This is a genomic window from Paenibacillus sp. 01T443 (assembly GCF_056398325.1).
Genome location: NZ_JBFTPE010000006.1, coordinates 115344 through 173014, shown reverse-complemented (window position 1 = coordinate 173014; position 57671 = coordinate 115344). Strand labels below are relative to the sequence as shown.

Below are 57671 nucleotides of genomic sequence, written 5' to 3'. Positions count from 1 at the left end.
GGGCGATAGCTGCGGCAGAGCTTCAAGCTGACCGAGCGAAATACACACATTTGGAAGCGCTTGGACGGCTTTTATCCGGTATGGCTCCATGGCTCGAGAATAGGTACCTTAGCGGAGCCGAAGAGGAGATTCGCGCCCGTTATGCCGCACTCGCTCGTGAGGCCATAGATGCGGGGACCGATCCGGACTCGCCGGATTACATGAACTTCAGTGATGGCTTTCAGCCGATTGTCGATGCCGCCTTTTTGGCGCTTGCGATACTGCGGGCGCCGGTAGAGCTGGGAGAAAAGCTGGAGCAGCGAGTGAAAAAGAACGTCGTTGCGGCGCTGAAGCAAACGCGGACGAGGAAGCCTGTTTTTTCTAATTGGCTGCTGTTTGCGGCTACCACTGAAGCTGCTCTGCTTAAGCTTGGTGAGAGCGACTGGGACCCGATGCGGATCGACTATGCCTTGAAGCAGCATGAACAGTGGTATTTGGGCGATGGTTCTTATGGCGACGGACCCGAATTTCACTGGGATTATTACAACAGCTTCGTCATTCAGCCGATGCTGGTCGACGTACTTGCCGCAGCAGGTGACCAATACGGAGAGTGGGATGCCATGCAAGCCGCCGTATCGGGCAGGGCACGGCGTTACGCGGAGGTACTCGAGAGGTTAATCGGGACCGATGGCACTTATCCGCCAATTGGAAGATCGCTTGCTTATCGCTTCGGCGCATTCCAGAGCTTAGCTCAGAGTGCCCTGCTGGATGATTTGCCGAGAAACATAAGTCCGGCCCAGGTACGCTCAGCTTTGACTGCAGCTATCCGCCGAACGCTTGAAATACCTGGAAATTTCACGCCGGAGGGCTGGCTCACGATCGGTTTTTGCGGACATCAGCGAGATATTGGCGAGCGTTATATTTCAACAGGCAGCCTCTATCTATGCGCGGCCGTGTTCTTGCCCTTAGGCCTGGCAAGCGAGCATCCATTTTGGAGCGGGGCAGAAGAAGCATGGACCTCGAAAAAGGCGTGGTCCGGACAAGCTTTTGGAATAGACACGGCATTGAAGTGAAATATAGATACTGTAAACAGGCAGATGCTGGATGATTCCATCGTCTGCCTGTTTGAATTGGGATTGCGGCCTAAGGGCTCAAACCTTCCTTCGATGCTTCCATTTATATAGAAGAAAGTCGGGGGAGAACATGCGGAAATTGTCGTCTTTTCATGCTTTTTGTATTATGGCGGCGATTTTATCCGCTTCGGTTGTCGAACATGCGTCGTAAGTAGCAGACGGCACTAGTATTACCAAAAAGTCGTAGAATACAGCTTTCAGGCGCAAAAGAATAGTATTCGAGCTTGCCCTGTGTAAATAAACGGAAAATTAAAACCAAGCACTTGAAATTGATAACGAAAATGAGTATGATAAAAATAGTTGTTAGCACTTGAAGGTTACGAGTGCTAACGAGAATCTAAGAAGCGACAAATTTTGAAGGAGGCTATTTTCAATGATCAGACCTTTGGGTGAACGCGTATTGATCGAAGCAATCGCGAAAGAAGAAACAACCGCTAGCGGTATCGTATTGCCGGATTCGGCGAAAGAAAAGCCGCAAGAAGGCAAAGTGGTAGCAGTTGGCAGCGGTACGCTGAAAGATGGCGTTCGTGTTGCTTTGGAAGTTAAAGAAGGCGATCGCGTTCTTTTCTCCAAATATGCGGGTACTGAAATCAAATACGAAGGCAAAGAGTATTTGATTATGAAGGAAAGCGAAATTCACGCGATTTTTGAATAGCAGCCCGACATGGGTCACATAGAAGGCAAGATACGATAAAACAAGATTACTTAAACTATTTTGGGAGGTTTTACGTTAATGGCTAAGGAAATTAAATTTAGCGAAGATGCTCGTCGCGCAATGCTGCGCGGAGTTGACGCTCTTGCAAATGCGGTTAAAGTAACACTAGGTCCAAAAGGCCGCAACGTTGTACTTGAGAAGAAATTCGGAAGCCCGCTTATCACAAATGACGGTGTGTCCATTGCGAAAGAAATCGAGCTTGAGGATGCATTCGAAAACATGGGCGCTCAGCTTGTTAAAGAAGTAGCAACAAAAACAAATGACGTTGCAGGTGACGGTACGACTACCGCTACTGTTCTTGCTCAAGCGATGATTCGCGAAGGCTTGAAAAACGTTACTGCCGGCGCTAACCCAATGGTTATCCGCAAAGGTATCGAGAAAGCTGTTAAAGCTGCTGTAGAAGAGCTGAAAGCTATCTCGAAACCAATCGAAGGCAAACAATCGATCGCACAAGTTGCTTCGATCTCGTCTGCTGACGATGAAGTAGGCCAACTAATCGCAGAAGCTATGGAAAAAGTCGGCAACGACGGCGTTATCACTGTAGAAGAGTCGAAAGGCTTTGTTACAGAGCTTGAAGTGGTTGAAGGTATGCAATTCGACCGCGGTTATGTATCGCCATACATGATCACTGATACAGATAAGATGGAAGCTGTCCTAGACAATCCTTACATCCTAATCACTGACAAAAAAATCACAAGCATTCAAGAGATCCTTCCGGTTCTTGAGAAAGTTGTTCAATCCGGCAAACAATTGCTGATCATTGCTGAAGACGTAGAAGGCGAAGCTCAAGCTACACTAGTAGTGAACAAACTTCGTGGAACATTCACTTGCGTAGCGGTTAAAGCACCAGGCTTCGGCGACCGTCGTAAAGCAATGCTTCAAGATATCGCTGCTCTTACTGGCGGCCAAGTTATTACTGAAGAACTCGGCCTTGAGCTGAAATCGACTGGCGTTGAATCCCTAGGTTCCGCTCGTCAAATCCGTATCACAAAAGAAACGACAATCATCGTTGACGGCAGCGGCAACTCCGCTGACATCGTTGCACGCGTGAACCAAATCCGCGCTCAACTGGAAGAAACAACTTCCGACTTCGATCGTGAGAAGCTTCAAGAGCGTCTTGCAAAATTGTCCGGCGGCGTTGCTGTAATCAAAGTCGGCGCAGCTACAGAAACAGAATTGAAAGAGCGCAAGCTCCGCATCGAAGATGCCCTCAACTCCACTCGTGCAGCGGTTGAAGAAGGTATCGTATCGGGCGGCGGTACTGCCCTCATTAACGTATACAATGCCGTTGCTGCTGTTAAAGCAGAAGGCGACGAGCAAACAGGCGTGAACATCGTTCTTCGTTCCCTTGAAGAGCCGCTTCGCACAATCGCAGCTAACGCAGGCCAAGAAGGCTCCGTTATCGTTGAGCGTCTGAAAAACGAAAAAATCGGCGTAGGCTACAATGCAGCTACTGGCACATGGGTGAACATGTTCGAAGCAGGTATCGTTGACCCTGCTAAAGTAACACGTTCCGCATTGCAAAACGCAGCTTCCGTTGCGGCTATGTTCCTGACAACTGAAGCCGTTGTTGCTGACAAACCTGAACCTAAGGGTGCAGGCGCTGGCATGCCAGATATGGGCGGCATGGGCGGTATGGGCGGCATGATGTAGGGTTTCAGCCCTTACATTTGTGAAATAGTCTAGGCTATTTTAGCCCAGTTTGAGAACTGGTCACGTTAAAAACTATTTTTTAAAGTATAGACTACTTCCTAAAAACAGGAGGTAGTCTTTTTTATGTTATTAAAATTTGCTTTTCAGGATTTTTTGGATGACCGACGTTTCAAAAACACAACAGAGAAGAACATTAGGAATTATCAAACGATGCTTGGAGAGTTTGTAGGGTATTGTAATCAGAACGAGGTAGTACGTGTGGAGGACATAACATATAACCATGTACGTCAACATCTTATGGAATGTCAGGAACGGGGGAATAAGGCGGGTTCAATCAATACTAAACTTATGCGAATCAGAGCCTTTTTGAACTATATGGTGGAATGTGAAGTTATAACGAAGAATCCTGCTAAACGAGTTAAAATGCAAAAAGAAGATTAATAAGTGGTTTGCTAAAATTGAAGCTGGGTATTATATGGTTTGCCTTGGTCTATTAACAGTACAACATATTACTTTACAACGGATGAAGCTTTTCGGAGTCAAAGAATCAGAGAGATTTGTTGAAACCTGAGACATATTACCCATTTTATCGTATAATTATTGGGATAAGATGGAAGGGATAATGAAAGTTGGTGTATCAATTGAGAGAGAAATTTGCCTTCATGAATTACAAGCTGATTATTAAAATACTGGTAGCTGTCCTATCCATTCAGCTCTCAATGAAGTTCTTATTCGATGATAAATTTCTACTCAGTACTGGATTTACACTTGCTGGTATACTTCTTTTGTTTCATGTACTTGAGCGCAGCTATAACAATGGAAAGAAAAATCAACAATCAAACATGTTAAAATAAGAGTCTGATTTCATTCACTAAAATGGTAACAACTAAGGAGATTACATCATGGATTCGATATTATTTATTGCAGCTTGGGCAATTGTTGGAATTTTTATTGGTGGAGTAATAGTACTGATTAAAGCTAAGTTCAAGAAGTAAATTTACAAAGAACACGGAATTTATAAGAAGAAGGAAGATTACAACTGAGTTTGTAATTGCATATGAAGAATGGAAAGCTGAGAGGATTACAGTTGTAGAAGCAATGAAACGAGTAAACATGAAGCCTAATACCTTTTACCGAAGAGTTGCCGAGTATGAAGACAGTATTCCATTAGTGTCGCAAGCTTAAATATAATGCTTGTAATAGCAATTTGCAGCAAGAGGTTTTTAATGATGACCGGTTCTCATTTAATTAATACTGAGAATACGGTCATTTTTCTTGAATAGCTAAGCCACACGATAAGGAAGCTTTGATAAAACTCCACTTTTAAAAGACATGTGTCTCTAGGCATAGGGGGCGGTGGTTTCTGCCTTTCAGATCAAAGTTGTTTCTTATTAGGGGGGAGCACATCTGAATCCAAACGTTAAAACCTTAAGGAGGGTAACATGTCTGAGAGACTTAGTTTTTCACTTTTTACTACAAATTATTTAGGCACAAGAGATACAGCAGAATATTGCTTAAGTCAATTATTAAATAGAATACCTAGAAAGTACTTCCCTACAAAAGTAAAAGATCATAATTTTAAACCCACTTCGTTTTCCTTTAATACTCCCGAAGTATATTATGATATGTTTCCAGGAAACTTTCCTAACAACGGATATGTAAGTCTATATAAAGTAAGAGGGCTATTTAACCTGTTTTTTTTCTGGCAGAAAACTGATTTAGCATATTTACAAAAAACGCCAGGTAAAAAGTTCTCTACTATAGATATATGTTTTGAAAATGGTGATGAGTTGCTTTCAAATTCCGATCATTTTACAGCCTTCAAAGAGCTATGGCTGGATTTTTGTTTACATTTTAACGCTTTATATGGATATTGTGAATACGGATTAATTCCAATGAGTGATGATGGTTGGGGGATGGGACGTTGTTTGCCTAGACTTCATTGGTTAACTTATATTGATGAAAAATATGTAAGAGCGTTTTCTTTGTCTAAAGAATCGGTTATCGAAAATTGTAACATTAGTTTTTTTGGGAAAAATGCACTTTTAGAAATACATGATGATAATCCGCTTTCGCTCCGTTATCCAAATGAAAAAGAACGTGCTATTATTCAGAAACTTGGAAGCAATTATTTTTGGAATTATAATGATTCAAGGATTATTCCAACTTATCCATATAAAATGCCTGAATTGGATTTATCACAAATGTTAATGTAGACAGTTGATAAATAAATGCACGATTTTATCTAGATAGGGTGAAGATGTAATGGAGATATTTAAAAACCAAGTATGGGTGTTTAAAACAGATTACAGTACTTTTTTATACTGCCGCTTCATTTTAATTGATTTAATAAGTCGATTTCCATTTAATCAAGATGAAGCAATCAAACGTATAAATTCTTTTTGGGGACATCTAGAGGGAGTATATGAAGGTGACATCATGTACCATGAACTACCTGAATATTGGTCTTCAAATATGTACTGGGGACATGATTCGGTTTGGTGGAAAAAAGGAGATGAAAGAATTAAATATAATCTGCAGGAACTAAAAGCACATCGATTTGATAAATCAACTAAATATGAATTATGGGAACCCCAAATTAACTATTCAACTGATTATATTGATGATTTTGTATTTGCCGATAATAAAGAAATACAGGAATTAATAGATAAGCGTTTGATGATTGGTAAGTATCATAAGAAATGGGAAGTAACTGCCCAAAATTATAGAGAAGCATTGCAAGCATTATATAGTTTTAAAGGATGGGGAGAGTACAGAGAGGTGCAATGAAAAAAGAGCAATTTTATGAATTGGAGGAAGTATGCAGACATTCAAAGAGTTGATTGCCATTACAGATTTTTCAAAGGTATGGCAAAAGTTTATTGTCCAATATTCAACTAAAAAAGACAGACTTGAAAAGTTTAGTATGCTATATGAAAAACTGAAATTGACTATACCTGCCGATAACGAGACTAACATGTACATTTATATCAATGTGTTCCAAGAAGAAATTGATGGTGAATGGATCTGTATCAATGAGTTTGATGAAGATGATGATTCACTCTCTTTTGACGTTAGTGGTAAGGACGACGAATGGACTGGCTACTCTATAGCATCAAGCAAATTTAATGAGTGGCTAGGCTACTACATTGACAAGAAGTCATTAGATACTATGTCAAATGAAAGCTTTATTGCCCATTGCCTTTGGGAGATGACGTTCTATTATGGATATGATGACACAGTGGAAAGATAAATTTGGAATTGATATAAAGAGTTTTATGGAACAATGAAAGGAGCAAAATAACTTGGTAAGCTATACCCTTCTGGTTGACCTGTTATGGGAAGTAAGGAAACTGATAGATACGCCCAATACTGATGTTACTTGGTCAGAATACAGAACAGTAGAAGAAGTATTGTCAGCATTGGATACATACATTAAAAGACTTAATCAACTTGATAAATTAGTCGTTTCTGAATTAGAGCTTCTTTTTGCCCCAACAGGTTCACTACAAGAAATATCCATAAGTAGTGGCTGGACCAATGAATATATCGAATTATCTAGTCGCTTTGATGATATTGTGGCAACTAATTAAATGGGCAATTTTTATTTAAGGAGAGGCATTGATTTCGATGCAGATACCTGACGAATATAAATTACTGTCAATAATTAGACCGAATGTATTTATTGAAATATAAAGATGGAGGAATGTGCTTGCTTACAGAAAATGATGTGATCACTGCTGCTTGTTTAAAGATAGAGGAGCTTGGCTTTGACATCGTACAGTCACTCCATACATCAGAGAAAGGTATCGACATCATTGCACATAAGGATGAATTTACTCTATATGTAGAAGCAAAAGGAGAAACTAGTGCAAGTCAAACTAGTAGCCGTTATGGTAAGCCATTTAACGCTAATCAAATTGATTCACATGTTTCAAGGGCTTTACTGACTGCTTCAAAATTGATACAGCAAAAGCAAGGAGAGCTATTTAAAGCAGCAATTGCGCTACCTGATAATGATGGTCATAGAAAGGTCGTAAATCAGATTCGGACTGTATTGGAGACATTAGGGATAGTAATGATTTGGGTAAGTAAAGATCGTGTTGTAGTGGAGTATTTGTCGTAATACAATTATATTCAGCATGAAGGAGCAGCCATATGAAAGTTCTGTTTTCGACTCACACCCAACAGCGTATTATGGAGCAGGGGATTGATAGATATCAACTAATCAAAGACGTTGAGAAGATGCCCCCAATCAAGACTAAAATTCGTTGGTTCCTAAAAAATGGGACGTTGCAATTGTAGCACCAAAAGGTGATGGTGTTGTAATAGTAATTACGGTTATCTCAACAAAAAAATATAAGATTGGTTCCGTTAAAGGTGATAGAACTTTTTAGAGACAGCATTGGCTGATAAATAAAAATGGTTCGCAGTTTCCTATATAAGTATTAATATAGATGGCGAACTATCTCTAGTTTAGGAAAGGTAGCAATGGTTATGATTGAAGTAAGCAGTCAAGAATAAAAATAAACGTGTAAGGTGTTGTGGTGGCATGATCATATCTATCATAAGAGATATCGGAGCGGAGCTTGGCTGTGTCTTGCCGCAGGACATTGTTGAGATGCTAGGTGTTAAAGCTGGGGACCAGTATAGCATTAGTTTGGGTGATGATGGCAGTATCGTTCTAAGACTTCTAGACGCTTCAAATTCAAATATAAGACCAGAAGTGGTGAAGGCTGCCAAACGAAATATGGAAAGGTATAGCGAGGCGTTAAAGAGCTTGAAAGATCGGTAGTAGTAATCTGATTTAATGGGATTTTTTACTGATGTTCGTAAGTAATATATTTAGCTTCGTAGATGGATCTTCAATATCATAAATAGGGTATTTAGTTAAATTAGTATTAATTAAATTAAGACCAGCATCATCTGATGAGTGTGAATGGACTCGTATTCCGTGGAATGTATTCGAGAAAATTTCGATATGAATTGAAAACGAAGTGGACAACGTAAAGTCTGTAGCATCAAGGGTTTTCTTGAGAGGAAACACTGCTTGACCACATAGTGCAAAAATGAGAGACCTTTCAAGAGTTCATTGAACTTTTGGGAGGTCTCTCATTATTTTTGATAATCAAGTTATTCTATTTAGAATAAAACTATAATTCCTTAAAAAGACTTGTTTTATCAGCAAGTCTATTTAATCATGCACAGGTGGGTATGCTTCAATCTAATTCTTGATCTAAAACAGGTTTTACTAAACGACGTACTTCATCGGTTGACGTAGTATCCATTAATTGGTTTCTTAGTTCGCCTGCGCCTCTAAATCCACGAACATAGATTTTGAAAAAGCGAAGAAGTGGTTTAAATGAACGTGGCTGGGTTTCTTTTGAATATTTATCGTGAAGATCCAACTGTAAAAGAAGTAAATTGAGAAAATCCTTCGCGCTATGTTCTTTAGGTTCTTTTTCAAAAGCAAATGGATTGGTGAAAATGCCGCGGCCAATCATGACACCATCAACGCCGTATTGTTCTACCAATTTTAATCCTGTTGCGCGGTCAGGAATATCTCCATTAATGGTTAACAACGTATTTGGTGCAATTTCATCGCGTAATTTTTTTATTTCAGGGATTAGTTCCCAGTGTGCATCTACTTTACTCATCTCTTTTTTTGTACGAAGGTGAATGGAAAGATTCGCAATATCTTGTTTCAATATATGTCCTAACCAATCGCGCCACTCGTCAATATCAAAGTAACCCAATCTTGTTTTAACACTAACCGGCAATCCACCTGCTTTTGCTGCATGAATAATTTCTGCTGCAACTTCAGGATGTTGTATTAATCCAGCACCTTTTCCATTGGATGCGACGTTTTGTACTGGGCATCCCATGTTTAAATCGATACCACGAAAACCAAGTTTTTTCATATCAATACTCATCTGTTCAAAAAATGCAGGCTTATTGCCCCAAATATGAGCGACAATCGGTTGCTCATCTTCTGTGAACGTTAATCGACCACGTACACTGTCATTTCCTACAGGGTGACAATAACTTTCTGTATTTGTGAATTCCGTGAAAAATACGTCAGGTTTTGCAGCTTCACTAATGACGTGACGAAATACAACATCTGTGACATCTTCCATTGGTGCTAATATAAAAAACGGCTTTGGTAACTCATTCCAAAAATTTTGTTCGTTACTCATATTATCTTCTCCTGTTGCAACATATAAATACGAAATAAGCTATAGCAAAGTCTTTTACCCATCATACATAGTAACATTTTTTTTCGTTTGATGCACAGAATCAATTGTGTGAGCGACAGATGAGCGACAGACACATTTGTGATGTCTGCCAACCATCACGCATCCAACTTGATGTTGTTGAATTTGTATGAGGTGCATGTTTATTCTGCCCCATTTTCCTTATAATGATAAGGTATGTCAGTTTTGAAGAGTTACAGAAGCATTGTGGGAATAATCCTTCAATACATGAATGGACTGTTGAAAAGGGAATCATTTCTACGAGTTCAATGAACTTGTGAGAGGCCTCTTTTTCATGACATGCAGGTAAACGAGTTAATGTGCAGATAACAAACATAGTATATTATTAGTTCAATTACTAGAGTTGAGAGCCCAAGGAGCGAGTGGCAAGTGTACAGAAGTAATAGAAGCAAGCGACTTAGGACGATGGTGATCGTCTTGCTTTGCTTAGTGATATTGTTAGGATGCTCTGCCAAGGATCGATCTCTCTCAGCAGAAAAAGTCATGACTTTCTGGCATGATAAGACGGGGGTAGCTGCGGAAGCCGTAGATTCTATTGTCAAAGGCTTTCAAAAACAGCATCAGTCTTATAAAGTGAATTCGGTATATGTTGCCGATTTGACTGTAGGCGGGGGGCAAAAGCTGTTGACAGCAATTGCCGGAGGCGAACCTCCAGATGCTGTGTTCTTCGATCGTTTCCAAATTGCTTCTTGGGCGAGTCAAGAGGCCTTGACCGATCTAACGGATCGTGTCAGGGATAGCGGAATGAATACGGATCTATTTTATAAGGCCGCTTGGAATGAGGTTGTATACAAAGAGCGTATTTATGGTTTACCGGTTACGACTGACGGGCGAGTGCTCTTCTATAATAAGGATCATTTCTTGGAAGCGGGTCTGGACCCTAACCGTCCGCCGGCGACCATTGCTGAGCTTGAGGAATACGCAGCGAAATTAATGCTTAAGGAAGGGCAACGATACAAGAGGTTAGGCTTTGTGCCCTGGCTCGGACAAGGCAGCTTTTATACGTGGGGCTGGGCATTCGGAGGCGATTTTTACGATAGTCGCACGAAGCAAGTCACGGCCAACGAGCCGAAGCTGGTAGCAGCTATGGAATGGCTTCAAGATTATTCGGAACAATACGAGGCTCAGAAAATAAATGCATTTACGGGCTCGGAAGCGGTAGATCCTTTTTTGACCGGTCAGGTCAGCATGGAGATTGGGAACAATCTCCTTGTCGCTAATTTGAAGGCGAATAACCCTGCATTGAATTATGACATCGCACCTATACCTACACCGGATGGCGAGGAAGAAATGACCTGGTCAGGTGGTTATAGCGTGGTCATACCAAGGGGAGCCGAACATCCGGATGAAGCTTGGGAGCTGATTCGATATTTTGCCGGCGATGAAGCACAGGAATTAATTGGGAAAGCCTATCTCTCAGCCATTCCGGAAGTGAACGAGCGAATATTCCATAACGATCCCATTAATAAGAAAATCATGAGTCTTTTGGACAATGCGCATTGGCGCCCCGTTATTCCGCAAGGTCAACTGCTTTGGAATGAGCTGTCGAGCGCGGTTGATCTTGCTATTAACGGCAAGGATACGCCGGAGCGCCTTCTGAACGAGGTTACGGCTCGCGTCAATACTGCGCTGGGCAAGATTCAGGAGAATGAGCGATGAGAAACGCATGGAGCAAGCGCGAGAATAGGTACGGTTGGCTGTTTGCTTTACCTTGGATGATAGGCTTAATCATTTATTATGCGTATCCTTTGGCAACCTCCTTGTTTCTAAGCTTTACCTCTTACAGTATTCTGAAGCCGGGACAATTCCTTGGTATGCAAAACTATCGGGACCTCGTTCACGATAAGCTATTTTGGCAAGCCGTTTCGAACACGGTATCTTTTGCGTTAACCTTTGTTCCGATCAGTATTGGGATGAGTTTGGGGCTGGCTGCGCTGCTTCAGCTAAGGATAAAAGGAAGCCTGTTTTACAGAACCCTTTTTTTTCTGCCTTCTCTCGTTCCTTTAATCGCAAAATCGCTGATTTGGCTGTCGTTGTTGAATCCGCAGTTTGGATTGATTAATGGACTTCTCTCCGAGCTTGGCATTACCGGCCCTGCCTGGTTGAATAGCGAGGACTGGTCTAAGCCTGCACTGGCTTTCCTGTCGATATGGGGAATAGGAAATACGATGGTCATTCTTCTGGCAGGGCTTCAGGATATACCAAAGAGCTACTATGATGCCGCGGAAGTGGATGGCGCAGGGAGGGTTAGAACCTTTCTTTCTATAACGATTCCGCTACTGTCGCCGGTCCTGCTATACAATCTAATCGTTGGATTAATAGGCACGCTTCAGATGTTTGCATTGCCTTACAGCTTGACGAATGGCAGCGGGTCGCCCGCCGGCTCTATGATGTTCTATGTAATGTATTTGTACCAGCATGCGTTTCTTTATCTCCATATGGGATATGCTTCAGCGATGGCTTGGCTTCTTTTCTTGATCACGGTGCTGCTCACGTCATTCGTATTCATATCTTCACGCAAGTGGGTCCATTATGAGTAAGCGGAATGGAGGAATAACGGCCAAACGGCTATTCTATTACCGTCATGGACTGGTACACATCCTATTGCTGGGGCCGAGTTTGTACTTTCTTCTTCCGTTTTTATGGATGATGGCATCTTCCTTTAAGCTGGATTCCCAGTTCTTACTACATCCTCTGCAATGGATACCGGTGCCGTTCCACTGGCCGAATTATGGGGAGGCCGTTAACCGGACTTCGTTTTTTTCGCTGCTGCAAAATACGATGTTTGTTGCGGTGCTTAGCGCACTGGGCGTTATGGTTTCTTGCTCGCTTGCAGCCTACAGCTTGGCAGCCTTAAGATGGACAGGCAGAAGGACCGTCTTCATAGCGACTCTGGGTGTCATGATGGTACCGGGGCAGGTTACGATGATTCCGGAGTTCATGCTGTTTCAGAAGCTTGGTTTAGTGGGAACGTTATTTCCTTTAATATTGAAAGAAGTGTTAGGCGTTCCGATGTATGTTTTTTTATTAAGGCAATATGCGCTTAGCTTTTCCCTTGAGTTTCTACAAGCAGCCCGGATAGATGGATCAGGGGAATTCAGGATCTTTTATCAAATCTTTCTTCCACAGGCTCTACCGGCCGTATGGACGGTCGGCCTTTTTCAAATGATCAGCAGTTGGCAAGACTTTTTGGGGCCGCTGCTCTATCTAAATGATCCTACCCAGTACACGCTGACGTTAGCACTTCAGCAATTCCAAAGCGAGGTTGCAACGGAGTGGGGGCTATTAATGGCTGCTTCCGTATTAATGGTGCTGCCTATTATTGCCTTGTTTTTCTGCATGCAAAAACTGTTTTTTCAAGGGATTACCATTGGAGCCATTAAGGTTTGATGAAGGAGGAAATCTGTGGAAGAACTGCACAGTCAGAGTTTATATATGGCAATCGCGCAAAAGGTCGAAGGAATCATACAAAGCAAGCAGATCAAGCCGCATGAGCCTGTTCCTTCCGAGGGAGAGTTGTCAAGGCAATTTGGTGTTAGCCGAATGACGGCCAAGCTTGCGCTTGAGCAACTGGTTAACAAGGGAATGGTGTATCGTTTACCGAGAAGAGGGACGTTTCTCTCCGATCCGGCTCTATCAAAGCAGCAGCAACCGGCAATGGAGCGCAGCTTGGTTCCCGCCGCCCAAAGTAGGATATTAAAAGTAGCATTTGTCGTTTCCAATCTGGACTATTATACTTCGCAGATTGTTTCGGCGATTGAAAAAGAAGCACGGAAGCACAACTTCTCCTTAGTCATTAAGTTAAGTAAGGATGTTGAAGACGAAGATCACTGTCTCAAACAGCTTGCTGCCGAAGGAGTGGACGGGATTATCCTCTTTCCGCGAGGCCGTACAAGGTCAAGCGAGGTGCTGCATCAGTTCAAGCATGATAAGTATCCACTCGTACTCATTGATCGTATTTTTCATGATATCCAGCTTGATAGTGTCTTTCACGATCATTTTCAGGGAGCCTATGAGATGATGCAGTTTCTTATTCGCAAGGGGCACCAAGAAATCGGATATGTGACTAATCGCATAGAAGGGATTAGCAGCAGGGAGGAACGATACCAGGGCTATATGAAGGCCTTGTTTGATTACGATATTCCCGTAAAAAGCCAATATATTCACTTTACAGAAATAACAAACAATCTCACGAATTATTCGGAAGAAAACAAGGAATTGGGTCAATTTTTAAGCGCACACCCGAATATGACTGCCGTGATGTGCAGTGATGACTACGTAGCGGCTTCTGCTATTTATTCGGCGCTGCGGCTAAATATTGATGTTCCAAATCAACTGTCCGTTACCGGCTTCTCAGATACGCAATTAGCAACGATGCTGCCTATTCCTCTAACTACGGTGAAGCAGCCAGCTGAGGAGCTTGTTCAGGAGGCGGTTAAGCTGCTTCTCGAAAGGATACGCTCCTACTGCGAAGAGCAGTCTATTGTTAAAATAAAAACGAAGATCATAGAGAGAAGGACGGTTTCCTGACTTCGATTACAACTACATCTATTTAACTATACGCAATGACTGAGGTGTCCTTATGATGCCGGAGTCATTGCGTATTTTTGTGCGATTTGCGGATTTTGCCTGACATAGATCAGCCTCCTCTCTTTCATAAACACTTCATATCGATCCGCATTGAATGTGTCAGTGACTTTCTGTACGATTGGTCGTGGCTGACTGCGCGGCCCTATGAAGCTGGCAGTAAGAAATGATAGAGAGCTATGGGTAGGAGAAATGATTAGAGGAGGAAGAATAGTGATCGTTAGAAAAAAGGTAATCAGCAATATTCTCGTTGTCTCCATGTGTTTGGCCATGCTGTTCTCGACAGGCCCGTTTCAATTGCTGCCGGCTGATGCGAGCAGCGGCAGCAATGATCCTGCAATAGTTATGGAAGCATCGAATCTGATTCCAAAGAACGACCAATGGATCTATATGGACGGAGGAGTCGATCCAGGCAATTCCTGGCGGGAACTGGCTTTCGACGACACCGGCTGGAAAATGGCGGGCGCTCCCCTAGGCTATGCTAGCCAAGGTAAGGGCCTCGACCTAAACACATGGATCGAATACGGTTCTGATTCGAGCAATAAATATATTACGACTTATTTCCGTAAGGAATTTCAGGTGGCTGAGGCCGATCAGATCAAAGCGCTTGCCGCAACCTTGATCCGCGATGACGGTGCGGTCATCTATTTGAACGGCCAGGAAGTGTACCGGACCAATATGCCGACTGGCGCGATTGCAAGCAGCACACTTGCTTCTGCAGCGGTCGGTGATGAGCGGAATGAAGAGAAATTCGATATCGATGCTTCCTTGCTAGTGGACGGCATGAATGTACTGGCTGCGGAAGTGCACCAGAACGCGCCGGGAAGCTCGGACCTGTTCTTTTCGCTTGAACTGGCAGGTTCTGATGTCCTTCCGCCGGTGATTGGAAAAGATGTGGGATTGTTAGGCGAATATTTCTTGGGAACGAGTGACTTTGGTTTTGGCGAATATAAAGCAACGACCGTAGACCCGCTAATCCATTTCACGAACCTTGACTCGGTGCTGCAAAGCTGGACCGGTCAGCAAGATGATGCCAACGTTCGCTGGACCGGTCAAATCATGCCGCCGGAAACCGGTGATTATACGTTTTACATGACGGGCGACAACGGATTCAAATTGTGGATCGATGATAAACTCGTTATTGACCACTGGGTGAACGACTGGGATAAAGAGCAAACAAGCAGCGCCGTTTCGCTTGAAGGCGGAAAGAAATACAGCTTTAAAGTGGAATACTTCGAAGATTTCGGAGGCTCCAATCTGTACCTGCGCTGGTCCACGCCAAATATGGCAAAAGACATTGTGCCAAGCCACGCCTTCTCTTTGCCAATGGATTATACGGGAACGGTGGCAGGCAGCGTATATAAAGACGGTTCGGCCATTTCGCTTGCCATGATTTCTGATCTGGATGGCTTGCCTGCTGCTTTGCATGATCATCTGACCTTGACGGTAGACGGTCAGCCTGTTCAGGTTCAAAGCGTGGAGCAAGGAAGTGATCCATCCGTTCTTATATTGAAACCGGCGGCTTTAGTCAAGCCAAATCAAAGGGTAAACCTCTCTTATGATGGACAGGCCGGGCTGAAATTGGCGGAAGGAAAAGAGGTTGGAAGCTTTAAGTTCAGCCCTGTCAATCAATCCGAATTGGTCGATTATTCGCCGATCGCCATTGCGATGACGTTCAATGGAAGTCCGAAGACGAACCGCGCTTTTGCCTGGTATACGAATTATGAGAAACCTCACAATGCACCGGCCAATGCGAAAGAAAGCATCGTAGAGATCGTGCCGGCAGATCAGGAGTTTGGATCTCCCGCAGGTAAACGCTTCGTAGGCAAGCCGGAAGAAACCAAAGTATTGAATCTCAAAATCACCAATTCAATCAATGGGTCATTTATCAGCCATAAAGTGCTGGCAGAGGGTCTGACTCCAGGAACAGCTTATAAGTACCGTGTGGGCAGCGACGGAAACTGGAGCGATATGGGTACGTTTATGACTGAAGCCGAGAAAGAACAAAATTATGATTTCCTGTATATGACTGATTCGCAAGGGGCCAATTCGCAGGACTACCAAATCTGGGCCAACACGCTTAGGCAAGGGCTCGATCAGTATCCGGACTCCAAGTTTCTAGTAATGACAGGCGATGAGGTAGATGCCGGCTCGCTGGAATCCCAGTGGCTTGATTATTTCGGAAAGCCGCAAGATATGCTGATGAATTTGCCTTTGATGGCTGCGGTAGGCAACCACGAAGGACCCTATAACGATAACTATTACCATCATTTTCATTATCCGAATGAGTCCATCAATGATCCATTGCCGCCGGGGAGTGTGTATTCCTTTGACTACGGCGATGCGCACATGATGATCTTGAACACGATGGATATGGGCTGGGATGACCGCCAGAAGGAGTCTTTCAAACAGCAAATTGAATGGCTCAAAAGAGAAGTAGCCGAAACGGATAAAAAATGGAAGGTAGTAGGCTTCCATAAAGCCATTTATTCCGTCGGCGGCCATGCGTTGGACGGAGATATTTTGGAACTCCGAAAAATGCTGTACCCTGTCTTCGACGAACTCGGGATCGATGTGGTACTGCAGGGACATGACCATACCTTCATGAGGTCTTATCAAATGTATAACGATAAACCGGTAGCTGACGTCAAGACGGATGAAGACGGCAATACGTTAAATCCTGACGGTACGCTGTACATGATTAACAATTCGGCGGCGACCAAATATTACGATATCAAAGACGGTGTGGACAGGTATTATGCGGCGGTGTATCAGCAGCCGAAGCTTCCGATCTTCTCGGGAATCCGGATGACGGAAGACAGCTTTACGATTGAGTCCTACAAATCCGGCGAGGAAACTCCGTTTGATACGTACACGATAGTCAGAAATGACAAGTTGCCGGAGCCTGTTGAACAATTGACGGCAAGCAAGAACGGGGACGGCAAGACGGTTCTCTCCTGGAGCAAACCGAAAAATGACAGCTCCGGGGAAGCGGTCAGAGGGTTTAGAATTTATGAGGTAAACGGGAAATTAGGCAAGAACTGGAGCGTATATGTCCCGGCAGGTACGAGCCAAGTGAACTATCAATATACGGTAGATGGTACGGACCCGGATAAAATCTGCGAATTCGCGGTCAAAGCCGTCGATAAGCGGGATAATTCGATCGCCAGCACTGTAAGCACGGCAGGTACCGTACCGGCGGCGCCGACTGCTCCGGTGGTTGACGATGGACATAACACGTTTGGCTGGACAAATGTAGCAGGTTATCCGGAGCTATCGGATTACGAATACAGTGTAGACAACGGGAAAACTTGGATTTCCGTAACGGAGAATCCGCAGCCGGTCGGGGATAACGATTATGCTGCGGGCTCGGTGAAGGTACGCGTCAAAGAGGATGAGACTGCAGGGGTTGCCGCAGGGCTGCCGCTCGTTTCGGATACGGCGTTTACGGTGAACAACATTAACAGGACGTACTCCATTGCAGGCGAAATGAAGAGAGGCGATCAACTGCAGGTCGACGTTACCGTGGAGCAGTTGGCTGATTACAGCGGTGAAGCTCATATCGTGTTTCAACTGTTGAAAGGAAGCACGCCGGTGCTAATTAATTCCGTTCCGATTCAGAAAGACAAGCTGAGCCTTTCGCAATACTTCAACTTCAGCGGAGCGGATTATAAGGTGAAAGTATTTGTGCTCGATAAGTTTAATAGCGATCTTACGATTCCGGTTGGGCTCGCGAGACCGGTTGTGCTCCAGTAACACATAGAAAGGAAGGACTGAATACGGTGAAGAAATATTTGGCGGTCGTTCTGGCATTGTTTTTCGTGCTTTCTCCGGTTTCCGGTTACGCAGCGGCTTCGTTCGCGCTCACATTGAGTGCGGATGAAGTCCAGCGCGGCGGTGCAGTTACGCTTTCCGGGACGGTTGCAAGCGGCGTTAGCGATGTTGCGGTTAAGATTGTGCGTCCCAATCAAACGGTTTTATATATTGATAGCCTAACTCCTTCAAATGGCGCTTATACTACAACGGTTGCTATACCGGAAAATGAGGATCTTGCACCGTTCGGCGTTTACCGGGTTGTTGCCGGCATCGGTACCTTAACGGAAACCAAGTCGTTCTCGGTTGTCGAGCAATTGGGAGGCAATCCGGGAGAAGGAGGAGGCACTGGCAATGGCAATGGAAATACAGCAGCTGCCATCCCCTCAAATGCCGGTAAAGCGGAAGGTTCCATCGTTAAGCCTGAACTAGCCCTGGATGGAAGACTGATCTTTGGCAGCGAAACGATGGCTCAAGCCATTCAACAAGCGACCGGTTTTGTAACGGTCGAGCTGCCAACATCAGCAAGCGATTCCGGAAGGGCTCTGGAGTTTCCGGCGAAAACGTTAAAGAGCCTCAAGGACAAACAGTTGGATTTACTCTTAAAAGCCGATAACCGTACCGTTCTATTCGCGGATGGTTCCATACCGGCTGCGAATGAAGAGCAATCGCGCGTTCAGATCGTTCTCCATTCAGGATGGACTGACGAAGCAAAAAGCATGGTGAATCAGTCGCTGCAGTCGAACCCGGATTATACCTCGACGGGCATTGTCCTCTCCGTTGTCATCAACGTGATAGACGGCGACAACATTACCGAAATCCACCATTTGGACAAGCCCGCCGTCGTAACGATGAAGCTGACGGAAGAACAGCAAAAGCTGATCTCATCGAATCTTGCCGGCGTGTATTACGTGAATGGCGATGAACCCGTATATGCCCCGGGTACCGTTAACAACGGCCTGTATACATTCACGGCTGAGCACTTCTCGTATTATACGATTTTGGAATATAACAAGGCTTTTGTAGATTTAGCCAATCATTGGGCGGAAACACCGGTCAAGTCTCTTGCTGCCAAGCATATTGTCAAAGGGGTGGATGACCAGCATTATATGCCGAATCGAAGCATAACCCGGGCAGAGTTCGTCGCTCTCGTTATGCGGGCGATCGAGTGGACGGGGAAACCTTCAATAAATGCAGCGGATAATCCATTCTCGGATGTGCCAGCTAATCAATACTACACCGAACAGGTTGCAGAAGCAGCATCGCTCGGTATTATTTCGGGCTATAACGTAGCGTTTAGGCCAAATGAAAAGATTACGCGCGAAGAAGCGGTGGTCGCACTCGTTCGTGCAGACCAATACTTAAGCCTTGCCGAATCGGACAAAGGAAAGCCTGCTTTTGCAGATGCGAAAGAAATCTCCGGCTGGGCTGCGGCAGCTGTCAATGAAGCCTGGTCGCAAGGATTGATTCAAGGGGACGGCACTCGTTTTTATCCGAAAAATCCGGTTACCCGGGCTGAAATGGCCGTTATGATCAATCGGATGCTGCCAAACCAATCTTTATAAAACGAAAGCAGGAGGACCTAATCGCAATGTGGAAAAGGCTTATTTCAGTCGTAATGACGGCATTGTTACTGTTTAGCATGTTGGTTCCTTTCGCCTTGGGTGCCGTTTCGGCGGCTCCTGTCTATACGATACAGGACACAAAAACGTGGAATGTGGCTCTGAATGCGAGCGCGACGGCTTCGGGTCAGTGCAACAACAACGAGATCGCGAAAGCCGCGGTCGACGGCAAGAGCGATACCAAATGGTGCGACAACACCAATGCCAAAAAGAAGTGGCTAAAGCTGGATTTGGGGCAAATCTATAACCTTAACCAATGGGTAGTGAAAAATGCCGCAATCAACGAATCCGCCAATAGCCCATTTTGGAATACGAAGGATTTTCGTTTGCAGAAAAGCATTGACGGCACAGTCTGGGAGGATGTCGATGCGGTGAGGAATAATGTGCAGACGATCGTCGACCGGCATGTTCCCGCCTTCTCAGCTCGGTACATCAGGTTTTATATCGATAAAGGAGCGCACGATAATAACACGGTTCGGCTGTATGAGCTGGAATTGTACGGGGTAGGCGCCGACCAATTGCCAGCGTATCCAGCAACCAACCTTGCGCCGGTGGATTACGTTGACCCGTTCATCAACACGATGGGCGACAATGGACAGACCAATCCCGGTCCTTCTACGCCATTCGGTCTGGTTTCCCTTGGGCCGGACGGCGATGGGGGAGCATTCAGCGGGTACTACTACCAAGATAAAAATTTGAAGGGATTCTCGCATCTGCGGTTTAGCGGGGTAGGCTGCAGCGGCGCAGGCGGCAACATCCTGATGATGCCGGAAACCCGTTCTTTTACAAAAAACAGCAACGAATATAAGCAGCCATATGACAAGAGCAGCGAACAAGCTTCTCCGGGCTACTATGCGGTGAATCTAGCATCCGGTATCGGGGTTGAACTGACTGCATCGGACAACGTTGGCTTCCATCGCTACACCTTCCCTGCGGCGGATACAGGCTCCGTTTTGGTTGATCTGTCAAACTCTTATGCAGGGATGGTAGACGCTAACCTGACCGTAGAGAACAATAACGAGATTTCAGGCATGATCCAATCGAAGAACGTGTGCGGACATGGGTACTACACGATGTATTACTCCATTCAGTTCGACCATGATTTTGACTCCTATACTTCCTGGCAGGGTGATGTTACAGGCGCTGAAGCCACGCGCACCGGCTCGAACAGCGGGGTATGGGTAAATTTCAATACTTCAAACCAAAAAGTGGTTCAAGCTAAGGTAGGCCTATCGGCGATTAGCGTAGAACAGGCGAAATACGAGCGGGACCACGACATTGCAGATTGGGATTTTGACGCGCAGCACAATCGTATAAGGAATAGCTGGAGCGAATTGCTGAACAAAGTTGAAATTACGGATGCCGACGAAGAAAACAAAAGAGTATTTTACACGCAGCTGTACCACTCTTTCCTGCATCCGAAAAACGTAACCAGTTCGAACGGTACGTTCCGGGCGGGCAGGGACGAGAACACGGTTCGCCAAACCTCAGAGATTGGCGATGACTTTGAATACTATAACGGTTGGACAACCTGGGATGATTACCGCAAATATTCCTTGTTTTCGCTGCTGGAGCCTAAAAAGTATGAAAATATGGTCAAATCGATGGTGGATCTGTATAACACCCGAGGCTCGTATACGCAGTGGGGGAGCGGTTACTGGCCAAGCCCGACTGTAAGAAACGAGTTTAATGGCGCAGTCATTCTCGATGCATACGCGAGGGGCTTTGACGATTTCGATGTGTACCGGGCACTTAAAGGAATGGCTGTCGATTCAGACAACTACTCCGTGAGCGATAACGAAATTTCCGGGAAGCTCGAAAAAGCGTACAGCGCTTATTTTCCGATGAAGCTTGCCGCTTTGACCGGGGATCGCGAGACGTATGAGAAATACAAGACGGCCGCACTTAGCTACAAGAGCCAATGGAATCCGAATCAAGTAGACGAGAGCGGCAACCCACGCGGATTCTTCACGCCGACCAATACGCGGACAGTAGCCCAAGGAGACGTTACGGCAGTAGACAAGTACGCTTACCAAGGAAACCTGTGGACGTACCGCTGGTTTGTGCCTCATGATGTGATCGGTCTGGCCGATTTGATGGGCGGTAAAGAAGAAATGGCGAAAGACCTGCAATATTTCTTCAAAATCAATGAATATATGGCTGTTAACGAACCGGATTTGCAGGTTCCTTACCTGTTCAACTATTTGGGCTATCCATATTTGACCCAATATTACGCAAGGGAATATACGACGGAAGTGGTAACCCAGAAATACCATAATCACGGTCCATATGCGTATTCGATGAAATCGCGCGTTTATCGCGACGACCCGGAAGGATATTTGCAGTCAATGGATGACGATGCCGGCGGAATGTCTTCATGGTTTGTGTACAGCGCCATGGGTTTGTTCCCAGGCAACCCGGGAGATCCGTATTACTTGATCGGCTCCCCTATTTTCTCGGAGATGAAGCTGCATTTGGATAACGGCAAGACGTTTACGATTAAGGCGAATGGCGTTTCCAGCGCCAACCGGTTTATCCAGTCTGCTCAATTGAATGGCAGTAATTTCAATCAAGCCTGGATCAGCCACGATAATATCATGTCGGGCGGCACCCTAGAATTCGATATGGGCTCGGAACCGAATACAAGCTGGGGTGCAGCAGCAAGCGCAGCGCCGCCGACAACGGATTTCGCGGCAGAAGTGGATAATGCACTTTCCCGTCAAGAACTGATTGCGGAACAATCGGAATGGAAATATTTGGACAAAGGACAGTACGCCGGCAATGGCTGGGCAAATCAGGAGTACGATGACAGCGGCTGGGCTTCCGGGCCTGCCATGCTGGGGTACGATAACCTTAATAAGGTGAATACGAAGGTCAGCTACGGTCCGGATGCTAACAACAAGTACCCGACCACCTACTTCCGCAAAACTTTCGAAGTATCCGATACGGAAGATATTCTTGAACTGGATGTCAGTCTGATTCGAGACGACGGCGCGGTTGTGTATTTGAACGGACATGAAATTATCCGGACAAATATGCCTCAGGGCGGCGTGAGTTACAACACTTTTGCCAACGCAACCGTAGGAGACGAACGAAATCCGAATGGTTATCAGATTGATCCGAATTATCTGGTCAAAGGGACCAATGTCTTGGCAGCTGAGATCCACCAGGCCAATGCAACCAGCTCGGACATCGCATTCGAGTTCAGCCTCGAAGCGGTCAAGCGGATGGTGAAACCAGCAGCTCCTGTTGAGCCGGTAGTCGATGATAAAGCAAACACATTCGGATGGACGGCTGTGCCGGGCTACGAGCAAGCAGCCGAATATGAATTCAGTACGGATAGAGGCTTGAATTGGAAGCCGGCAACCTCGAATCCGCAAACCGTTGGACCGCTAGAATACGAAGCCGGCGAAGTTCAGGTGCGAGTCAAGGCCAATGAGAGCCAGCATCATACGGTTGGCCATGCCCTGCAATCGGAAGTTGCTTATACTTCTGACGTACTGTGGGACGTATTTGATCTTCAGGCCGAAGTAGAGCGGACCGGTAACATGATTGTTAATGTGACAGGCACATTAAAAGGCGACTATGTCGATTCCGCAGTTGCCGTATTCCAGCTAATGGATGGAAATGAGCGGGCTTTACTGTCAAGTGCTGTGCCTGTAGAAGCCGGAAGCTTCCAGCTTTCGCAGACCTTTAACGTCAATGCAAGCAAATACCAGGTGAATGTCTACTTGGTGGACGCATTTAACGGTAACATCTATGATTCATTATGGCTGGCGGAGCCGGTTGAAACGCAGCCGGAACCGGTCCCTGCCCCTGAACCGGAGGAGCCTGAGCAGCCAGAGGAACCGCTGCCGGTGCCGCTTCCGTTACCGGAAAAAGAACCGGAATTGCCGGTGGAGCCAGAGGAGCCGGAAGAGCCTGTCGAAGACAACTTGGCGATCGAGTTTGAAGACCGCAGCGAGTGGACATCGGCGGTCAACACATTCAATAACGGCGGACTAAAAACGGAAGCCAAAAATGGCGGCACGGTTGTGGCCAATACGTTTACCGGAGCATGGCTCGCTTATAAGGCGATCGATTTCGGAGCCGAAGGCGTCAATCAAATTGCCATTGAATACGATGCGCCTACCTCGAGAACGCCGGGAGACAGCAAACTCGAAATCCGGTTAGGCAGTATCGATGGCGATCTATTAGGTACGGTCAACCTGTCAAATACGGGCAGCGGATGGGAAATATATAAAACGGCTGAAGCACAATTGAACAAAACGGTAGCAGGTACGCAAGATCTGTACATCGTCATGAAAGGCAGCACAGACAGCGCTCATCCTTACATCGGTAACCTCGACCGTTTGACATTCGGATACCAGAAGGTAAGATCCGACTTCGCCAAACTGGAGCTGGAAGTTTACGATGAATGGTCGATGGACCTGAACCCGGCCAACAACGGCCCGCTCAAAACGGAAAACGGAAAAAGCGGCAAACAGGTGGCGAATACCTTTGACGGGGCATGGCTTGCCTACAAGACAATGGACTTCGGCAGCGAAGGCGTCAATCAATTGTCCATCGAGTATGCAGGCAACAGCGCGAGCACCGCAGCAAATTCAGCCGTTGAAATCCGCCTCGGCGGCGTAACCGGTACTTTAGCTGGCACGATCGCCGCGCCTCCGACAGGAAGCGGTTGGGGTAATTACAGTACGGTAACAGGAGATCTAACCCAAAAGCTAACGGGCATTCAAGACGTTTATCTGGTGTTTAAAGGCACTACCGACGCTACTTTTAAATACATCGGTAACTTCGATAACGCCAGCTTTACGTTAAAAGCGCAGCCGCCGGAGCCGAGTGTGAATGTGGAGTTTGAAGACCGCTTTGAATGGACCACGGCTAAAAATACGTTTAATAACAATCCGTTAAAAACGGAACCGAACAACGGTGGCACGGTTGTCGGCAACACGTTTAATGGCGCATGGCTTATCTACAAAGATGCCGAGTTCGGGACGCAAGGCAAAAATTACGTCGAGATCGTATACGACTCGCCTTCTAATCGAGCCCCGGCAGACGTCGTTGCAGAAATTAGAATGAATAACAAAGACGGTGCGATTATCGGCAAAGTTAATCTTCCGAATACGGGCGGCAGTTGGGGGGCATACAAAACAGTCGGCGCACATCTTGATCAATCGCTGACCGGCAAGCAAACCATTTGTATCGTATTGAAGGGATCAACCACATCAAGCCTTTTGTATGTAGGGAACCTCGATCGGATGAAATATTCCAGGGTCGATTAAGAAGCCTGTATTATAGTTCGTTTTCCGCTTAAAATGTATAAAAAAAGGCTCCTTCCTTCTATGTAGAAGAAAGGAGCCTTTTTGGCGGATTCTTTATGGAAACTAGGCGGAATTATACCAGAGTGTCTGAAATGCCTATACTTTTTAAAGAGCGGATTACTTCAACGAGAGACAGCTTTGAATCAAAAGGCAAGTTGTTACTTTTTTAATGCTTCAAGCATGTCGTGGATATGGCTATGMATGAGCTGCCTTGCCTGCTCACTGTGTCGTTCCTCAATGGCGATCGCAATTAAGATGTGGTAATTGGATGCTTTGGTACGCATATGAGGCAAGGTGTTTGTCTGTTTGCGGCCTTCGGCGAGAAGTGGGTAGATTGACTCCAACATGCGAAATAGGACAGGATGCTGTGCTGATTCTGCAATGAGATGATGGAAGGCAAGATCGGTATCTAGAAATGGCCCCCCTTCTTCCATCTGGTTAACCATAGAGTCAGCCAGCGCTCGAAGTTGCTTGACTTGGGTGCGCGTAGCATGCTCTGCACTTAAAGCAGCCAGTTTGGGTTCAATGAGCAGTCTTGCTTCCAGTAATTTGACGAGAGAAATATCACCCAGTTCCTTAAGGTCCGCAGTAGGGTCTTCTAACAATAATGGATCGTTGCGTACATACATTCCCCGTCCATGTTCGATACTGACATTTCCTTGGCTTTCCAGAGTCCGCAGCGCTTCTCTTACAGTAGATACACTTACAGCCAGGTCCTTTGAGATCTCTTGCAGCGTTGGTATACGTGATCCGGGAGGCCATTCCCCACTAATAATTTTTTGTTTAAGTACATCTATTGTCATTGAAAAGGTAGTTTTTTTCATCATCATAATCCCCAATGTATCTTCATATTAGGTCTATATTATCATAATCGTACAAGCTTCTCCTAATCGTAATTACGTATTGACATCTAGAAATAAAGATACTATGATACCTTCATAAAGATCGGATCTTTAACGGATATAAGTAATCAAACGAAATAATATATGTTATATTCAAATATTAGATCAGATCTATATGTGTAAATGTTATAACTATCAAATATAGAAAGGATGAATATAGAGGGTATCCGTCGTTGTTTCAGGGGAGGAGGATAGGATAAGATGGCAATCATGTCTTTTGAAGAGTCCAAGATTCTGTTTAACGTGCAAGAGGTGGAAGCATCATGAACAAAAAGGAACAGCTGCAGCAGTTAAAGGATTCCGGAATCGTTGCAGTCATTCGAAGGCCTCCATATAACAAGGTCATTCAGATTACGGATGCACTGGTTTCAGGTGGCGTTGGAGCGCTAGAGGTTACGGTCGATACAGACAGGGCATATGAAATCATTGCTCAGTTGAAAGAGAGATACGAAGGTAAAGCCTTAGTTGGCGCAGGTACAGTATTAGATGAACAAACAGCGAAGGCGGCGATCGAAGCTGGAGCTGATTTTATATTCTCTCCGATCCTGGATGAAGCTACGATTCGTTTAACCAACCAATATGGACGTATCTCGATTCCAGGGGTTATGACGCCGACAGAGATCGTGAAGGGATATCAATACGGGGCAGACATGCTTAAAATTTTTCCGGGCTCCTCACTAGGTGTTAACTATATAAAAGAGTTATCGGCTCCACTCGGACATATTCCGATGATGCCAACAGGTGGAGTTACTTTGGACAATGTAGGCCCATTTATTCGCGCAGGTGCTGTGGCTGTAGGCATAGGAAGTTCATTAACGAACGTGAAAGCGATTGCAGAAGAACGGTACGAGGAGCTTACAAGATTAGCTCGTCAATTCAGACTGGAAATCCAAAAAGCCAGAGAATAGGGAGAGGGTAAATTTGAAAATTACTAAGTTTGAGACTTTTATAGTACCACCCCGGTGGCTCTTCTTAAAAATTGAAACAGATGAAGGAATAGTTGGATGGGGGGAGCCTGTAATCGAAGGCAAAGCCCATACGGTACAAGCGGCTGTAGATGAGCTCATGGATCTGTTAATCGGGAAAGATCCGCTTCGCATTGAAGATCATTGGCAGGTGATGTACCGTGGCGGGTTCTACCGTGGCGGCTCGATACTGATGAGTGCGATCGCCGGGATTGATCAGGCGTTGTGGGATATTAAAGGTAAATATTTCAATGCTCCAATTTATCAGCTGCTTGGCGGAGCTTGCCGTGATTCGATGCGTGTCTATTCCTGGATCGGTGGGGATCGGCCGAGTGATGTTGGACTAGCGGCATTGGAGAAGCAGCAGCAAGGCTTTACAGCGATTAAGATGAACGCAACAGAAGAGATGCAATATATTGATAGCTATCAAAAGGTGGATCAGGTCGTGGAACGGGTAGCAGCGATACGTACTGCGACTGGCCCGGATTTTGGCATTGGTGTAGATTTTCACGGCCGCATTCATAAACCAATGGCGAAAGTACTTGCCAAAGCATTAGAGCCTTACAGGCTAATGTTTATAGAAGAACCCGTGCTCCCGGAAAATAACGAGGCACTCCGGGATATTGTCAGCCATACCAGCACACCGATTGCGACGGGTGAACGAATGTTCTCACGCTGGGATTTCAAATCATTACTGGAAGATGGTTATGTGGATATTATTCAACCAGATTTATCGCATGCAGGCGGCATTACAGAGTGTAAGAAAATCTTCGCGATGGCGGAGGCTTATGATGTTGCAGTAGCCCCTCATTGCCCGCTAGGACCTATTGCTCTTGCTGCTTGTCTGCAAGTTGACGCAACAGCCCACAATGCAGTCATTCAGGAACAGAGCCTAGGGATTCATTATAACCAAGGGAATGATCTGCTGGATTATATAACGGACCCTAGCGTATTCTCATACGAGGATGGGCATGTGAAGATTCCGCAGGGCCCGGGGCTAGGCATTACAGTTAATGAGGAGTATGTCCGTAAAATGGCGTCGGAATCCCCACATCGATGGAGAAATCCGATTTGGAGACATAAGGACGGATCGGTAGCCGAATGGTAGAGCAGAAGAGATTTAAGAAAAGAGTAGAAAAACGAAACCAGATTTGAATCATAGGCGGCTTAATTTCTAAAGTGCAGACTACTTCCTTAATACAAGGAGGTAGTCTTTTTTATGAAAGATATAAAGCGATTAATGAGCTAAGGAATGAAGAGGAGATTTTAACTACGCTGTAGTTTCTACAACAGAACAACCTACAGACGAGTTGTTTCTTAGCTACGCTGCAGTTACTACAACAGAAACAGCCTAATTAGACTAATTGAGGTCTTCTTGGGCTGTTTCTGCTGTATTTTCTACACTGTAGCGCTACACCATGCTCGCAGAATCTGGTTTCTATTGCACAAAGTGCAGCAGCCAATAGGCAACGCGCTTTATTGGGCATCATTCATTGAGTGAACAAATGAGAGATCATTTGTTTATTGCGCAGTCTGCAGAGACGGGTTCCTCTAGGGGCCCGTCTTTCTTTTGCTTAGGCAGGACCGTGTTATAGAAATAAATTGACCCATGCGGGTCATTGTCCATGACTTCAAAGAAAGTAGAATCATAGACTAATCCAATGTATTCGTGGGTGGAGGTGACCTGCATGCCCAAAATGACTATAAACATAGGCGGTAAGAAACTCGGTAAGCCAAGACGATCATGTGTAAAAAACATAAAAAAAAGATGTTCTAAGAAAAAAGAGAAAAATTGCCGAAAGAAAAATAAAGCATTCAGGACCCTATACGTAGTAACTCGAATTAAAATAATTCCTTCATGTGTGAGGCGAAAGCATCGAAAGCATCGAAAGCATCGAAAGCATCGAAAGCACCCTTTAATTCGCATTAGACCCCTGGTTAAACGATATTTTTTTGTTGCACCCCAGGATATGGATTTAACAAACGGAATCATTATTTCATCCACTCAGTTTATTGATGACAGCGGTGAGACGGTCAAAATGTTTAGCGATTACGGTAAAGAAGGTTATTTTAATCTATTTATTAATGGAGTCTTGCAAGAGGGCGGGATGTATCGCGTGAAACCCAGTGCATTGACCATTGTTGCAGCGGCGCAAAATATTTCTGAAGGTACTCCCATAATTATTGAATCGGTTGGGTTTACCACAAAGTTAGTATACAAATAGATATATGAACCGGAAAGTCTACCCTTCCCGTTCACTTTCCCTGGAATATAGTAATATCGAAGCACATTTCAGAATAAGAGGAGGTTTTTATCATGGCACTACAACTCATGAAGCTGCTTGTAACGGCAACGACCACTACTGAAACGGGTCCATCGCCAGAAAGATTTTTCTATGTGACAACGGGTGCAACGGCGGCGGGTACGACATTAACGATCGATACTGAGGATTTTTTCGATGATTTGGGCGCAGCTGCTACTGATCTTCCTGTATTAGCAACTGATAGCAGCATGTATAATGTGTACATTAATGGAGTATTACAAATGCAAGGCATTTCGACCTATACCCCTGGCGCTGCAACCGTTGGATCACTTGCGATTGCCGTACCGGCAGGAGGAGACCCTATTCCAACTGAAACACCGGTTGTATTAGAAGTTGTAAACTATGATTCTGTCTCTACAACAACAGTTACAACTTAATTTGAGTAATTAATGATAAAACCCAACAAATAAACCCTTGGCCAAGTTGGTCGAGGGCTTTTTTTTTTCGTGTTATTATCTAATTTGAAATCGAGTTTATGCGTGCTGGAGTGTTATTATTTTACTAGGGCTTAATACGTAAGCAATATGAAAAGAGGCTGCGAACGCGTTCACCAAACGCTGCGCAGCCTCTTTTTTGATATCTAATAATTTATAAGCTTATCTATCTCCGCGAAACGAGCTTTACCGCCAAAGGACTGCTGCAGCCGTTTACGCTTGTATTTCAATATGAAGATAAACTCGATTCGCCGAAATCCAAGCCTTGTGACCAAGATGGAATGAAAACGCATACATGTTATTTTTGTTTTATTTTATCCCATCGCTGCCTGTAGGGGGTGGTTAATGGCTTTAAAGCGATTGGTAAATCTTGCGGAGCCCGATAAATGGGCGTTTTTAACGCAAAAATGACACATTTTCGCTATTATCAGACTAGTTTGATTTATTCGTCATTAAGTCTTTATTCATTATAGTATGCGCTTTCACGCGAGAGTGAAAATGACATATTTACGGTGCTTCCACTTGTAGGCTATCGTTGTCCTTGTAAGCGATAGCAACTTTCGAATCCTGCAACGGATCACGAAGCTAAAGCAACGATAACGAAATCCGAAAGGAGTGACCCCTATGCAGGAGGCTAAAGGTGTTTTAACGGCAGGCATGCTGCCAGTGCCGGATAAGGCGAAGAGCAGGATATGGAAAAGAGTCATTCAGAACTGGGAGCTGTATCTTTTCATTGCACCCGCATTTTTCTACTTTCTCATATTCTCTTACGGGCCGATGTACGGCATACAAATCGCATTCAAGAACTTCATACCTACGAAAGGGATTTTCGGAAGCCCATGGGTAGGGTTCGATCATTTTGTAAGATTTTTTAATTCCTATTACTTTTGGGACTTGTTATGGAACACACTAAGTATTAGCCTGTATGAACTCGCTATCGGGTTTCCGATTCCGATTATACTGGCACTGGCTTTCAATGAGTTGAAGGGCGGAATCTTTAAACGGGCGGCTCAGACAGTCACGTATGCGCCGCATTTTATATCCGTCGTCGTTATGGCGGGGATGATTATTACGTTCTTGTCACCCTCATCGGGGATTGTCACTCATCTCATCGAATGGTTAGGGTTTGACTCACCGGATTTCCTGACAGACCCTAAGTGGTTCAAGACGATGTACGTGTTCTCGGGTGTCTGGCAGAGCGCTGGCTGGGGGACGATTATTTATCTGGCTGCCCTTTCAGGGGTAGATCCTGGTCTGCATGAGGCAGCGATTATTGACGGAGCCTCACGCTTCCAACGCGTTCGCCATATTAACATCCCGACGCTTGTACCAACGATGACCATACTATTAATCCTGAATATGGGAAGTCTGCTAGGGGTAGGGTTTGAGAAAATATTATTGCTGCAAAATTCGCTAAACATGGAATCCTCGGATGTCATCTCGACTTTCGTTTATCGTTCAGGGCTGGTGGATGCCCAGTACAGCTTCTCGACGGCGATCGGCGTGTTCAATTCCGTGATTAACGCGATTGTGCTAGTGGTCGTGAATCAAATTGTGCGACGTACCAACGAAAACAGCTTGTGGTAGAAGGGAGTGTGACCGATGAATTCGGGCGTAAAAGAAACCGGGCGTGATAAACTATTTCTTGCTTGTAACTATATTTATGTGTTTTTAGCCTTTATTATAGTGGCTTATCCTGTTATTTATATGATCAGTGCTTCCATTAGTGATCCGGAGCTTGTCGGTTCAGGTGAAATGTGGCTGTGGCCGAAAGGCATTACGTTTGAAGGCTACCAAAGAGTGTTCCAGAACGCGAGTGTATGGACGGGCTACGGTAACACCATCCTTTATACGGTGGTGGGAACAGCGATCAACTTATTCGTTACACTGCCGGCTGCCTATGCGCTGAGCCGGAAGGACTTTCTGGGACGCAACTTTTTTATGGGAATGTTCATGGTCACCATGTTCTTCGGCGGCGGACTTGTGCCAAGCTATTTGCTCGTCAAAGAATTAGGAATGGTCGATACGATGTGGGCGATTGTCATTCCGTCAGCCGCATCGATCTGGAATATCATTGTATCCCGTACGTTTTTTCAATCCTCGATTCCGAAAGAGCTGCAAGAAGCTGCCCAGATCGACGGATGCACCAATATACGCTTGTTCTTCAAAATCATTCTGCCGTTGTCGATGCCGATTATCGCGGTTATGGCTTTGTTTTATGGGGTCGGCAACTGGAACAGCTATTTCTCGGCGCTTATTTATTTGAACGATGCCGCGAAATATCCGCTGCAGCTTGTGCTGCGTCAGATTCTTGTTTTGCAGGAGATGTCGGCTCAAGGCGGGGGCACAATCGATGCTTCCACGGCGTCGGCGCTTAACAACAAGGCAGAGATTGCCGCGCTGGTTAAATACTCCGTTATTATCGTAGCGACTGCGCCGATTATCGCGATTTATCCGTTCCTACAGCGTTACTTTGTGCAAGGTGTCATGATTGGTTCTGTTAAGGGCTGATCTTGCTCATAAATGATATGAAAAAGGGAGAGGGATTTTGGATGAAAAAGCTACGTAAAGCATCATCGCTTCTGCTCAGTCTCACGCTGCTCATCTCAGTATTAGCGGCATGCGGCTCACCGAACGATGAAGGTAAAGCAAATGGCAGCAATGCCGGCTCCGAAACGTCGACATCCAATCAGGCTGAGGGGGTCAGCAAAGAAGGGTTTCCGATTGTCAGCGAACCAGTCACGCTCAAGATGATGTCACAGGATGTCGGCGTAGCGGATTGGAGCAAAATGCCTGTTCTACAAGAGATGGAGAAATTGACGGGCATTAAGCTGCAATACCAGAACGCCCCGCTTGACAGCTTTGCTACGAAGAAGAACCTTGTATTTGCGAGTGGTGATTTGCCGGATATTTTTTATGCAGCGGATCTAAAACCGGCAGAACAAGTGACTTACGGTTCCCAAGGCGTACTCATACCTCTAGAAAAATACATTGATGAGGGTTATGCGCCTAATATCAAAAAAATCTTTGATGACCATCCGGATATCCGTAAGTCGTTTACGACGCCAGACGGCCATATCTATGCTTTGCCGAATATTGATTTAGCGGCTGTTTGGTATCGCGGCCCGATGTGGTATAACGGCAAGTTCTTGAAAGCACTTAATGCAACAGAGCCTAAAACGACAGACGAATTGTATGATTATTTGAAGCGTGTAAAAGATGAGGATGCAAACGGAAACGGGAAGCAGGATGAAATTCCGCTCACCTCCGTTAAGCTGGACGATTTGCGCATGTACTTCCTAGGCTTCTGGGGCATTTACGACGAGGTCGTCTATGCCGATAAAGATGGCAAAGTGCATTATACACCGCAAGAAGAGGGATACAAAGGATACTTAACGTTCCTGAACCGTTTGTGGAAGGATGAGCTGCTCGACCATGAGACATTCTCGCAAACGGACGAACAGAAGAAGGCGAAAGGCAAAAACAACCAGGTTGCCGTCTTCAATGACTACTTCCCTTACTTTACGCTAGGCGGCGAGCCAAGCGAGGACAACCCGTTGATGACGCCTGTGAAAAGCGAAATCGCTGATTCTCCGGTCTATGGCAAACATCCCGGCATATCGGCGAACGGTACCTTTGCCATCACGAGCAGCAATCCGGCCCCAGAGGCAACGATGCGTTGGGTAGATTACCTATACAGCTACGAAGGCGCTACCTTGTTTAACCAAGGTCCAGAGAACCTGCTTTGGAAATATAAGAATAAGGAAACGCATGAGAAGGAATGGCTTCCGGTTCCAGGCGGCGTCGACCGTGAGGAATACCGCGGAACGCTTACGCCGAACTATGGCATCCTTACGCCGGGCATGAACTCCAGCGAGCTTGCCTTGGGGCTTCGCAGCGATTTCGACTTATGGATCGATAAGCAAAATGCGGAAAAGCTTACACCAATCGCAAAATCGCCTTACCCTAACGTTTATTTGACGAATGAAGAGCAAACTGAGGCATCCGCTTTGTTATCCGATCTGAACACGTACGTTAAACAGATGGAAGCGAAGTTCGTAACTGGCCAGGAATCGCTGGCTAATTGGGATAAGTATATGGCTCAAATTAAAAAAATGGGCGGCGACCGTATTGCCGAGCTTTATCAAAGCGCGTACGACAGATAGCGCAAAGGCAACGATCCGAGCATGAAGCAAGAAGCCAAAATAACCCGGTCATGCATAATGATGACCGGGTGTTGCTTTATCTTTTGTTATTCGTCGTCCAGGTCAGAAGCAGACTCAGCCGGCCCGTTCTCCCCGTAAAGCTTACGGTACTGGCCAGGCGTATAGCCGGTTTCCTTCTTGAACTTTCGGATAAAGTTAGGCGTGTCCAGATAGCCGACCTGAATAATGATTTCCTTGAGCGGTGCATTCGTCGTTTTTAAATGACGGATAACCTCATCCATTCTTTTTTGCCATATATATTGAATAAAGTTAAGGCCCATCTTTTCCTTGAATGACCGGCTGACATGCGATGGCGAGATAGCGAACTCGAAGGCGATCGTTTCGAGACTGAGCGTATGGTCCGTGTAGTGATCATCGATGTAGGATACAATCCGGTCGATCTGCGACTGCTCTTCTTTCTGGTTGTTACGCTCCACTTGCTTGCAGATTCGGGAGGCGAGATTCAGAAAGCCATTTTCGAGCTCATCCAAGGAATGGCTGTAAATCATATTCGGAGCTATTTCCTGCATCAAATTATGAATGCCAAGCTCAGACGCGGTTTTTAGCATCGTATTCAAAATGTCAAAGCAAATGCAGCGTTTGAGCAAAGCGGACAACTCGGATGACTGCAGGCTCTGGATAGACGGACTAATCATTTGCGAAGCCACGTCGTAGCTTCCCTGCTTTAAGCTCTGAGAGAGCTTGAGCAGCGAGTGATTCGGAATCCAGAACTCGTGATCCGGCGTATAGAGCAGCTTCTCGAAATAAGTGACGGTGCCATGGCCGCTGGATGTGCGCAGCTCAAATGCGGAGCAGGCTTCGATAAACGACTGATTAAGCTGGTCCGGACTTGAATAGCAGGTCCCAACGCCTATCGTGGGAGTGACATCGAACGTCTCCAGCATGCTGCAGCGCACGGCTTCGACGATGTGACGGATTGGCGTGAATTCCTCCTCCGCCTGCGTGCTGTTGAAGCTGATAATCAGCGCGATTTGATCCAATTGCGGGAGCTCAACGCCATAGGCATGAGCCGCCAGTTCGGGAAATTCAATCTGGGCAAGCAGCTCGATCATTTCCTGCCGTTCCTGCCGCTCGTCCTGTGTTCCTTCCATGTCGCCCCATCCAATCACCATAACGAAGTGATGGGTTCGGTCGAAATGAAGGTCGAAGGCTTCTTGAAGCTCAGGCGTAAGGCTTTGCGCATTTCCGTATTTGAGGAGCATGGACAAGAAATGATTACGGGCGTACGGCTCTTGAAGGTCTACGCGCGAGCTGTATTCCTGCAATGCCGTTCGGATTCGATCCAGCTCGTTGCCGGTTGAAGCAGAGCCGTCGGCCGGATGCCTCGGTTTGGATTTGGAATTCGCGAATTCTACCAGCGTAGAAATGGGCTGGTATTGCATTCTGGCCAGCAAAAGGGCAATCGCGGCACCGACGAGCACGACAATGATGAACAACAAGACGATGAAGCTCCGAACATGCACGACGCTGCTGAAAAATTGCGCGCTAGGCATGACGGTCACATACGTCCAGCCGTTGTTCTCCGACGTTACGGATACGATCGAGTGCGGTTTTCCGTTTAACAGCTTGTCGTGAATGCCAGGCGAGAGTCCGAAAAGGGACTTCGTGTCTGTACTGCTCAAAGCCTCTCCCTGTCTATTGTCGACCAGAATTTGGCCCTTGTTGTCCAGGATATAAGTTAGGCCTTGATAATTGCCTAGAATCGAATCGATTAAGCTCGTAAGCTCGGATTTCTTGATGAGATACATGATCGTTCCGTGCGGATTAGGATTATAGGGCGTAATCGGAACGAGATAAGCCAGCATCGATTCTTGAATACTGGAGTTGCGGACGACGGTATCGGCTGGGCGCATAGTTGGAAACTTAGCGCTGTTCAAGTCTTTTAAAATCGTTTCTTTGCTCCACTTGCTGAAGCTGAAGCTGCTTGTGAACACGTCAAAGCTTGAGAGCCCTTTCGCAGAATAAATCTTCTCATCCTTGTGGAAATACAAAAACAATTCGTCAATGATCGAGCTGGTTGCCTTATATTGATCCAGTGCTTCGATAGCTTCTCCGCTATAGTAAGCATCATGGACCCGGAAGGGAGTCAGCCTCTGGTCATAAGAGATGCGGGATGCGATATCGCCTAGCTCTTTCATTCGGCCGTCAATAATAACTTTGGTCTGCGTTAATTGATTGAGGCGGGATTGCTCAATTTCGGAACGAAGATTGGAGACCGCGCTTTGATAGATGAAGATGGTCATCAGGACTAAGGGGATAAGCAAAATAAACAAGTAGGACCAGATATATTTTAAAAACAGTTTGGATTTAAAGTAGTTCCGTTTCATCGATTCTGCCTCCTGTTATTTACCGATCCTTTTAGTTGATTCCTATCATACCAACAATTTTACAATTTGGACATAGAGTGAAAAATACTAAAAACATACAAATCGAGATAGGCCTATTTCATAGGAGGTATATCATGAGCGAAATAAAAGAGTCAGAGGACCAAGCGCAGGCAGTGGAACAAGGCGTTCACAACTTCAGCAGCGAGGAGCAGTGGGTAAAGCCCGAGGACCCGCTTCTGCTTGAGCGTCTCGAGTGGTTCAAGGACCAGAAGCTGGGTCTCATGATGCACTGGGGACCTTATTCTCAACTTGGCGTCGTAGAATCATGGGCGCTTAGCGACAAGGATGAGGAATGGTCGCGTGACGGCATCGATTGGGATGTGGATGCGGAGGAACTGAAAAGGCAGTACTTCGGGTTAAATAAGACGTTTAATCCGATTCGCTTTCAGCCGGAGGTATGGGCAGACCTGGCCGCGGAGAACGGCTTCAAGTATTTAAACTTCACGACCAAGCATCATGACGGTTTCTGCATGTGGGACACCGGCACGACGGATTACCGAGTCACGGGACCCGACTGTCCCTTCCACATGAATAAGCACGCCGATATATGCAAGGAGCTGTTTGATGCTTTTCGTTCGAGGGGCTTAGCCATTTCTGCTTACTTCTCGAAGGCCGATTGGCACACGCCTTACTACTGGGCACCGGGCATGGAGCGGGGCAATTTTACGTCGCGGGGGCCTTCCTATGATCCGAAACAATATCCTTGGCTGTGGGAACGTTTCGTGCAATTCACCCATTCGCAAATTATGGAGTTGATGACAGGGTACGGCCGCATCGATATGCTGTGGCTCGACGCTGGCTGGGTTAATGATTACCGCGATCAGAACATCAGACTCGGCGAAGTGGTGGAGAAGGCGCGCGAAATCCAGCCGTGGCTGCTTTCAGCGGACCGTACCGTCGGCGGGCCGTATGAGAATGTGATTACGCCTGAGCAGACACTGCCGGATCGTCCGCTTCATGTGCCATGGGAGAGCTGCATTACGATGGGAACCTCGTTCTCCTTTCGATTCGAGGACAAATATAAGTCCGTGCGGCAATTGATTCATTTGCTCGTTGAAATCGTCGCGAAGGGCGGTAATTTGGCTCTGAACGTTGGGCCGCAGCCAGATGGCAGATTGTCTGAGACGGCTATTTCCAGAATCAAGGGGATGGGCGATTGGCTGAAGACTTATGGCGAGAGCATTTACGGAACGCGTATTTGCGAGCCGTATTCATCTGGCAATTGCCGATTTACAAGAAAAGACGATACGGTCTATGTCTTTTACTTGTACAAAGATGAGCAAGAGAAAGTGAGCGGGGAAGTGCATCTTCCCGTGCAGCAAGCCTTCACTAGGATTGACCTCGTAGGCGGACAGGATAACCTGCAGTATCGCCGAACCGAGGATGGAATTGTTGTCCGGCTTGCGGAGAATGAATGTTTAGGCGAAACGCCGATAGCGCATGTATTCAGAATCAAGTAATCGAAAGGGGAAATGAGATATGCAGAAGTGGTTTCAGGAGGCTAAGCTCGGAATATTCATACATTACGGCATCTATGCCGTAGACGGGGTCGCGGAATCGTGGTCTTTCTATAACGGAAAAATGTCCTATGAGGATTACATGAAACAATTGGACCGGTTTACGGCATCGAAATTCGATGCGGACAAATGGGCGGATTTGATCGAACAATCGGGCGCTAAATATGCGGTCCTTACGACGAAGCACCATGACGGCGTAGCCTTGTGGGATACGAAGTACAGCGACCTAAACGTTGTCAAGAAGACGCCGGTGGAAAGGGATCTTGTTAAAGAATATGCGGAAGCTGTTACGAAAAGAGGGATTCGCCTAGGGATGTATTACTCGTTGATCGACTGGTCGCATCCCGATTATCCGAGTGTTTTTGAGGGCGGCAAGGTACCTGATGATTTGAGCAAAGCCAATCGGTTCTCGAATCCGGTCGACGGCGTTCAGGATGAAGAAAAATGGAATCAGTTTTTGCAGTTTAACAATGATCAGCTGAAGGAGATTTTAACGAACTACGGGAAGGTCGATCTGCTCTGGTTCGACGGAGACTGGGAACGAACGGCGGAGCAGTGGAATTTGCCTGCGTTCAAGCAGTATTTGCAGTCGTTCAACCCCGATATCATCATCAACTCGCGTCTGCAAGGCCATGGGGACTACAAAACGCCAGAGCAGGGAATTCCGATTACGAGGCCGGAGGGGCCTTGGGAGTTCTGCACCACAATAAATACTTCTTGGGGATACGTCCCTATGGATAACAAATACAAATCCTTGAATCAGATCATTCGGATGTTCTGTGATTGCATTACGTTGGGCGGCAATATGCTGCTCGATATCGGGCCTATGGAAGACGGAACGATAGATCCGAGACAAGAGGATATTTTGCTAGGGCTAGGTGAGTGGATCCGAACGCATGAGGAAGCCGTGTTTGGAACGGATGAAGGCATTATGCCGAGGTATTATTTGGGCGGCAGCACGGTCTCGAAGGATAAGAAGACCTTGTACCTCTTTGTTTATGACAACCCGAAAGAGAGCGTATGCCTGAAAGGGCTATGCAATCCGATTAAAAAAATTACGGTGCTTCATTCCGGCAAGGAGCTCTCGCATGAGATTCATGGCGGCGTGCCGTGGTTCAATATTCCGGGAACGACGTGGATATCGATGACAGCGGAAGACGCCCATAAGCAGGTTACGGTCCTTAAGCTTGAGTTTGATGAAGAGCTGGATATGTACGGCGGCTCCGGGGCTGTTGTCACGCATAACTAGCAAACCAAATAGATCTCCAAGGAGGCAGAAACAATGAAGATTGGATTAAGCTCTTATAGTCTATTAAATGCGATTAAATCCGGAGAGATGAGCATTCTGGATGTTATCCGCTGGGTTGCCGATAACGGCGGAGAGCATTTAGAGCTCGTTCCTTACGGCTACACACTGGTGGATAACCCGGAGCTGGCGGATGCCGTCCGTGAAACCGCGAAGGAAGTGGGCATTGCGCTGTCGAATTACTCGATGCCGGCGAATTTCGTGCAAGAAACGGAAGCTTTATTTGGTGAGGAGGTTGCCCGGGTCAAGCAGCATGTTGATCTTGTGCACCGTCTCGGCATGAACCATATGAGGCATGATGTTACCGCATTTACGATTCCAAAAGAGCAAATGAGCATCCAATGGTTCGAGGATCATTTGCCGCTCATGGTGAAGGGCAGTCAGCTCATCGCGGACTATGCCTCGCAGTACGGCATTACAACAACGATCGAGAACCATGGCTTCAGCGTGCAGTCCAGTGACCGGGTACAGCGCGTATTGCATGCGGTTGACCGCCCGAATTTCAAGACGACGCTTGATATTGGCAATTTCATGTGCGTGGATGAAGATTCTATCATCGGTGTGAAAAAGAACCTGCCCTATGCCTCTCTTGTTCACTTCAAGGATTTCTATTTCCGTCCGTATGACCAGGAACCGGGCGGCGGCGAGTGGTTCTTGACCTCGAACGGAAACTACTTACGCGGGGCGATTGTGGGACACGGGGATATCGAAATTCGAAAAATCGTCAAGCTCATCAAGGAATCAGGCTACGACGGGTATATCACGATTGAATTTGAAGGAATGGAAGAGTGCAAATCGGCTTCCCGTATCGCAATGGACAATCTGCGGCGCTTCTGGGACGAATGTTTACTGTAATCGAGATTCGTAGATTAAAGCAGAAAAGAAATGAGGGAATCACATGAATTTAAGCGGAGTACCGGAGCCGAAGCTCGAATATGCTCCAAAACATTACATATGCAGGCGCGCTGCGGAGCCGCTCCTGATCGACGGGCGTGTCGATAAGCCGTTCTGGGCAGCGGCGGATTGGACAGATGATTTCGTCGATATCGAAGGCGACCTCCGTCCGAGGCCCTCAAAGCAGACCCGCGTAAAAATGCTTTGGGACGATGACTATTTTTATTTTGCGGCGGAATTGATGGAGGATCAGATTTGGGCAACGTTGACGGAACGGGATTCGGTCATTTTCTATGACAATGATTTTGAAATTTTCATTGATCCCGACGGAGATAGCCATCAGTATTACGAGTTTGAAATCAATGCGCTGAACACGGTCTGGGATCTGCTGTTGATTAAGCCTTACCGTGACGGAGGCCCTCCGGTTAACGGCTGGGATATTAGCGGGCTTCTGACGGCAGTGCATATTGACGGAGAGCTGAACCGGCCGGGCGCTGCGAATCGGAAGTGGAGCATTGAGGCGGCTATGCCATGGAAAAGCTTACGCGAATGTGCGGCTGAAGCGAAGCCGCCGGAAAATGGTGAGTTTTGGCGCGTTAATTTCTCTCGTGTCGAGTGGCAGGCAGAGGAGCAGGACGGCGAATACCGCAAGGTGGTTAATCCGGATACGGGGAAGCCTTATCCGGAGGATAATTGGGTGTGGTCTCCGATGGGGATTATTAATATGCATTATCCGGAGCTATGGGGTTATGTCGTATTCGCAGGCGAAGACGGTCCGGAATCATTCGAGCTGCCGCCTGATGAACGCATCAAGTGGGAGCTTCGCAAGCTCTATTACCGTGAGCGCAATTACTTCGCAAGCCACGGCATCTTTACAAGCGATGAGAAATGGTTGATGCATGACGACGAGCATTGGACGATTAAGCCTGTGATTGAGACGACCAGCTCCCTATTTCAGATATCTGCGCCATCGACGGATGGCAATTCCAGACTCTGCATTAGAGAAGACGGCAAGCTATGGAAGGAGTGAGTACGAATGACCCTACAGACCTCTGTATTCTCATTGGATCAGAAGGCAATGGACCATATTGAGCGTAAGTTCCGCGAGAAGCAGCTGATCGCTGCGGCAAGATCTCAGGAGCTGTTCGATATCTTTCAGCAGAAGCTGACCTTAGAAGAAACCTGGGCGCTCAAATATTTATTTGCCTATATGCCGGTAAACGATTTGGCCGATTATGACGGATCGTTATTTTTAAGCCATGTACGCCAAACGTTAGACATTCGGGGCCGCGTTCCATGGGGAGAGCGTGTTCCCGATCACCTCTTCCTGCATTTTGTGCTGCCGTACCGGGTAAACACGGAGAATATCGAGGATTCCCGCGGCATTTTGTATAACGAATTGGCGGCTCGCACTTCACAATTGTCTATGGCGGATGCGATTCTGGAGACGAACTACTGGTGCCATGAGAAAGCCAACTATACGGGAAGCGATTTGCGAACGGTCTCGCCGCTGACGATGATCCGGACTGCGCGCGGCCGCTGCGGCGAGGAATCGACGCTTGCGGTTGCTGCGCTTCGCAGCATCGGCATTCCTGCAAGGCAAGTTTATACGCCGCGCTGGGCGCATTGCGATGATAACCACGCTTGGGTTGAAGCATGGGCCGACGGCAGGTGGTACTATATCGGCGCTTGCGAACCGGAAGCGCGCCTGAATCAAGGCTGGTTCAGTCCGCCTGCCCGACGGGCAATGCTGATCAACACGCGGATATTTGCGAATTATTCCGGTCCGGAGGACATCACGCTCGCCGACGAGCGGTTTACGGAAATCAACTTGTTGGAAGGCTATGCGCCTACAAGAACCATCACCGTTCATATAAAGGACGAGCAAGGCAGACCGGTTGACGGAGCTGATGTCTTCTTCGAGTTATACAATATGGCAGAATTTTATCCGATAGCGGCGCTGCCGACAAACGCGCAGGGGGAGGCTTCTTTTAAGACGGGGTTCGGAGATCTGATGGTTCGCGCAGTTAAGGATGGCAAGTGGGCGGAGAAGAAGATTACGGCCGCAGGCGGTGAGCTCATTGAGCTTGTTCTGGATCAGACGGAGCAGCCAAGCGATACGGCGGATTTTGATATGGTTCCGCCGCCGGAGCTTCACGGCGAAGCTTCTGATCCGTTGACCGACGAGATGATCCTGCGGCATAATCGGCGCCTGGAAGAAGGCACAGAAATTCGAGGCGGCTATGAGCAAACCTTTTTGGATGAAGAGCAAGCGACGAAGCTCGCCGAAGCCGCGGGCCTTCCGAGGGAGCGGGTGTGGGATGTGCTGCGCAAGGCGCGCGGGAACAGCCGGGAGATAGCAGCGTTCCTGTGGGAACGCTCATTCCAACATGGAGAGTGGCCGCTGCTTCTGCTGGAGAGCATGAACGAAAAGGATCTTACGGATACATTTCGCCCAGCGCTTGACGATCATCTCATCGGGTCGCTGTCGCAGCGCGGTGAGCTTCCGGAGGATCTATTCAACCGGTACGTCCTAAATCCTCGCGTATTATATGAGATGATCATGCCTTATAAGCGTTTTTTCCAAGACATGTTCACCGAGGAGGACGTTTTATCGTTCCGGCAGGATCCGACGGGGCTTGTCCGCAAAATAGATGCGGAGTGGGAGATTAGAGAGGATCTTCCGAATCTGCGGGGCAAGGGCAACCCCGTAGGCACCTTCAAATTAAAGAAGGGGGACCGGGTTTCTCTGGATATTTTGTTCGTGGCGATTTGCCGCAGCCTTGGCATTCCGGCACGTTTGCATCCGAGTGAGCAGAAGCCGCAATTTATGATGGGCGGCAGCTGGCAGGATGCTGTATTCACTCAAGGATGGAAGCCTCAAACGAAGAAGAAGGACAACGGCACGCTTCGTTTGCTGCCGGACGCCGAGTTACGGGCAGAATCACCCGCACCCTCGTACTCGGAGAATTTTACGTTCGCCCGGTTGGAGAACGGAAGCTACAAGACGCTCTTCTACCCTTACGGGAAATCGGATGTATTTGATCAACCGTTCGAGGTCGAAGAAGGCTCATACCGAATGACATCGGGCATTCGCCTGAAGGACGGTACCGTTCGCGTTCGATTCACTTACTTTACGGTACGCGCAGGGGAACAAACAGATTGCAGCCTGACATTCCGCGAACCGATGCTCGAAATTCCCATGCTGGGAACGATGAATCGGGAAAGCGACCTCATTATGGGGAATGGCACCGTTAAATCGCTGGGTGATCTGATCGGCACGAGCGGAGCGATTGTGGCTTGGCTGGAACCGGAACGAGAGCCCACCAAGCATTTGATCCGTGAGATCGGTGAGCTTGCCGAGCCTTTGACAGAACTCGGAGCGCCGATCATATTCGTTGTCGGGGATTCCGAGTGGGCCTCGTCATTCGATCCTGGCAGTTATTCGAAGCTGCCGTCATGCGCCATATTTGCCCGGGATTCCTCCTATGCGTCGTTACCTTGCTTTATTTCCGAGCCGTCAGCAAGCGAAGCGGGGTTCCCGCATCTCTTCGTGCTGGACGGCCAAGACCAAATTCGTTATACCGCATCAGGCTATAAAATCGGTACCGGAAAAGAAGCGCTGCAGATTTTAACCGGTATATGGCAGAAACCAGCGAAACGGAGTGATACGTAATGACAAAGCGAAAATATATTGTGGCGGGTTATGCCGCCGATTCGAAGCTTCCTGACATCACGCGGGAAGATTTGATGAAGTTGACACATCTGAATGTGGCCTTCGGCCATGTACGCAATGATGAGATCACGACAGGCCATTTGAAGCATATGGACCTTCTCCGAGAGATTAAACAAGAATTTCCTGAGCTTACGATCCTGTTATCCGTCGGTGGCTGGAGCGCCGGCGGATTCTCCGAAGCGGCATCTACCCAAGAGGGGAGAAACCGCATGGCGAGCTCGGCGGTTCGCATATTGTCCGATTATCCGTTTGACGGGATCGATCTGGACTGGGAATACCCATGCTATGGCGAAGCCGGCATTGCGTCGAGTCCGGAAGACAAAACCAATTTCACCTTGCTTCTAAAGACGATGCGCGAAGCATTGGATCGCAAAGGCGCGAGCGATGAGCGGCATTACCTGCTCACCATTGCCGCGGGAGCGGATCAATATTACGTAGATGGTACGGAAATGGATCAGGTCCAGCAGTATTTGGATTTCGTTCAATTGATGACCTATGATATGCGCGGCGGCTTTCAAATTTTGACGGGGCACCATACGAATCTGTATACGCCAACCGGGGATTTGTTCCGAATCAGCGTGGAGGCTTCCGTTAATTTGTTTATTCGGGCAGGCGTGCCGAAGGAGAAGATCGTCATTGGCGCTGCATTCTATTCCCGGCAATGGCATCAGGTTCCGGACCGCGCTAACGGGCTCCACCAAATGGCTGGAAGCACCGGCGGTTATGGACCGGATTTCACGGCTTTGGCAGCGGAATACATTGATAAGAATAACTATATTCGGTACTGGGACAACGAAGCCAAGGCGCCGTACCTCTATGATGGAAACAGCTTCATCTCCTATGAGGATGAGCAATCGCTGCAGCACAAATGCGACTACGTCAAGCAAAATGAACTAGGCGGCGTCATGTTCTGGGAATACAGCTGCGATGAGACTCACCGGTTGCTCGATGCGATTGCTAAGGGGCTTAAGTTATAATATCTTATGAATTTTAAAGATTGAAGATCAACCGGATAGGTATGATCAAACAACAAAAACGGCACTTTTGTCATTTCCAATGACAGAAGTGCCGTTTTTGTTGCAGCGATATGGAATCCTATATGTAGGAGCGAATGCTATACGATAATCAGATCCTACCGGATCAAATGAAGGCAAAACTCAAGATCGGCCTGGAGATGCTCTTTCATTAACTGCTCGGCCTTATTGCCGTCATGCGCTCTGATGGCCTCGCAAATCTGCTGATGTTCATCAATAAGAAAGGGACGTTGGTAATAGACGACGGTGTGCCGAAACAGATAGATAACGGATTGCATCCGGTCGAACAAATCAATCATTAATGAGTTATTGCTTGCTCCCATAATAATTTCATGAAACGCCTTATTCGCTTCCATGATCTCATCCAACGAACCGGTTCTCCCGATTGCGACGCAATGCTCTAATGTGACGAGCTCTTGCTCGGACAAATAGGAGGCTGCACATTTTGCTGCGTGTCCTTCAAGCAGTTTTCTCAGTTCGAAGGTATTGCGCAGATCCGTCTCAGAAAGCTTCACAACACGCTTATTGACGACTAATCCTTCCTGTTCGAGCTTGCGGATGGATTCTCGTATAGGCGTGCGGCTTACATTCAAGTCTGCGGCAAGCTTTTCTTCAACCAGCTTGGAGCCTTGGGCCAGCGTACCGTTCAGAATCATATCACGCAGTGCTTCATAAGATTGCTGGTAGGCTGAACCGGATTTGGAATTGTCCCGCTGCATAGTTTTTCACCTCTAACGTCTACTTTATCGAAAAGCTTGATTATTCACAATGATTTAGAACGTTTACGCGAAAAATGTATTCAAATATTTTTAAATTGTATACAAAAATATATATTTTGTGTACAATACATTTGAGAAAGCGAATTGACAGCGTTTACAGAGTGGAAATCAAGTAAATGAATGGTTGGAGGGTTTGCAAAATGAAGAAACGAATCGGATTTATCGGATTAGGCATTATGGGGCGCCCGATGTCATCAAACCTGCTTAAAGCAGGATATGAACTTAGCGTATTCGATATAAATAAAGAGTCAGTAGCTGCACTTACTGCGGCGGGTGCTCGTGGCACTACATCTCCGAAGGAAGTTGCTGAGCATAGTGAAATTATATTTACCATGCTGCCTAACTCTCAGCATGTTAAGGAAGTCATTGCGGGTGATAACGGCATTCTGAACGGAGCTTCCAAAGGCAGCGTGATTATCGATATGAGCTCGATCTCACCGGTGGTATCGAAGGAGCTGGCTGCAATTGCGGCAGCGGCCGGTCTGCACATGTTGGATGCTCCCGTAAGCGGCGGGGAACCCAAAGCAATCGATGGCACGCTGGCGATTATGGTCGGCGGAAGCGCGCATATATTTGAAAGCGTTCAGGATGTGCTGCAGGTGCTTGGCAAGGATGTTACTTTAGTCGGCGACAATGGCTGCGGCGCGACAGCGAAGCTGGCAAATCAGATCATTGTTAATCTTAATATCGCTGCGATGTCGGAAGCGCTTGTGTTTGCTGCTAAAGCCGGAATCGACATTGATAAAATGTATCAGGCTATTCGAGGCGGCCTGGCGGGCAGCGCTGTGCTGGATGCCAAAGTACCGCTTATTCTCAAGCGCAACTTTGCAGCGGGCGGACGCATCGATATTAATCTTAAAGACATGACGAATGTGATGGAAACCGCACATGATATCGGAGTACCGCTGCCGCTGAGCAGCCAGCTGCTTGAAATTTTTCATGCGCTCAAGGTTGATGGCAAGGCTGCTGATGATCATGGAGGAATTGTGCAATATTTCGAGAAGCTTGCAGGCATAGAGGTTAAAGGCGAGTAACCAGAGAGAATGTCTTATCAGCATTTTGCAATCATACATTACAACTTTTTGATAGTTATTATTTCAGAAGTGAGGTGGCTTACACATGAATAGCGAGGCAAAACGAACAACGCTTGCAGCTCTGCAAAATGAGTTGCCGCTTGAGTGGGATAACAACGGTCTAAGGCAGGAAATTAAGCGCTTAAATAACGCGCGCGGACGAAAAATAATCGTATTAGACGATGATCCTACAGGCGTACAGACGGTTCACGATATTAATGTCTTGACGATGTGGGATAAGGAGCTGCTGCGTGAAGCGTTTGATGCTCCGGAAACACTTTTCTATATTCTCACCAATACACGGGGACTTGATGCGGCAACGGCCGAGCAAATCAATCGTGAGATTGCCCGCAACGTGCAAGCGGTAGCAGCCGAGAAGGATAAGGGCTTTACCTTTGTCAGCCGAAGCGACTCCATGCTTCGAGGGTATTACCCTTTGGAAACGGATGTACTTTCGGATGAGGTACTCCGTGTAAGCGGCCGCGCTTATGACGGGCAGCTGATCATTCCTGCTTTTTTCGAGGCCGGACGAATAACATTGGAAAACACCCATTATATGGTGGAGAATCAGACGCTGATTCCTGTACATGAAACCGAATTCGCCAAGGATAAGGTATTCGGTTATGAGAACGGCGATTTAACAGAGTGGGTGGAAGAGAAAACAGAAGGTCGTATACAGGCCGGACAATGTCTTGTTATTTCACTGGATCAGATACGTCAGGGACCAGAAGCGGTCAAAGAGGTGCTGCTCGGAGCAACGGGCAATATGCCAATCATCGTTAACGCACTCACTTACGCGGATATGGATGTGCTGTCACTGTCGCTGCTGCAAGCGGAGGAACAGGGGAAATCGTTTATTTTCCGTACGGCAGCATCGTTCGTGAAATCATACGCAGGCATTTCCGATCAAGGTTATTTGCCTCAGGAGAAGTTAATTGCGGACAAGCAGCAAAGTCACGGCGGTATAGTTGTCGTAGGATCCTATGTGCAAAAAACAACCAGGCAGTTGGAGCAGCTGCTTACATTTCCAGGTATCGTAAGTTTAGAAATTGATGTAGAGAGCGTTCTTGATCCCGAGGGCTACAAGCTTGAGCTTGGCCACGTGATTACAGAAGCTAACAAGCATATAGCTGAGGGCCGAAATGTGGTCGTATACAGCAGCCGTAAGCTGATCGCCGTGGACAACAAAGCAGATAATTTCAAGATAAGCCAAACCGTATCAGGAGCGCTGGTCGAAATCGTGAAATCGCTTGAGGTTGTTCCGAAGTTTATTATTGCCAAAGGCGGCATCACATCCAGTGATGTGGCGACGAAGGGGCTGGCTATACGCAAGGCACGGGTGCTTGGGCAAGTTGCAGCTGGTATACCCGTGTGGCTAACCGGAGCGGAAGCCAAATTTAGCGGTATTCCCTATATCGTGTTTCCTGGCAATGTAGGCGATGAACGAACACTGCTGGAAACGGTCGAAAAAATAGAAGCTAAAAAGTAGATAACAGGGTTCGATCCTGTTTTCTTCGGACAAATAGAAAGCGTTAACAATTTAAGGGGGTAATATGGATGTACTCAGTTTTTGGTCTCAGCCATGATGCAAGCCTGCTCTTATATGCGGTTATATCCATTATCGGATTGATTTTGCTTATTGCTAAATTTAAAATGAATCCTTTCGTTGCGCTAATTATAGGAGCTGTATTTATGGGGCTTATTTCAGGGATGCCTCTGACGGATATCGTCAAGTCTTATCAGGAAGGTGTCGCAAGTGTTCTTGGCTTTATTGCAATCGTGCTCGGTCTTGGAACGATGCTTGGCAAGCTGATGGCGGAATCCGGCGGAGCAGAGCGGATTGCCAAAACACTTGTCCGTGTATTCGGTGAAAAAAATGTCCACTGGGCAATGATGGTCGTGGCTGTTATATGCGGCATACCTGTGTTCATTCAGGTCGGTATCGTGTTATTGTTCCCGCTAGTATTTGTTATCGCCAAACAAACCGGAACTTCGCTTGTTAAAATAGGTATTTCCCTCGTGGCAGGTTTGGCTGTCGTGCACAGCCTTATTCCTCCGCATCCGGCAGCAATGCTGGCCGTAGGCATCTTTAATGCCAATATCGGCAAAACCATTTTTCTGGCGCTAATCGTTTCTTTGCCGGCGGCAGCGATTGCAGGACCGCTTTACGGGTCTTGGATTTCTAAGCGCATCAAGGTCGATGCATCTAGCGATCTAATGGCACAATTTACCGAAACAAAGGAAAGAGAGCTGCCTGGATTCGGGATTACGTTGTTTACGATATTACTGCCCGTTATTCTCATGCTGCTGGCAACCATTGTCGATCTCATTCTGCCGGCGACGAACGCCTTTAGGATGGTTGTCGATTTCATTGGAAGTCCGATTATTGCTTTGCTGCTCGCGCTTCTTTTCTCACTTTACTCTTTTGGATACGCACGCGGCTTCACGAACAAGGAATTGCTGAAATTTACGAACGAATGCCTGGGTCCGGTAGCATCGATTATTTTACTGATTGGTGCAGGTGGCGGCTTCAATAAAATTTTGACTGCCAGCGGTGTTGGTGATGCCATTGCCGGTTTTGCCCAATCTGCACATTTGTCACCGCTCGTGCTCGCATTTGTAATCGCAGGCCTCATACGGGCAGCCGTCGGTTCAGCGACTGTAGCGATGACAACCGCAGCAGGCATTGTTGCTCCTATCGCAGTTACGATGCCTGGCGTTAGCCCGGAGCTGCTCGTTCTCGCCACCGGGGCAGGCTCCATTATTTTATCTCATGTCAATGATTCCGGTTTCTGGATCGTAAAGGAATATATGAATTTGTCTGTCCCGCAAACCTTGAAAACGTGGACCGTGATGGAAACGATACTCGGTTTCTCCGCCTTTGCTATGGTTATGGTTCTTAGCCTCTTTATTTAATGCTTTGACAGCAATGAAGAACGGATGAGTGGTTTTGCAGGAGTTCGCTGAACTTTTGCAAAACCATTTTTTGTGTGTAAACAGCTCCAGAGGGTGCAGGGAACAAATCGGTTTCAATAACATTGAAAATATTGGTATAACATCCTATATGTAAACCTGAAGAGAACGTACAATTAAGCCACACAATTGAAAGCGCATACAAAAAATACTTGTGAGGAGGAAAGAAAATGTGGCAAAGAATTTGTAATGTTGCAATTGCACTGATTCTGCTGATGAGCATTTTTAGCGTGAACGGGGGGACATCGTCTCAGGTCAGCGCGGCTCCGGTTTTCGCTAAGGGAGCTGATATTAGCTGGGTTCCCGGCATGGAAGCACAGGGATATACATGGAAGGATAAAAACGGCGTGACGAGGGACATTATTCAAATTTTGAAGCAGGATTATCAAATTAATTCCGTACGTATACGGGTATTCGTCAATCCTTCCTCGAGCTATGGCAATGGCTATATGAATAAAGACCGCGCGGCGGCTTTGGCCAAACGCGCCGCAGATGCGGGGATGAGCGTGATGCTGACTCTGCATTACAGCGATTCATGGGCGGATCCCGGACAGCAAACGAAGCCTGCTGCTTGGGCAAACTATACGTTTCAGCAGCTTATGGATGCCGTCTGGAACCATACTAGAGAGGTCATGACTGCCATGCAAAGCAAAGGCGTAACGCCTGATTGGGTGCAGATCGGGAATGAGACCAATGACGGGATGCTCTGGAATGACGGCAAAGCGTCCTTGAACATGCAAAACTACGCTTGGTTGATCAATACCGGTAACAATGCCGTGAAGTCGATTAGTACGGGGACGAAAACCATCGTGCATTTGGCGAATGGTTACGATAACAGCGTATTTGTTTGGAACATAGGAGGACTGATCGCTAACGGGGCAACCTTCGATATTATCGGGATGTCGCTTTACCCGACAAGCACCGATTGGACCAGCAAGGTCACACAAACGATCAGCAACTCCAACGATATGATCTCTCGTTACGGCAAGCCGGTCATGATTACGGAGATTGGCATGGATTATAATCAGCCTGCCGCGGCAAAAAGCTTCGTCACGGATATAAAGACAAAAGTGCGCAATATTTCAGGAGGAAAGGGACTGGGCGTGTTTTATTGGGAGCCGCAGGCGACACCAAGCTACAACGGCGGATATAGCAAAGGCGCATGGCAAGCGGATGGCAAACCGACTATCGCTTTGGAGGGCTTCCTGAATTAACGCGACGATCTAAAAACAGGGTGTGCCTGAGCGGGTATTCGTTCCGGCGCATCCTTTTTTGCTAGCTTTCTTGTAAAAAAGAACGCCACCTTTAACCGCGGCCGTAACCATACCACTCCTCTGCGGCCCATTAACCATAGCAATAGAAAAGGCTGTCCTTAGTTATGATGACTCATAGGACAGCCCTTCAAGGCTTGTTTATTTTCAGTCGGTTGGTTTCCGGTTTTCTTCCGTGAAGACGGCCAAATAACTTACTTGTTCCGATAACGGGATGACGAGATGCTCCTCCAAGGAATTAAAATATACGCCATCCCCGGCATTCATCTCATACTCCATATTGCCAACCTTGTATTTCATTCTGCCGGAGAGAACAAAGATGAACTCTTCTCCTTCATGCGAGAACACATGGTTCTTGACCTCGCCTTTTTCCGCAACAAACAGATATGGCTGCATCGTCTTGTCTCTTCGACCTGATGCGAAAGCATAAAAGGAATACCCGTTACTCGTCTTAATCCATTTCTCCACGTTATCGTATTCCGCGGCACGCGTAAACACGGTTCCATTGCTTACATCGGGTTCCAGCAGATCTGAAACCTTCACGCCGAGCGCGCCGGCGATCTTCATGAGTGTTGCGACAGCCGGCATGCTGCTGCCGCTTTCGATCTTCGACAGCATGCTCTTCGTGAACCCGCATGCCGCTGCGATCTCGCTTTGCGTCCGCTTCTGCTCCTTGCGTATCAATCGGATTCTCTTTCCTAGCTCCATATCCATACCTCACTGCTCAAAAGTTTATCTATATTCAACTTTACTCATGTTCGCATAAAAAAGCTAGTCCGATAAGAATGGGCAGCAAGCTTCTAAAAGGAAAGGATTGCATCATGTATTGGTCTATGCTAAATTGAAATTAATTCAACCTAGTTGAATATATGTAAATAAAATTGAATGAGGTGAACGGGCATGAAGAGATTTAAAGTTGGTCTGGTCGGAGCAGGCGGCGTAACCGAACTGCATTTAGAAGGTTATAAAGGAGACACGGAGCGGATAGAGATAACTGCAATCTGCGATCCCAACGAAGAAAACCTTCAGCATCGGGCAGATAAATACGGTATTCCTCAGCGGTATACGAATCTGGAAACGTTCATTAAGGAAAGCGGGGTCGATGTCGCGGTCGTCTGCACGCCAACATCGATCCGCAAACAAATTGTTTTGCCACTGCTAGAAGCGGGAATCCCGTTATTTGTGGAGAAGCCGTTCTCCGATACGTTGAGCGATGCTGTAGAAATTACGGAAACCGCAAAGCGGCTGGGTGTTCCAGTTGCTGTAAATCAAAATTTTAGACGTCATTATCCATTCGATATCGTAAAAAAAGTCGTAGCTGACAATACCATCGGCCAAGTAACTATGATTACGTTTAATAATATGTTTTTTCGTCAGGATTCCGGTTGGCGGCAGGATTGTGAACGGCATGCGCTGTCCGTTATGGGGATTCACTGGTTCGACGGATTCCGGCAGGTTCTCGGCTGCGAAGCCGAATCGGTCGCCAGCTTGATGAACTCTTCGGCTGCAATCGAATGCAAGGGGGAGACAGACGCGACCGTACAGATTAAATTTGAAAACGGTTCCTTGGTCACGTACACCCAAAGCTTCTCTTCCATGGTAGGCAGGACTGAAATGATCGTAATTGGCGAAAAAGGCACCCTTCGCTGCGACCACGGCTATGTTGAATTATTCCGTCTTGGCGACAAGCAGCCGTCTCAGCGATGGGAAAACCGCTGCTCTAGAGAAGAGAACAGCCTGGAAAATATCAAGCAGCTGCTGACTTGGATTGAAACTGGGGAGAAGGCGGCTAACAGCGCGGAAGACAACTTGAAGATCGTGGCTATGCTTGAAGCGGCTTATGTATCTGCGAAAGAAAACCGAATCGTTCAGTTAAGAAACGGAGTTTTGCTATGACGCTGAGGTTTTCTTTTTCCAGGCCTACCGGGACAGACGGGGAAAGGGATCACTTGTTTCAGCAATTTCAGGCGGCTGGTTACCAGGGATTGCAGCTCAAGCACGGCCAATATGCGCCTTATTTGAAAGAGCCTCAACGTTTTCTGGAGGAGTGGGGGCATCTCGAGGGCGTAGGGTCCGCTTTAATTACCGGAGGGAGCTTGGATGAGAAGGGATTAGAAATGCTTCGTGAGGGATTTCGTTTCGGCCGGCAGATCGATACGGAAATCATCGTCTTCTGTCATGGCGTGTCCAGAAGCAAGGTGGCGACGGAGGATATCCGGAGGTTTGCCGATATTTTGTCGGATATGGGTGAGGAAGCACAGCAGCATGGATTAAAGCTTTCCCTGCATCATCATTATGATCAGCCCGTCATGTACCGGGAGGACTTTGACATCTTCTTCGATCGCGTGCGGCAGGGAAGCGTTGGTTTGACCATCGATACCGCACACCTAGCCAAGTCGGGCATAGACGATTGCGCAGAGCTTATTCGAAGCTTCGGTTCCGTCATCGACAACTTCCATATGAAGGACTTTGCAGAGGGAGAGTGGCAGATTCTTGGCAGAGGAGCGATTGCATTCCAGCCAATATTTGAAGCGATCAGGGACATCGATTACAGCGGATGGGTATCAGCGGACGAAGAAAGCGGAGGAGAGATCGGGGAAGGGCTGGCTGAATGCCTATCTTTTCTAAAGAGCGGACTTGGGATACATACTTAGGAGGCGAATACATATGGCGACCATTACGGATTTGCGCAAGCAGGACGAAAGCCGGCTAATGCCGATGGACTGGGGGAAAATCCAGTGGCTATGCGGTAAGGATATTGATCCGGAGGCGGAGATGACGTTCGGAATGGTCTATATCGATGCGGGTAAAGAAAACGGCAGGCATATCCATCCTAATTGCGAGGAAGTGATATTCGTATTATCCGGCGAATGCGACCATTCGCTAGGGGACGAAGTATTCCACTTGGAGCCGGGGATGATGCTTAGGATTCCAAGAGGTGTTCCACACCATGCCAAAGTGACAAGCTGGGAGCCCTGCCGTATGATTATCGCGTATTCCGCGCCTGATCGGCAGACGATCGGAGAATAATTTATTAGCCGGAAGCATAGCGCTCAGCTGCAACGCAAATATATAGAAAGGGACTGCCCGCTAAGTTGTGATTTATAACTTGGAGGCAGTCCTTTTTTTGAAAATATGAGAAAGTATAAAATTCAACCGTATACGTTGCTTATATTTCACCGCGAAACGAGCTTTAGCCGCCAAGGACGGCGTCAGCCGTTTACGCTAGATTCTAGACTTTATAAGTTTCACTATCGATTCCATTTTGCACTGTTCTGATATTCTTTCGGCAATATTCCCGTTTTTTTCTTGAACATGCGAAGGAAGCTTGTATAGTCGTTGAACCCGCAGCGCATGCAGGACTCCAGCACGCTGCATCCCTCCGAGAGGTAACGCTTCGCCAGCGAGATCCGTTTGGAGACGATATATTCATGAACGGTGCTTCCCGTATATTCCTTAAAGACTCTAATCAAATGATATTTATTAATAAAAAATTGGCGCTGCAGCAGCTCGAGGGACAGCTCCTCATGCAAATGCAGCTCAATATAATCCAGGATGGGGGTCAGCTTGTGGTGCAGCTCCACTCCGGAATCGACTGGCTTCTGGCTCAGAAAGATCCGGTTGATCGCCACGAGCAGCTCAAGCATACAGCTCAGCTTTAAGATCGCGTTCCCATCGGACCCGCTGCGCATCAACGCCTCGTATTTCATGAACAGTTCCAGCATCTGCGAGGTTTCCTTGGCCGTAAGCGTCATTTTGTTACCTGTACCAAGAGGCCGGTTATAGAAGCAGGCGAGCGGGTCCAGGCTCTCCGTCGCAAACAGCTTGAATAGCTGGGGGTCAAATTCCAGCGTGACTCTCTCATAGGAATGCTCCGAAGAGAAGGAAGGCTTATGAATTTCATGCTCGTTCGTTATAATCAAATCCCCATATTGCAGCGGATAGACGGTTTTCTCTACGAAATAGCGGACATCTCCTTTAATCAGGAAATAGATTTCACAGCCAGCATGCAGGTGAAAGTCGATGTTATGTACCTTTTTGGCAACATGCAGGTAGCTGATACTCTGATCGATTTGCGCTAAATATTTTTCAATCAGGCAATATCCCCTCCATCTGAGTGACAATGTCAATAATTCCAATATTCTAAGCAAATATTACAAAGTTATTGCTATCTATACATCATACAATGAGTAGGAAGAAAAATCATGTGATCTATGACGGGAGGATTTCTATTCATGAACAATCCGTTGAATATCGGTGTAGTTGGCCTTGGCGCAATCGGAGGCGGCTTGCATGTGAAATATTTGCAATCTACTTCTAATGTCAGGCTCGCCGGCGTGTGCGATTCGGTTAAGGAGAAAGCGGATCAAATAGCGGCCGAGCACGATACGAAAGCTTATTATGATTACAAGGACATGCTGGATCAAGCAGGCCTTGATGTCGTCATTATTGCTGTTCCTCACTATGATCATCCTGAAATTGCAATAGAGGCTTTCAAGAGGGGGATTCATGTCCTCTGCGAGAAGCCGATCGCGGTTCATTTGAATGACGCTCATCGGATGACAGAGGCGTATGACCAGGCCAAGGAACAGTTCCCCGGCCTTCAATTCGGACTGATGTTTCAGGAACGTACGCTGCCCTTCTACCGCAAGGTTAAGGAAATCGTCGAAGGAGGCGAACTCGGCCGCTTGACGAGAGCGACCTGGATTCACACGGCCTGGTTTCGTTCCCAGTTCTATTATGACAGCGGCGACTGGCGCGCAACTTGGGCCGGAGAAGGCGGCGGGATCTTGACCAATCAATGCCCGCATACGCTGGATATGTATCAGTGGCTGTTCGGCCTTCCCGCACGTATTACCGGGCACGCGCATATCGGCAAATACCACAACATCGAAGTCGAAGACGAAGTGACGGCTTACTTTGAGCATGACAACGGCATGATCGGCCACCTCATTGTTACGACGGCTGAGCTGCCTGGCACGAACCGGCTGGAAATTATCGGAGAGAACGGCAAGCTGGTGCTGGAGGACGGTGAGCTCGTCTGGCACAAGAACCCGGTGTCCATGCTGAAATATTCAAAGGAAACGCCGCATCGCTTCAGTCAGCTCGAAACGGTAAAAACGGCTGTGCCTATAGATATGGACGCACCTTCAGGCCATCACATCGTTGCGGAGAAGTTTTTCTCCCGCATTCAAACCGGACAAGGCGAGCTCATTGCCGAAGGCTGGGAGGGACCGCGGTCGCTTGTACTGGCGAACGGGATTATGCTTTCCTCCTTCCAGGAGCAGACGGTTCAGGTTCCGTTCGATACAGATGCCTTCGAAGCAAAGCTTAAGGAACTGATTAGTCAGTCGACCTATGTTAAGAAGATAGCGGATGCGCCGTCGGCAGATGAGGATCTGACCAAATCCTTTGGCAGCAGGTAAGGAGGGGATCTTATGGCTATGAAGGTAACATGTTTTGCAGACGAAATTTCTCAGGACCTGGAAGAACAGCTTCAGGTGCTGTCGGAGATGGGACTTGTTCATCTGGAAATCCGCAGCGTATGGGGCAAAAATGTACTCGAACTGAATGCTGAGGAGCTTGACCGGATTAACGGAATGGTGAAAGAGCGGGGCTTCGGCGTTTCTTCTATTGCTTCCCCGGTTGGCAAATATGCGATTACAGAGCCCTTCGCTCCGCAGCTGGAGTCGTTAAAGCGTGCCGTCTCCGCAGCCAAAGCGTTAGGAACGCCCTATATCCGAATATTCTCCTATTTCATTCCGAAGAATGAATCCCGTGAGAATTATAAGGATGAAGTGCTCAACAGAATGAAGCAGCTTGCACAAATTGCTGAGCGGGAGGGTGTGATTCTGATTCTGGAAAATGACAGTCAGCTTTACGGGACGTCCGCGGACAACTGTATCGACATCTTTCATTATTGCGCCTCTGCGAGCATGAAGGCTGCCTTCGATCCGGGCAATTACATCATCGAAGGAATTCATCCCATGGAGGATGCGTATCCCAAGATAGCGGACATGCTCGAATACGTGCATATTAAGGATGCCTCGTCGGAACCGCGTATGTTCGTGCCTGCGGGAAAAGGCGACGGGCGCATCGGCGAATTATTGAGCGTGCTGCAGAATCGCGGCTTCGGCGGATTCCTCTCCGTTGAGCCTCATCTAAATCATTATATGCCGGATAAGAGCAATCCCGAGCGCGTCATTGCAGCGATTCAAGCATTGCAGAGCTTGCTTAAGGACAATCAGATCGATTGGCAGTAAGATAGACATAAGGAAACCTGATGCGATCAGAAACATGGATCGAACCCAAATAAGAAAATACGGCAGCCATGGACGAGAAATGTCCATGGCTGCCGCTGTTTTATTGAACTATAGTGTCCCGTTTCCTATTCCTTGTCCTCACGCTGCTGTTCCTTGGCAAGCTGCTGCCTAAGCTCTGCATTTTTAGCTGCAAGTTGTTTCGCCAAAGCAGCTTGGGAGGCATCGATTCTCGCGACCTCATCGCTTAGCTTCTTGATCTGCGTCATTTTGCTGCTCAGATCGCTTGGGGAAGAGCTTAGCTTGGTGCTCTTTTGCAGCTGTTTGATTTTTGCTGCCGCTTTTTCTTTTTTACTCTTATCGTTAACGCTTTGCTTTTGAAGGTCGGTGATTTCTCTTTTCAACCGGCTTATTATTGATGTAGTAAAGCTAATGGACATTCGAGCACCTCATAATCGTATAGTGTTGCATCGCCCCATTTTACTATAT

46 protein-coding genes (1 of these 46 only partly in view) are annotated in these 57671 nt (G+C 46.9%); 39 read left to right on the top strand and 7 right to left on the bottom strand.

Annotation, left to right across the window (positions count from 1 at the left end; translation table 11 throughout):
- The 10 genes from AC1DLI_RS11605 to AC1DLI_RS11560 all read left to right on the top strand — a co-directional run.
- Positions 1–1052 carry the 3' portion of a DUF2264 domain-containing protein gene (locus AC1DLI_RS11605; protein WP_477602648.1) on the top strand. The gene continues 172 nt to the left of window position 1, outside the view, so only the last 1052 of its 1224 coding nucleotides appear in the window; its start codon lies beyond the left edge, outside the window; it ends in the stop codon at positions 1050–1052.
- Positions 1053–1485: 433 nt separating this feature from the next.
- The gene (groES, locus tag AC1DLI_RS11600; protein ID WP_076338572.1) at positions 1486–1767 is read left to right on the top strand and encodes a co-chaperone GroES; all 282 of its coding nucleotides are present in this window, start codon (positions 1486–1488) and stop codon (positions 1765–1767) included.
- Between the two features lie 78 nt (positions 1768–1845).
- Positions 1846–3480, top strand: coding sequence for a chaperonin GroEL (gene groL, locus AC1DLI_RS11595; RefSeq protein WP_076269676.1), 1635 nt, complete (start codon positions 1846–1848; stop codon positions 3478–3480).
- Between the two features lie 123 nt (positions 3481–3603).
- A complete protein-coding gene (locus AC1DLI_RS11590) occupies positions 3604–3921 on the top strand; it encodes a tyrosine-type recombinase/integrase (RefSeq protein WP_477602646.1) in 318 nt (105 codons plus the stop codon).
- Positions 3922–4922: 1001 nt separating this feature from the next.
- On the top strand, positions 4923–5696 hold the full coding sequence (locus tag AC1DLI_RS11585; protein WP_477602644.1) for a hypothetical protein: 774 nt from the start codon (positions 4923–4925) through the stop codon (positions 5694–5696).
- 49 nt (positions 5697–5745) lie between these two features.
- Complete coding sequence (locus AC1DLI_RS11580) at positions 5746–6270, top strand: hypothetical protein (protein ID WP_477602642.1); 525 nt, start codon at positions 5746–5748, stop codon at positions 6268–6270.
- Between the two features lie 31 nt (positions 6271–6301).
- Positions 6302–6733, top strand: a complete 432-nt coding sequence (locus AC1DLI_RS11575; protein ID WP_477602640.1) for a DUF6557 family protein — start codon at positions 6302–6304, stop codon at positions 6731–6733.
- Positions 6734–6785: 52 nt separating this feature from the next.
- Positions 6786–7073, top strand: coding sequence for a hypothetical protein (locus AC1DLI_RS11570; RefSeq protein WP_477602638.1), 288 nt, complete (start codon positions 6786–6788; stop codon positions 7071–7073).
- Between the two features lie 119 nt (positions 7074–7192).
- Positions 7193–7606 (top strand): hypothetical protein, encoded by a 414-nt coding sequence (locus AC1DLI_RS11565; RefSeq protein WP_477602636.1) that lies wholly within the window; start codon positions 7193–7195, stop codon positions 7604–7606.
- Between the two features lie 426 nt (positions 7607–8032).
- Positions 8033–8275 carry an AbrB/MazE/SpoVT family DNA-binding domain-containing protein gene (locus tag AC1DLI_RS11560; RefSeq protein ID WP_477602634.1) on the top strand — a complete coding sequence of 81 codons (243 nt, stop codon included), beginning with the start codon at positions 8033–8035 and terminating at the stop codon, positions 8273–8275.
- Between the two features lie 424 nt (positions 8276–8699).
- Here AC1DLI_RS11560 and AC1DLI_RS11555 read toward each other — a convergent pair whose 3' ends face one another.
- The gene (locus AC1DLI_RS11555) at positions 8700–9677 is read right to left on the bottom strand and encodes a tRNA dihydrouridine synthase (protein ID WP_477602632.1); all 978 of its coding nucleotides are present in this window, start codon (positions 9675–9677) and stop codon (positions 8700–8702) included.
- A gap of 447 nt (positions 9678–10124) precedes the next feature.
- Here AC1DLI_RS11555 and AC1DLI_RS11550 point away from each other — a divergent pair, with 447 nt between their 5' ends.
- The 7 genes from AC1DLI_RS11550 to AC1DLI_RS11520 all read left to right on the top strand — a co-directional run bounded on the left by AC1DLI_RS11550 (position 10125) and on the right by AC1DLI_RS11520 (position 25062).
- Positions 10125–11414 carry an ABC transporter substrate-binding protein gene (locus AC1DLI_RS11550; protein WP_477602630.1) on the top strand — a complete coding sequence of 430 codons (1290 nt, stop codon included), beginning with the start codon at positions 10125–10127 and terminating at the stop codon, positions 11412–11414.
- Complete coding sequence (locus AC1DLI_RS11545; protein ID WP_477602628.1) at positions 11411–12295, top strand: carbohydrate ABC transporter permease; 885 nt, start codon at positions 11411–11413, stop codon at positions 12293–12295. The genes AC1DLI_RS11550 and AC1DLI_RS11545 overlap by 4 nt, the downstream gene beginning before the upstream one ends.
- A complete protein-coding gene (locus AC1DLI_RS11540; protein WP_477602626.1) occupies positions 12288–13145 on the top strand; it encodes a carbohydrate ABC transporter permease in 858 nt (285 codons plus the stop codon). Before AC1DLI_RS11545 ends, AC1DLI_RS11540 begins: the two co-directional genes overlap by 8 nt.
- A gap of 15 nt (positions 13146–13160) precedes the next feature.
- Entirely contained in the window at positions 13161–14285 is a 1125-nt protein-coding gene (locus AC1DLI_RS11535) for a substrate-binding domain-containing protein (RefSeq protein WP_477602624.1), read from the top strand.
- A gap of 270 nt (positions 14286–14555) precedes the next feature.
- On the top strand, positions 14556–18098 hold the full coding sequence (locus tag AC1DLI_RS11530; protein WP_477602622.1) for a PA14 domain-containing protein: 3543 nt from the start codon (positions 14556–14558) through the stop codon (positions 18096–18098).
- 26 nt (positions 18099–18124) lie between these two features.
- A complete protein-coding gene (locus AC1DLI_RS11525) occupies positions 18125–19720 on the top strand; it encodes an S-layer homology domain-containing protein (protein ID WP_477602620.1) in 1596 nt (531 codons plus the stop codon).
- A gap of 26 nt (positions 19721–19746) precedes the next feature.
- Positions 19747–25062 carry a GH92 family glycosyl hydrolase gene (locus AC1DLI_RS11520; RefSeq protein ID WP_477602618.1) on the top strand — a complete coding sequence of 1772 codons (5316 nt, stop codon included), beginning with the start codon at positions 19747–19749 and terminating at the stop codon, positions 25060–25062.
- 197 nt (positions 25063–25259) lie between these two features.
- On the opposite strand, the gene AC1DLI_RS11515 is transcribed toward AC1DLI_RS11520, so the two are convergent.
- Positions 25260–25925, bottom strand: coding sequence for a FadR/GntR family transcriptional regulator (locus AC1DLI_RS11515; RefSeq protein ID WP_477602616.1), 666 nt, complete (start codon positions 25923–25925; stop codon positions 25260–25262).
- 341 nt (positions 25926–26266) lie between these two features.
- Here AC1DLI_RS11515 and AC1DLI_RS11510 point away from each other — a divergent pair, with 341 nt between their 5' ends.
- The 7 genes from AC1DLI_RS11510 to AC1DLI_RS11480 all read left to right on the top strand — a co-directional run bounded on the left by AC1DLI_RS11510 (position 26267) and on the right by AC1DLI_RS11480 (position 33892).
- Entirely contained in the window at positions 26267–26911 is a 645-nt protein-coding gene (locus tag AC1DLI_RS11510) for a bifunctional 4-hydroxy-2-oxoglutarate aldolase/2-dehydro-3-deoxy-phosphogluconate aldolase (protein WP_477602614.1), read from the top strand.
- Between the two features lie 13 nt (positions 26912–26924).
- The gene (gene dgoD / locus AC1DLI_RS11505; protein WP_308996279.1) at positions 26925–28076 is read left to right on the top strand and encodes a galactonate dehydratase; all 1152 of its coding nucleotides are present in this window, start codon (positions 26925–26927) and stop codon (positions 28074–28076) included.
- 580 nt (positions 28077–28656) lie between these two features.
- Positions 28657–29193 (top strand): DUF4183 domain-containing protein, encoded by a 537-nt coding sequence (locus AC1DLI_RS11500; protein ID WP_477602611.1) that lies wholly within the window; start codon positions 28657–28659, stop codon positions 29191–29193.
- A gap of 92 nt (positions 29194–29285) precedes the next feature.
- Entirely contained in the window at positions 29286–29669 is a 384-nt protein-coding gene (locus AC1DLI_RS11495; RefSeq protein WP_477602609.1) for a DUF4183 domain-containing protein, read from the top strand.
- A gap of 714 nt (positions 29670–30383) precedes the next feature.
- Positions 30384–31313, top strand: a complete 930-nt coding sequence (locus AC1DLI_RS11490) for an ABC transporter permease (RefSeq protein WP_477602910.1) — start codon at positions 30384–30386, stop codon at positions 31311–31313.
- A 15-nt stretch (positions 31314–31328) separates the two neighbouring features.
- On the top strand, positions 31329–32237 hold the full coding sequence (locus AC1DLI_RS11485; RefSeq protein WP_477602607.1) for a carbohydrate ABC transporter permease: 909 nt from the start codon (positions 31329–31331) through the stop codon (positions 32235–32237).
- A 41-nt stretch (positions 32238–32278) separates the two neighbouring features.
- Positions 32279–33892 (top strand): extracellular solute-binding protein, encoded by a 1614-nt coding sequence (locus tag AC1DLI_RS11480; protein WP_477602605.1) that lies wholly within the window; start codon positions 32279–32281, stop codon positions 33890–33892.
- Positions 33893–33978: 86 nt separating this feature from the next.
- Here the strand turns inward: AC1DLI_RS11480 and AC1DLI_RS11475 are convergent, their stop codons facing one another.
- Positions 33979–36279 carry a helix-turn-helix domain-containing protein gene (locus AC1DLI_RS11475; RefSeq protein ID WP_477602603.1) on the bottom strand — a complete coding sequence of 767 codons (2301 nt, stop codon included), beginning with the start codon at positions 36277–36279 and terminating at the stop codon, positions 33979–33981.
- A 134-nt stretch (positions 36280–36413) separates the two neighbouring features.
- Between AC1DLI_RS11475 and AC1DLI_RS11470 the strand changes: the two genes are divergently transcribed.
- From AC1DLI_RS11470 to AC1DLI_RS11445, 6 genes are read left to right on the top strand one after another with little or no spacing between them, the layout of a single operon-like run.
- Complete coding sequence (locus tag AC1DLI_RS11470; protein ID WP_477602601.1) at positions 36414–37799, top strand: alpha-L-fucosidase; 1386 nt, start codon at positions 36414–36416, stop codon at positions 37797–37799.
- Between the two features lie 19 nt (positions 37800–37818).
- Complete coding sequence (locus AC1DLI_RS11465; RefSeq protein ID WP_477602599.1) at positions 37819–39105, top strand: alpha-L-fucosidase; 1287 nt, start codon at positions 37819–37821, stop codon at positions 39103–39105.
- Positions 39106–39138: 33 nt separating this feature from the next.
- The gene (locus AC1DLI_RS11460; protein ID WP_477602597.1) at positions 39139–40017 is read left to right on the top strand and encodes a sugar phosphate isomerase/epimerase family protein; all 879 of its coding nucleotides are present in this window, start codon (positions 39139–39141) and stop codon (positions 40015–40017) included.
- Between the two features lie 43 nt (positions 40018–40060).
- Positions 40061–41086, top strand: coding sequence for a carbohydrate-binding family 9-like protein (locus tag AC1DLI_RS11455; RefSeq protein ID WP_477602595.1), 1026 nt, complete (start codon positions 40061–40063; stop codon positions 41084–41086).
- Positions 41087–41092: 6 nt separating this feature from the next.
- Positions 41093–43732, top strand: coding sequence for a transglutaminase-like domain-containing protein (locus AC1DLI_RS11450; protein ID WP_477602593.1), 2640 nt, complete (start codon positions 41093–41095; stop codon positions 43730–43732).
- Positions 43732–44769, top strand: a complete 1038-nt coding sequence (locus AC1DLI_RS11445; RefSeq protein ID WP_477602591.1) for a glycoside hydrolase family 18 protein — start codon at positions 43732–43734, stop codon at positions 44767–44769. The genes AC1DLI_RS11450 and AC1DLI_RS11445 overlap by 1 nt, the downstream gene beginning before the upstream one ends.
- Positions 44770–44924: 155 nt before the next feature.
- Here AC1DLI_RS11445 and AC1DLI_RS11440 read toward each other — a convergent pair whose 3' ends face one another.
- The gene (locus AC1DLI_RS11440) at positions 44925–45545 is read right to left on the bottom strand and encodes a GntR family transcriptional regulator (RefSeq protein ID WP_477602589.1); all 621 of its coding nucleotides are present in this window, start codon (positions 45543–45545) and stop codon (positions 44925–44927) included.
- Positions 45546–45745: 200 nt separating this feature from the next.
- On the opposite strand from AC1DLI_RS11440, the gene garR reads away from it, so the two are divergent.
- From garR to AC1DLI_RS11420, 4 genes are all read left to right on the top strand, one after another.
- A complete protein-coding gene (gene garR / locus AC1DLI_RS11435; protein WP_477602587.1) occupies positions 45746–46639 on the top strand; it encodes a 2-hydroxy-3-oxopropionate reductase in 894 nt (297 codons plus the stop codon).
- A gap of 85 nt (positions 46640–46724) precedes the next feature.
- Positions 46725–48167 (top strand): four-carbon acid sugar kinase family protein, encoded by a 1443-nt coding sequence (locus AC1DLI_RS11430; protein ID WP_477602585.1) that lies wholly within the window; start codon positions 46725–46727, stop codon positions 48165–48167.
- Between the two features lie 68 nt (positions 48168–48235).
- Positions 48236–49594, top strand: a complete 1359-nt coding sequence (locus tag AC1DLI_RS11425; protein WP_477602583.1) for a GntT/GntP/DsdX family permease — start codon at positions 48236–48238, stop codon at positions 49592–49594.
- A 272-nt stretch (positions 49595–49866) separates the two neighbouring features.
- Positions 49867–50865: a glycoside hydrolase family 53 protein gene (locus AC1DLI_RS11420; protein WP_477602908.1), complete on the top strand. Its 999-nt coding sequence runs from the start codon at positions 49867–49869 to the stop codon at positions 50863–50865.
- Between the two features lie 204 nt (positions 50866–51069).
- Here AC1DLI_RS11420 and AC1DLI_RS11415 read toward each other — a convergent pair whose 3' ends face one another.
- A complete protein-coding gene (locus AC1DLI_RS11415) occupies positions 51070–51630 on the bottom strand; it encodes a helix-turn-helix domain-containing protein (protein WP_477602581.1) in 561 nt (186 codons plus the stop codon).
- Between the two features lie 192 nt (positions 51631–51822).
- Here AC1DLI_RS11415 and AC1DLI_RS11410 point away from each other — a divergent pair, with 192 nt between their 5' ends.
- From AC1DLI_RS11410 to AC1DLI_RS11400, 3 genes are read left to right on the top strand one after another with little or no spacing between them, the layout of a single operon-like run.
- Entirely contained in the window at positions 51823–52818 is a 996-nt protein-coding gene (locus AC1DLI_RS11410) for a Gfo/Idh/MocA family protein (protein ID WP_477602579.1), read from the top strand.
- A gap of 53 nt (positions 52819–52871) precedes the next feature.
- A complete protein-coding gene (locus AC1DLI_RS11405) occupies positions 52872–53576 on the top strand; it encodes a sugar phosphate isomerase/epimerase family protein (RefSeq protein WP_477602577.1) in 705 nt (234 codons plus the stop codon).
- A gap of 13 nt (positions 53577–53589) precedes the next feature.
- On the top strand, positions 53590–53952 hold the full coding sequence (locus AC1DLI_RS11400) for a cupin domain-containing protein (protein ID WP_477602575.1): 363 nt from the start codon (positions 53590–53592) through the stop codon (positions 53950–53952).
- A gap of 221 nt (positions 53953–54173) precedes the next feature.
- Here the strand turns inward: AC1DLI_RS11400 and AC1DLI_RS11395 are convergent, their stop codons facing one another.
- Complete coding sequence (locus tag AC1DLI_RS11395) at positions 54174–55046, bottom strand: AraC family transcriptional regulator (protein ID WP_477602573.1); 873 nt, start codon at positions 55044–55046, stop codon at positions 54174–54176.
- Between the two features lie 111 nt (positions 55047–55157).
- On the opposite strand from AC1DLI_RS11395, the gene AC1DLI_RS11390 reads away from it, so the two are divergent.
- Entirely contained in the window at positions 55158–56348 is a 1191-nt protein-coding gene (locus AC1DLI_RS11390; RefSeq protein WP_477602571.1) for a Gfo/Idh/MocA family protein, read from the top strand.
- A 12-nt stretch (positions 56349–56360) separates the two neighbouring features.
- Positions 56361–57185, top strand: coding sequence for a sugar phosphate isomerase/epimerase family protein (locus AC1DLI_RS11385; protein ID WP_477602569.1), 825 nt, complete (start codon positions 56361–56363; stop codon positions 57183–57185).
- 125 nt (positions 57186–57310) lie between these two features.
- On the opposite strand, the gene AC1DLI_RS11380 is transcribed toward AC1DLI_RS11385, so the two are convergent.
- A complete protein-coding gene (locus AC1DLI_RS11380; protein WP_477602567.1) occupies positions 57311–57622 on the bottom strand; it encodes a hypothetical protein in 312 nt (103 codons plus the stop codon).
- Positions 57623–57671: the final 49 nt, after the last annotated feature.

What these genes read in the sequence shown, in the direction of transcription:
- garR (WP_477602587.1), top strand. Translation starts at nt 45,746, where the DNA reads ATGAAGAAACGAATCGGATTTATCGGATTAGGCATTATGGGGCGCCCG.
- AC1DLI_RS11420 (WP_477602908.1), top strand. Translation starts at nt 49,867, where the DNA reads ATGAGCATTTTTAGCGTGAACGGGGGGACATCGTCTCAGGTCAGCGCG.
- AC1DLI_RS11415 (WP_477602581.1), bottom strand. Translation starts at nt 51,630, where the DNA reads ATGGAGCTAGGAAAGAGAATCCGATTGATACGCAAGGAGCAGAAGCGG.
- AC1DLI_RS11485 (WP_477602607.1), top strand. Translation starts at nt 31,329, where the DNA reads ATGAATTCGGGCGTAAAAGAAACCGGGCGTGATAAACTATTTCTTGCT.
- AC1DLI_RS11430 (WP_477602585.1), top strand. Translation starts at nt 46,725, where the DNA reads ATGAATAGCGAGGCAAAACGAACAACGCTTGCAGCTCTGCAAAATGAG.
- AC1DLI_RS11455 (WP_477602595.1), top strand. Translation starts at nt 40,061, where the DNA reads ATGAATTTAAGCGGAGTACCGGAGCCGAAGCTCGAATATGCTCCAAAA.
- AC1DLI_RS11390 (WP_477602571.1), top strand. Translation starts at nt 55,158, where the DNA reads ATGAACAATCCGTTGAATATCGGTGTAGTTGGCCTTGGCGCAATCGGA.
- AC1DLI_RS11580 (WP_477602642.1), top strand. Translation starts at nt 5,746, where the DNA reads ATGGAGATATTTAAAAACCAAGTATGGGTGTTTAAAACAGATTACAGT.
- AC1DLI_RS11545 (WP_477602628.1), top strand. Translation starts at nt 11,411, where the DNA reads ATGAGAAACGCATGGAGCAAGCGCGAGAATAGGTACGGTTGGCTGTTT.
- AC1DLI_RS11380 (WP_477602567.1), bottom strand. Translation starts at nt 57,622, where the DNA reads ATGTCCATTAGCTTTACTACATCAATAATAAGCCGGTTGAAAAGAGAA.
- AC1DLI_RS11410 (WP_477602579.1), top strand. Translation starts at nt 51,823, where the DNA reads ATGAAGAGATTTAAAGTTGGTCTGGTCGGAGCAGGCGGCGTAACCGAA.
- AC1DLI_RS11445 (WP_477602591.1), top strand. Translation starts at nt 43,732, where the DNA reads ATGACAAAGCGAAAATATATTGTGGCGGGTTATGCCGCCGATTCGAAG.
- AC1DLI_RS11585 (WP_477602644.1), top strand. Translation starts at nt 4,923, where the DNA reads ATGTCTGAGAGACTTAGTTTTTCACTTTTTACTACAAATTATTTAGGC.
- groL (WP_076269676.1), top strand. Translation starts at nt 1,846, where the DNA reads ATGGCTAAGGAAATTAAATTTAGCGAAGATGCTCGTCGCGCAATGCTG.
- AC1DLI_RS11400 (WP_477602575.1), top strand. Translation starts at nt 53,590, where the DNA reads ATGGCGACCATTACGGATTTGCGCAAGCAGGACGAAAGCCGGCTAATG.
- AC1DLI_RS11385 (WP_477602569.1), top strand. Translation starts at nt 56,361, where the DNA reads ATGGCTATGAAGGTAACATGTTTTGCAGACGAAATTTCTCAGGACCTG.
- groES (WP_076338572.1), top strand. Translation starts at nt 1,486, where the DNA reads ATGATCAGACCTTTGGGTGAACGCGTATTGATCGAAGCAATCGCGAAA.
- AC1DLI_RS11590 (WP_477602646.1), top strand. Translation starts at nt 3,604, where the DNA reads ATGTTATTAAAATTTGCTTTTCAGGATTTTTTGGATGACCGACGTTTC.
- AC1DLI_RS11480 (WP_477602605.1), top strand. Translation starts at nt 32,279, where the DNA reads ATGAAAAAGCTACGTAAAGCATCATCGCTTCTGCTCAGTCTCACGCTG.
- AC1DLI_RS11495 (WP_477602609.1), top strand. Translation starts at nt 29,286, where the DNA reads ATGGCACTACAACTCATGAAGCTGCTTGTAACGGCAACGACCACTACT.
- AC1DLI_RS11510 (WP_477602614.1), top strand. Translation starts at nt 26,267, where the DNA reads ATGAACAAAAAGGAACAGCTGCAGCAGTTAAAGGATTCCGGAATCGTT.
- AC1DLI_RS11475 (WP_477602603.1), bottom strand. Translation starts at nt 36,279, where the DNA reads ATGAAACGGAACTACTTTAAATCCAAACTGTTTTTAAAATATATCTGG.
- AC1DLI_RS11560 (WP_477602634.1), top strand. Translation starts at nt 8,033, where the DNA reads ATGATCATATCTATCATAAGAGATATCGGAGCGGAGCTTGGCTGTGTC.
- AC1DLI_RS11555 (WP_477602632.1), bottom strand. Translation starts at nt 9,677, where the DNA reads ATGAGTAACGAACAAAATTTTTGGAATGAGTTACCAAAGCCGTTTTTT.
- AC1DLI_RS11470 (WP_477602601.1), top strand. Translation starts at nt 36,414, where the DNA reads ATGAGCGAAATAAAAGAGTCAGAGGACCAAGCGCAGGCAGTGGAACAA.
- AC1DLI_RS11520 (WP_477602618.1), top strand. Translation starts at nt 19,747, where the DNA reads ATGTGGAAAAGGCTTATTTCAGTCGTAATGACGGCATTGTTACTGTTT.
- AC1DLI_RS11425 (WP_477602583.1), top strand. Translation starts at nt 48,236, where the DNA reads ATGTACTCAGTTTTTGGTCTCAGCCATGATGCAAGCCTGCTCTTATAT.
- AC1DLI_RS11440 (WP_477602589.1), bottom strand. Translation starts at nt 45,545, where the DNA reads ATGCAGCGGGACAATTCCAAATCCGGTTCAGCCTACCAGCAATCTTAT.
- AC1DLI_RS11490 (WP_477602910.1), top strand. Translation starts at nt 30,384, where the DNA reads ATGCTGCCAGTGCCGGATAAGGCGAAGAGCAGGATATGGAAAAGAGTC.
- AC1DLI_RS11540 (WP_477602626.1), top strand. Translation starts at nt 12,288, where the DNA reads ATGAGTAAGCGGAATGGAGGAATAACGGCCAAACGGCTATTCTATTAC.
- AC1DLI_RS11500 (WP_477602611.1), top strand. Translation starts at nt 28,657, where the DNA reads ATGCCCAAAATGACTATAAACATAGGCGGTAAGAAACTCGGTAAGCCA.
- AC1DLI_RS11450 (WP_477602593.1), top strand. Translation starts at nt 41,093, where the DNA reads ATGACCCTACAGACCTCTGTATTCTCATTGGATCAGAAGGCAATGGAC.
- AC1DLI_RS11460 (WP_477602597.1), top strand. Translation starts at nt 39,139, where the DNA reads ATGAAGATTGGATTAAGCTCTTATAGTCTATTAAATGCGATTAAATCC.
- AC1DLI_RS11465 (WP_477602599.1), top strand. Translation starts at nt 37,819, where the DNA reads ATGCAGAAGTGGTTTCAGGAGGCTAAGCTCGGAATATTCATACATTAC.
- AC1DLI_RS11575 (WP_477602640.1), top strand. Translation starts at nt 6,302, where the DNA reads ATGCAGACATTCAAAGAGTTGATTGCCATTACAGATTTTTCAAAGGTA.